The organism is Pseudomonas sp. LAIL14HWK12:I7, from assembly GCF_000483465.1.
GTDB lineage: Bacteria > Pseudomonadota > Gammaproteobacteria > Pseudomonadales > Pseudomonadaceae > Aquipseudomonas > Aquipseudomonas kermanshahensis.
Genome location: NZ_AXYZ01000015.1, coordinates 114,785 through 166,717, shown reverse-complemented (window position 1 = coordinate 166,717; position 51,933 = coordinate 114,785). Strand labels below are relative to the sequence as shown.

General features: G+C 62.5%; 53 protein-coding genes, 1 pseudogene and 1 riboswitch (1 of these 55 running past the window's edge). Of the genes and pseudogenes, 41 read left to right on the top strand and 13 right to left on the bottom strand.

The genetic code is table 11. The annotated features are described in order from the left end of the window. The first annotated feature begins 196 nt into the window (after window positions 1-196). The 12 genes from D886_RS0115910 (at window position 197) to D886_RS0115850 (ending at window position 13,463) form a co-directional block, all read left to right on the top strand. Window positions 197-502 carry a hypothetical protein gene (locus D886_RS0115910; RefSeq protein ID WP_027594870.1) on the top strand — a complete coding sequence of 102 codons (306 nt, stop codon included), beginning with the start codon at window positions 197-199 and terminating at the stop codon, window positions 500-502. Between the two features lie 48 nt (window positions 503-550). Then, window positions 551-1,102: a YbhB/YbcL family Raf kinase inhibitor-like protein gene (locus tag D886_RS0115905; protein ID WP_027594869.1), complete on the top strand. Its 552-nt coding sequence runs from the start codon at window positions 551-553 to the stop codon at window positions 1,100-1,102. A 564-nt stretch (window positions 1,103-1,666) separates the two neighbouring features. Then, on the top strand, window positions 1,667-2,728 hold the full coding sequence (locus D886_RS0115895; protein WP_027594868.1) for a 3-deoxy-7-phosphoheptulonate synthase: 1,062 nt from the start codon (window positions 1,667-1,669) through the stop codon (window positions 2,726-2,728). A gap of 79 nt (window positions 2,729-2,807) precedes the next feature. Continuing rightward, window positions 2,808-3,089 (top strand): peptidylprolyl isomerase, encoded by a 282-nt coding sequence (locus D886_RS0115890; RefSeq protein ID WP_027594867.1) that lies wholly within the window; start codon window positions 2,808-2,810, stop codon window positions 3,087-3,089. 127 nt (window positions 3,090-3,216) lie between these two features. Then, window positions 3,217-5,052 carry an extracellular solute-binding protein gene (locus D886_RS0115885; protein ID WP_256215125.1) on the top strand — a complete coding sequence of 612 codons (1,836 nt, stop codon included), beginning with the start codon at window positions 3,217-3,219 and terminating at the stop codon, window positions 5,050-5,052. Then, window positions 5,049-6,107 (top strand): microcin C ABC transporter permease YejB, encoded by a 1,059-nt coding sequence (locus D886_RS0115880; RefSeq protein WP_027594865.1) that lies wholly within the window; start codon window positions 5,049-5,051, stop codon window positions 6,105-6,107. Before D886_RS0115885 ends, D886_RS0115880 begins: the two co-directional genes overlap by 4 nt. Next, window positions 6,107-7,120: an ABC transporter permease gene (locus D886_RS0115875; protein WP_027594864.1), complete on the top strand. Its 1,014-nt coding sequence runs from the start codon at window positions 6,107-6,109 to the stop codon at window positions 7,118-7,120. Before D886_RS0115880 ends, D886_RS0115875 begins: the two co-directional genes overlap by 1 nt. Before the next feature lie 140 nt (window positions 7,121-7,260). Beyond that, a complete protein-coding gene (gene hbdH, locus D886_RS0115870; protein WP_027594863.1) occupies window positions 7,261-8,031 on the top strand; it encodes a 3-hydroxybutyrate dehydrogenase in 771 nt (256 codons plus the stop codon). A 57-nt stretch (window positions 8,032-8,088) separates the two neighbouring features. Beyond that, window positions 8,089-8,568, top strand: coding sequence for a serine protease inhibitor ecotin (gene eco / locus D886_RS0115865; protein ID WP_027594862.1), 480 nt, complete (start codon window positions 8,089-8,091; stop codon window positions 8,566-8,568). A 144-nt stretch (window positions 8,569-8,712) separates the two neighbouring features. Continuing rightward, window positions 8,713-10,671 (top strand): acetoacetate--CoA ligase, encoded by a 1,959-nt coding sequence (locus tag D886_RS0115860; protein WP_027594861.1) that lies wholly within the window; start codon window positions 8,713-8,715, stop codon window positions 10,669-10,671. 36 nt (window positions 10,672-10,707) lie between these two features. Beyond that, window positions 10,708-10,983, top strand: a complete 276-nt coding sequence (locus D886_RS0115855) for a peptidylprolyl isomerase (RefSeq protein ID WP_009686637.1) — start codon at window positions 10,708-10,710, stop codon at window positions 10,981-10,983. A gap of 146 nt (window positions 10,984-11,129) precedes the next feature. Next, window positions 11,130-13,463 carry an autotransporter outer membrane beta-barrel domain-containing protein gene (locus tag D886_RS0115850; RefSeq protein ID WP_027594860.1) on the top strand — a complete coding sequence of 778 codons (2,334 nt, stop codon included), beginning with the start codon at window positions 11,130-11,132 and terminating at the stop codon, window positions 13,461-13,463. On the opposite strand, the gene D886_RS0115845 is transcribed toward D886_RS0115850, so the two are convergent. Further along, on the bottom strand, window positions 13,460-14,083 hold the full coding sequence (locus D886_RS0115845) for a LysE family translocator (RefSeq protein WP_027594859.1): 624 nt from the start codon (window positions 14,081-14,083) through the stop codon (window positions 13,460-13,462). The two genes, D886_RS0115850 and D886_RS0115845, sit on opposite strands and share 4 nt — an antisense overlap. 131 nt (window positions 14,084-14,214) lie before the next feature. Between D886_RS0115845 and D886_RS0115840 the strand changes: the two genes are divergently transcribed. Both D886_RS0115840 and D886_RS0115835 read left to right on the top strand, forming a co-directional pair. Next, on the top strand, window positions 14,215-15,024 hold the full coding sequence (locus tag D886_RS0115840) for an AraC family transcriptional regulator (RefSeq protein ID WP_027594858.1): 810 nt from the start codon (window positions 14,215-14,217) through the stop codon (window positions 15,022-15,024). Window positions 15,025-15,103: 79 nt separating this feature from the next. Then, a complete protein-coding gene (locus D886_RS0115835; protein WP_027594857.1) occupies window positions 15,104-15,718 on the top strand; it encodes a LysE family translocator in 615 nt (204 codons plus the stop codon). On the opposite strand, the gene D886_RS0115830 is transcribed toward D886_RS0115835, so the two are convergent. Beyond that, window positions 15,666-16,391: a metallophosphoesterase gene (locus D886_RS0115830; protein ID WP_027594856.1), complete on the bottom strand. Its 726-nt coding sequence runs from the start codon at window positions 16,389-16,391 to the stop codon at window positions 15,666-15,668. The two genes, D886_RS0115835 and D886_RS0115830, sit on opposite strands and share 53 nt — an antisense overlap. A gap of 75 nt (window positions 16,392-16,466) precedes the next feature. On the opposite strand from D886_RS0115830, the gene D886_RS0115825 reads away from it, so the two are divergent. From D886_RS0115825 to D886_RS0115815, 3 genes are all read left to right on the top strand, one after another. Continuing rightward, window positions 16,467-16,982 carry a DUF3016 domain-containing protein gene (locus D886_RS0115825; protein WP_027594855.1) on the top strand — a complete coding sequence of 172 codons (516 nt, stop codon included), beginning with the start codon at window positions 16,467-16,469 and terminating at the stop codon, window positions 16,980-16,982. A 76-nt stretch (window positions 16,983-17,058) separates the two neighbouring features. Continuing rightward, window positions 17,059-17,802: a carbon-nitrogen hydrolase family protein gene (locus tag D886_RS0115820; protein WP_027594854.1), complete on the top strand. Its 744-nt coding sequence runs from the start codon at window positions 17,059-17,061 to the stop codon at window positions 17,800-17,802. Next, window positions 17,799-18,041, top strand: a complete 243-nt coding sequence (locus D886_RS0115815) for a hypothetical protein (RefSeq protein ID WP_027594853.1) — start codon at window positions 17,799-17,801, stop codon at window positions 18,039-18,041. The genes D886_RS0115820 and D886_RS0115815 overlap by 4 nt, the downstream gene beginning before the upstream one ends. Before the next feature lie 11 nt (window positions 18,042-18,052). Here the strand turns inward: D886_RS0115815 and D886_RS0115810 are convergent, their stop codons facing one another. After that, window positions 18,053-18,553, bottom strand: a complete 501-nt coding sequence (locus tag D886_RS0115810) for a methylated-DNA--[protein]-cysteine S-methyltransferase (RefSeq protein ID WP_027594852.1) — start codon at window positions 18,551-18,553, stop codon at window positions 18,053-18,055. 75 nt (window positions 18,554-18,628) lie between these two features. Next, the gene (locus D886_RS0115805) at window positions 18,629-19,429 is read right to left on the bottom strand and encodes an LPS biosynthesis protein (protein ID WP_027594851.1); all 801 of its coding nucleotides are present in this window, start codon (window positions 19,427-19,429) and stop codon (window positions 18,629-18,631) included. Between the two features lie 353 nt (window positions 19,430-19,782). Here D886_RS0115805 and D886_RS28470 point away from each other — a divergent pair, with 353 nt between their 5' ends. Further along, entirely contained in the window at window positions 19,783-19,989 is a 207-nt protein-coding gene (locus tag D886_RS28470; protein WP_027594850.1) for a hypothetical protein, read from the top strand. A gap of 247 nt (window positions 19,990-20,236) precedes the next feature. Here the strand turns inward: D886_RS28470 and D886_RS0115795 are convergent, their stop codons facing one another. Continuing rightward, window positions 20,237-20,596 (bottom strand): hypothetical protein, encoded by a 360-nt coding sequence (locus D886_RS0115795; RefSeq protein WP_027594849.1) that lies wholly within the window; start codon window positions 20,594-20,596, stop codon window positions 20,237-20,239. Between the two features lie 189 nt (window positions 20,597-20,785). On the opposite strand from D886_RS0115795, the gene D886_RS27895 reads away from it, so the two are divergent. From D886_RS27895 to D886_RS0115785, 3 genes are all read left to right on the top strand, one after another. Continuing rightward, window positions 20,786-21,001 carry a hypothetical protein gene (locus D886_RS27895; RefSeq protein ID WP_081717506.1) on the top strand — a complete coding sequence of 72 codons (216 nt, stop codon included), beginning with the start codon at window positions 20,786-20,788 and terminating at the stop codon, window positions 20,999-21,001. A gap of 84 nt (window positions 21,002-21,085) precedes the next feature. Continuing rightward, a complete protein-coding gene (locus D886_RS0115790) occupies window positions 21,086-21,547 on the top strand; it encodes a GNAT family N-acetyltransferase (RefSeq protein ID WP_027594848.1) in 462 nt (153 codons plus the stop codon). Window positions 21,548-21,597: 50 nt separating this feature from the next. Continuing rightward, on the top strand, window positions 21,598-21,807 hold the full coding sequence (locus tag D886_RS0115785) for a hypothetical protein (RefSeq protein ID WP_027594847.1): 210 nt from the start codon (window positions 21,598-21,600) through the stop codon (window positions 21,805-21,807). Window positions 21,808-21,841: 34 nt separating this feature from the next. Here D886_RS0115785 and D886_RS0115780 read toward each other — a convergent pair whose 3' ends face one another. Then, complete coding sequence (locus D886_RS0115780; RefSeq protein WP_027594846.1) at window positions 21,842-22,141, bottom strand: hypothetical protein; 300 nt, start codon at window positions 22,139-22,141, stop codon at window positions 21,842-21,844. A 157-nt stretch (window positions 22,142-22,298) separates the two neighbouring features. Here D886_RS0115780 and D886_RS0115775 point away from each other — a divergent pair, with 157 nt between their 5' ends. The 6 genes and pseudogenes from D886_RS0115775 to D886_RS0115750 all read left to right on the top strand — a co-directional run bounded on the left by D886_RS0115775 (window position 22,299) and on the right by D886_RS0115750 (window position 28,056). After that, window positions 22,299-23,129, top strand: a complete 831-nt coding sequence (locus D886_RS0115775) for a hypothetical protein (RefSeq protein WP_256215118.1) — start codon at window positions 22,299-22,301, stop codon at window positions 23,127-23,129. 145 nt (window positions 23,130-23,274) lie between these two features. Continuing rightward, window positions 23,275-23,529: a hypothetical protein gene (locus tag D886_RS0115770; protein WP_027594844.1), complete on the top strand. Its 255-nt coding sequence runs from the start codon at window positions 23,275-23,277 to the stop codon at window positions 23,527-23,529. Between the two features lie 428 nt (window positions 23,530-23,957). Further along, window positions 23,958-24,557: a hypothetical protein gene (locus tag D886_RS0115765; RefSeq protein WP_027594843.1), complete on the top strand. Its 600-nt coding sequence runs from the start codon at window positions 23,958-23,960 to the stop codon at window positions 24,555-24,557. A gap of 187 nt (window positions 24,558-24,744) precedes the next feature. After that, window positions 24,745-25,093 (top strand): annotated as a pseudogene (locus D886_RS28870) (integrase). Window positions 25,094-25,125: 32 nt separating this feature from the next. Further along, window positions 25,126-26,712, top strand: coding sequence for an ABC-F family ATPase (locus D886_RS0115755; protein ID WP_027594842.1), 1,587 nt, complete (start codon window positions 25,126-25,128; stop codon window positions 26,710-26,712). A gap of 150 nt (window positions 26,713-26,862) precedes the next feature. After that, the gene (locus D886_RS0115750) at window positions 26,863-28,056 is read left to right on the top strand and encodes an MFS transporter (protein ID WP_027594841.1); all 1,194 of its coding nucleotides are present in this window, start codon (window positions 26,863-26,865) and stop codon (window positions 28,054-28,056) included. Here the strand turns inward: D886_RS0115750 and D886_RS0115745 are convergent. Continuing rightward, window positions 28,018-29,064: a dienelactone hydrolase gene (locus D886_RS0115745; protein WP_027594840.1), complete on the bottom strand. Its 1,047-nt coding sequence runs from the start codon at window positions 29,062-29,064 to the stop codon at window positions 28,018-28,020. The genes D886_RS0115750 and D886_RS0115745 overlap by 39 nt on opposite strands. A 197-nt stretch (window positions 29,065-29,261) precedes the next feature. Here D886_RS0115745 and yghU point away from each other — a divergent pair, with 197 nt between their 5' ends. The 4 genes from yghU to D886_RS0115725 all read left to right on the top strand — a co-directional run bounded on the left by yghU (window position 29,262) and on the right by D886_RS0115725 (window position 33,644). Further along, window positions 29,262-30,101, top strand: coding sequence for a glutathione-dependent disulfide-bond oxidoreductase (gene yghU, locus D886_RS0115740; RefSeq protein WP_027594839.1), 840 nt, complete (start codon window positions 29,262-29,264; stop codon window positions 30,099-30,101). A gap of 137 nt (window positions 30,102-30,238) precedes the next feature. Then, window positions 30,239-31,945, top strand: coding sequence for an amidase (locus tag D886_RS0115735; RefSeq protein ID WP_027594838.1), 1,707 nt, complete (start codon window positions 30,239-30,241; stop codon window positions 31,943-31,945). Window positions 31,946-32,018: 73 nt separating this feature from the next. Beyond that, window positions 32,019-32,711: a transcriptional regulator gene (locus D886_RS0115730; protein WP_027594837.1), complete on the top strand. Its 693-nt coding sequence runs from the start codon at window positions 32,019-32,021 to the stop codon at window positions 32,709-32,711. Window positions 32,712-32,726: 15 nt separating this feature from the next. Next, entirely contained in the window at window positions 32,727-33,644 is a 918-nt protein-coding gene (locus D886_RS0115725; RefSeq protein WP_027594836.1) for a pyridoxal-phosphate dependent enzyme, read from the top strand. A 95-nt stretch (window positions 33,645-33,739) separates the two neighbouring features. Here D886_RS0115725 and D886_RS0115720 read toward each other — a convergent pair whose 3' ends face one another. Next, window positions 33,740-34,198, bottom strand: a complete 459-nt coding sequence (locus D886_RS0115720; RefSeq protein WP_027594835.1) for a metallophosphoesterase family protein — start codon at window positions 34,196-34,198, stop codon at window positions 33,740-33,742. A gap of 202 nt (window positions 34,199-34,400) precedes the next feature. Here D886_RS0115720 and D886_RS0115715 point away from each other — a divergent pair, with 202 nt between their 5' ends. The 4 genes from D886_RS0115715 to D886_RS0115700 all read left to right on the top strand — a co-directional run bounded on the left by D886_RS0115715 (window position 34,401) and on the right by D886_RS0115700 (window position 39,437). Beyond that, window positions 34,401-35,498, top strand: coding sequence for a carboxynorspermidine decarboxylase (locus D886_RS0115715; RefSeq protein WP_027594834.1), 1,098 nt, complete (start codon window positions 34,401-34,403; stop codon window positions 35,496-35,498). A gap of 31 nt (window positions 35,499-35,529) precedes the next feature. Then, window positions 35,530-36,774 (top strand): saccharopine dehydrogenase family protein, encoded by a 1,245-nt coding sequence (locus tag D886_RS0115710; RefSeq protein WP_027594833.1) that lies wholly within the window; start codon window positions 35,530-35,532, stop codon window positions 36,772-36,774. 144 nt (window positions 36,775-36,918) lie between these two features. Then, on the top strand, window positions 36,919-37,299 hold the full coding sequence (locus D886_RS0115705) for a RidA family protein (RefSeq protein WP_027594832.1): 381 nt from the start codon (window positions 36,919-36,921) through the stop codon (window positions 37,297-37,299). Between the two features lie 137 nt (window positions 37,300-37,436). Further along, on the top strand, window positions 37,437-39,437 hold the full coding sequence (locus D886_RS0115700; protein WP_027594831.1) for a U32 family peptidase: 2,001 nt from the start codon (window positions 37,437-37,439) through the stop codon (window positions 39,435-39,437). A gap of 115 nt (window positions 39,438-39,552) precedes the next feature. Here the strand turns inward: D886_RS0115700 and D886_RS0115695 are convergent, their stop codons facing one another. After that, entirely contained in the window at window positions 39,553-40,875 is a 1,323-nt protein-coding gene (locus D886_RS0115695; RefSeq protein WP_027594830.1) for a sigma-54 dependent transcriptional regulator, read from the bottom strand. 342 nt (window positions 40,876-41,217) lie between these two features. On the opposite strand from D886_RS0115695, the gene D886_RS0115690 reads away from it, so the two are divergent. Then, entirely contained in the window at window positions 41,218-41,484 is a 267-nt protein-coding gene (locus D886_RS0115690) for a hypothetical protein (RefSeq protein WP_013972506.1), read from the top strand. 129 nt (window positions 41,485-41,613) lie between these two features. Here the strand turns inward: D886_RS0115690 and D886_RS0115685 are convergent, their stop codons facing one another. From D886_RS0115685 to cobW, 4 genes are read right to left on the bottom strand one after another with little or no spacing between them, the layout of a single operon-like run. After that, a complete protein-coding gene (locus D886_RS0115685) occupies window positions 41,614-42,228 on the bottom strand; it encodes a VWA domain-containing protein (protein WP_050580763.1) in 615 nt (204 codons plus the stop codon). A 53-nt stretch (window positions 42,229-42,281) separates the two neighbouring features. After that, complete coding sequence (locus tag D886_RS0115680; RefSeq protein ID WP_027594828.1) at window positions 42,282-43,292, bottom strand: ATP-binding protein; 1,011 nt, start codon at window positions 43,290-43,292, stop codon at window positions 42,282-42,284. Window position 43,293: 1 nt separating this feature from the next. Continuing rightward, window positions 43,294-47,055: a cobaltochelatase subunit CobN gene (cobN, locus tag D886_RS0115675; RefSeq protein ID WP_027594827.1), complete on the bottom strand. Its 3,762-nt coding sequence runs from the start codon at window positions 47,053-47,055 to the stop codon at window positions 43,294-43,296. A gap of 3 nt (window positions 47,056-47,058) precedes the next feature. Beyond that, window positions 47,059-48,126, bottom strand: coding sequence for a cobalamin biosynthesis protein CobW (cobW, locus tag D886_RS0115670; protein ID WP_027594826.1), 1,068 nt, complete (start codon window positions 48,124-48,126; stop codon window positions 47,059-47,061). Between the two features lie 99 nt (window positions 48,127-48,225). Then, a riboswitch (cobalamin riboswitch) is annotated at window positions 48,226-48,440 on the bottom strand. 111 nt (window positions 48,441-48,551) lie between these two features. Between cobW and D886_RS0115665 the strand changes: the two genes are divergently transcribed. The 5 genes from D886_RS0115665 to D886_RS0115645 all read left to right on the top strand — a co-directional run. Next, a complete protein-coding gene (locus D886_RS0115665; RefSeq protein WP_027594825.1) occupies window positions 48,552-48,929 on the top strand; it encodes a glyoxalase superfamily protein in 378 nt (125 codons plus the stop codon). Further along, the gene (locus D886_RS0115660) at window positions 48,926-49,285 is read left to right on the top strand and encodes a hypothetical protein (RefSeq protein ID WP_027594824.1); all 360 of its coding nucleotides are present in this window, start codon (window positions 48,926-48,928) and stop codon (window positions 49,283-49,285) included. The genes D886_RS0115665 and D886_RS0115660 overlap by 4 nt, the downstream gene beginning before the upstream one ends. 375 nt (window positions 49,286-49,660) lie before the next feature. Beyond that, window positions 49,661-50,680 carry a branched-chain amino acid aminotransferase gene (locus tag D886_RS0115655; protein WP_027594823.1) on the top strand — a complete coding sequence of 340 codons (1,020 nt, stop codon included), beginning with the start codon at window positions 49,661-49,663 and terminating at the stop codon, window positions 50,678-50,680. A 158-nt stretch (window positions 50,681-50,838) separates the two neighbouring features. Next, a complete protein-coding gene (locus D886_RS0115650) occupies window positions 50,839-51,519 on the top strand; it encodes a response regulator transcription factor (RefSeq protein WP_027594822.1) in 681 nt (226 codons plus the stop codon). Beyond that, on the top strand, window positions 51,497-51,933 hold the 5' end (the start) of the coding sequence (locus D886_RS0115645; RefSeq protein ID WP_027594821.1) for a HAMP domain-containing sensor histidine kinase. Its footprint extends 955 nt past the window's final position; only the first 437 of its 1,392 coding nucleotides appear in the window; the start codon lies at window positions 51,497-51,499; the stop codon falls past the right edge of the window. Before D886_RS0115650 ends, D886_RS0115645 begins: the two co-directional genes overlap by 23 nt.

The window sequence follows — 51,933 nt, the reverse complement described above, 5'->3', positions numbered from 1 at the left end:
CAGCCTTGTGCTGCGAAGAGGCCAGTGATAGCAGCGAAGATCTGTTGTGTGGTCACCGGCCTCTTCGCAGCACAAGGCTGCTCCTACACAGAAAAGGCGTGCTCCTGGCCTCTGGTGACCACCCGTCGCCCAGAGGGCACCGCGCCGCCCTGCTCCAGCCAAACGAATGACAGATCATCCGCACAGGAGATTCATCATGATCCGCATTCGCCCCCTTTCGCTGTGCCTGGCCTTGGCCCTGGGCGCCATCACCGGCACCAGCTTCGCTGCCACCGAACCCACCAATACCGACAGCCGCCCACAAACCGACCAGTCTGGCGGCAAGACCGCAGGTGACGGAAGCAGCGTCAACAGCCCCGGCAGCGGCCAGGACAACGACAGCAGCAACACCGGCACCGATGCCGCTGACGGCGCCAGTGGCGGCTCCAACAGCACCGGCGAAGCCACAGGTTCCGGTGCCGGCTACGATGGCGGCACCGCTGAGGACCAGGACAGCCGTTGAGGCTCGGCTGGACTACACTGCGCTCCATTGCCCTGCCAAGGAGTTGCCATGAACGCCAAACCCTGGCTGCTCGCTGCCCTGCTGCCTTTCAGCGTACTGGCCGCCGGGCCGGGCTCTGGCGCACTGTCGATCAGTTCTTCCTCCTTCACCGACGGTGGCGTGATCGCTCTGCAACAGGTCGGGCCAGACCCGGCCTGCGGCGCAGGCGAAGAACGCACCCCACAACTGAGCTGGGACAACCTGCCCGCCGGTACGCGCTCGCTGGCGCTGGTGATGTTCGACCCCGATGGCGGCAAAGGCCTGGGAGTGGTGCACTGGGTCGCCTACAACATCGACCCGGGCCTGGATGGCTTGAAAGAAGGCGTGGCCGGGCTGACCAGCCCTGCCGTGACGGTGGGGCGCAACTCCCGCGGTACCGCTAGCTACCGAGGCCCCTGCCCGCCCGCCGGGGACAACCCGCACCACTACGCGCTGACGTTGATTGCAACCGACCTCGAACCCGGCATCCTGCCAGCAGACCTGGACCGCAACGGGCTGCTGCAGTTGCTGCAAGACCATGCCTTGGGCGCGCAAACCCTGGTGGGGCGCTACGGCCATTGAATGAACCATTGCCCGCCATTACCGACAATGATCAACGTCACAGCATTTACCCATTGAACGCCGCGCCTGATCTGGAGTAAGCTCGGGCTCATTCACTGGAGAGCAACATGCCGAAACGCACCTGCAATCACGCCAACCACACCGGTCGCACCCTGCGCCCTGTGCTGGCCGTTGCCGGTTGCAAGGTCCCTGCCAGCTTTTATTTTGGGTATTGGTTTAGCCACTAGGCGCCGCTGATACCCACACGGCGCCCACTTTCGAGGGGCCGCCGAACATGAGAATACTCAAACCCCCGGTCGGCTCCCCGACCGGGGGTTTTGCTTTTCAGGCCTTTGAACATTACCGATTTACCTTGAGGACAGATTCATGAACTACGCCACTTATTACTGCGCAAACACCTATGCCTGGCGATTTAGCCAATCCCGTTCGGGCCAGCCTGCCGCCTCCGTTCGGTCCTTCAAGGGTGGCAACGCTGCAGCCAACACACCTACAACGATCTGTCGAACACCTCGATAGGGCCGACGACGCGGGCCAGAACCCGCCGTCCGCCCAGGGAAAAACGCCATGCAAGCCTCGAACCTCGCCCTGCCCCTGAACCAACCGCAAGCTGCCAATACGACCGTCAGCCAGCGCCTGCCCAGCCCCCACCTGCTCAAGCAGCAAATGCCGCTGTCCGCTGAGCTCACCCAGCAAGTCCATGCCCACCGCCAGGCCATCCGCGCCATTCTCGAAGGCCGCGACGAACGCCTTTTGGTAGTGGTAGGCCCCTGCTCGATTCACGACCCTCGCTCGGCCCTGGAATACGCAGACCGCCTGGCCGCGCTGAGCCGCGAAGTGGATGACAAGCTGCTGCTGGTGATGCGCGCCTACGTCGAAAAACCCCGCACCACGGTGGGCTGGAAAGGCCTTGCCTACGACCCGCACCTCGATGGCAGCGATGACATGCACGCCGGTATCGCCCTGTCGCGCGGCCTGATGCTGAACATGATCGAGCGCGGCCTGCCCATTGCCACCGAGCTGCTGCAGCCGATGGCCGCGGGCTACTTCGACGACCTGCTGGGCTGGGCCGCGATCGGCGCACGCACCACCGAGTCGCAGGTGCACCGTGAAATGGTCAGTGGCCTGGAACTGCCTGTGGGCTTCAAGAATGGCACCGACGGCGGGATCGGCATCGCCTGCGACGCCATGCGCAGCGCCGCGCACCCACACCGCCATTTCGGCATGGATGCGCAGGGCTACCCGGCCATCATCGAGACCCTGGGCAACCCCGACACCCACCTGGTGTTGCGCGGCGGCCATAAAGGCCCGAACTACGATGCCACGAGCATCGCCCAGGCCCGGCAGGGGTTGGCCAAGGTGGGGTTGCAGGCGCGGATCATGGTCGATTGCAGCCATGCCAACAGCGGCAAGGACCCAGCGCAGCAGCCCGCGGTATTCGAGGACGTGCTGGCACAGCGCGTGGCCGGTGACCGTTCGATTGTCGGCGTGATGATCGAAGGGCACCTGTTCGATGGCTGCCAGTCCCTGGGCAAAGGCGCACTGAAGTACGGCGTGTCGATCACCGATGGCTGCCTGGGTTGGGCGTCAACTGAAACCCTGTTGCGCGAGGCGGCACATAAACTGTAGGAAGCCGCTAGCAAGCCTTGCGAGACATTTCCCGAACAAGTGCGCTAGGCTTGCGTTTTTACCCTAAGGAGCAGTACCCATGGCACGTGCCACCGCCCGCCACATCCTGGTCAGCAGCGAAGACAAATGCAACGAACTGAAAGCCCAGATCGAAGCTGGTGCCGATTTCGCCGAAGTCGCCAAAGCCAATTCCACCTGCCCATCCAGCCGCCAAGGCGGCGACCTGGGCTCGTTCGGCCCGGGCCAGATGGTGCGTGAGTTCGATACCGTGGTCTTCAGCGCGCCGCTGAACGTTGTCCAGGGCCCGGTGAAAACCCAGTTCGGTTATCACCTGCTGGAAGTGACCAGCCGTCAGGACTGATACCAGGTTGTTCCTCTGGAACGACTCAACCTCTGTAGGAACAGCCTTGCGCTGTGAAGTGGCCCGGCCGGGCAATTTCGTTGACCGTGCTGACGCCTTCGCAGCACAAGGCTGCTCCTACAAGGGCTTGTTTCGCCTGGGCTGGCTCGTTCTGTTTCTGTGCTTTTCCGCCAACACCCACGCTGCACCCACCCATGCGTTGACTGTCTACGGCGAAGCCCCCCGCTACAACCAAAGCTTCCACCATTTCGACTACACCAACCCCAACGCCCCCAAGGGCGGCATATTGCGCCGCTCGGCCATGGAGATTGGCCAGTTCGACCATATTCTGCCGTACATCGACAAAGGCACCGGCGTCAACGAAGTCGATGGTTGGCTGTACGCGCCATTGGCCGTGCGCTCATTCGATGAACCCTACACCGTCTACGGCCTGATTGCCCGGCGCATGGAACGTGGCCCGGACGATGCCTGGCTGCGCTTCGAGATCGACCCTCGCGCCACCTTCGCCGACGGCAAACCGGTGCGCGCCGAAGACGTGCGCTTTACCTTCGAGCTGCTGATGAGCAAAGGCAGCCTCAAATACCGCACCCAGTTCGCCGAGGTCGCTGGGGTAACCGTCGAAGGCCCGCATCGCGTGCGCTTCGACTTCAGGCAACCCCATGGCCGCACCCTGCCCTTGGACTTGGCCAGCCTGCCGGTGCTGCCCGAGCATGACTGGCAACAACGCGATTTCGCCAACGGCGCCGGCTTCGACAAACCGGTCGGCAGCGGCCCGTACCGCATCGGCCAGATCGACAATGGCCGCAGCATCAGCTTTGAACGTGACCCAACCTGGTGGGCCAAAGACCTCCCTGTCAGCCGTGGCCGCTACAATTTCGACACGCTGCGCATCGAATACTTCGGCGACACCGAAGTGGCGCGGCAGGTGCTAAAAGGGGGTGGCTACGATTACAACCGCGAGTTTTCCGCCACGGCCTACACCCTCGGCTACAACGGCGCGCAGCTGGACGACGGCCGCCTGCAGCGCGCGCACCTGGGCCCGGCCAAACCGCAGGTTGCCCAAGGTTATGTGTTCAACCTGGACAAGCCGCCGTTTCGCGACCGCCGCGTGCGCCAGGCGCTGGGCATGCTCTGGGACTACGAGTGGAGCAACCGGCAGATGATGCGCAACCTCTACATCCGCCAGCAGAGCGTGTTTTCCAACACCCCACTGGCCGCCCGCGCATTGCCCGACGCCAGCGAACTCGAACTGCTGGAGCCGTTGCGCGGCCAGGTGCCGGATGAGGTCTTCGACCGCGTGTTCACGGCCCCGGTCACCGATGGCACGGGCATCGTCCGCACGCAACAGCTGCAAGCGTTAGCCTTGTTGCAGCAAGCCGGCTGGCACCCCGAGGGTGACCGCCTGGTGAACGCCCAAGGCGAGCCACTGGAATTCACCTTCCTCAACGGCCAGGCCGGCCTGGAACGCCTGCTGCTGCCATGGAAGCGCAACCTGGCGCAGATCGGCGTCACCCTGAACATCCGCAATGTCGACTCGGCCCAATACGTCAACCGCCTGATGGCGCGTGACTACGACATGATCGTGACCGGCTACCCGGTCACGCTGTCGCCAGGGGCGGAGCTGTACAACTACTTCGGTTCGGCAGCGGCCCACGACCCCGGCTCGAACAACCTGATGGTGCTGCAGGACCCTGCAGTGGACAGCCTGATCGACGGCCTGGTACGCGCCAGCACGCAAGCCGACATGCTGCGCCATGCCCATGCCCTGGACCGCGTGCTGCAGTGGAACTACTACTGGATCCCCAACTACTACCCGCCCGGCAGCTCCACGGCCTGGTGGAACCGCTTTGGCTTGCCCAAGGTTCAGGCCACCTATGACGAAGGCCTCGACACCTGGTGGGAAGTCAGCCCTACCCCGCTGACCAACGCGCAGATGGCCGAACGCCTGAAGGCCTCACCATGACGGCCTATATTCTGCGGCGCCTGTTGCTGATCATTCCGACGCTGCTGGCGATCCTGCTGGTCAATTTCGCGATCGTCCAGGCGGCGCCTGGTGGCCCGGTGGAGCAAGCGGTGGCGCGGCTGCAGGGTATCGGCGGCGGCGCACCAGGCGCCCGGGCCGAGGTGGCGCATGGCGAGTCACGGGCCACCCGCGGCCTGGACCCCAAGCTGATCGAGGCGATCAAACACCAATACGGTTTCGATAAATCAGCCCCCGAACGGCTCTGGCTGATGCTCAGCCAGTACGCCCGCCTCGACTTCGGCCAGAGCTTCTTTCGTGGGGCCAAGGTCACAGACCTGATCCTCGACAAGCTCCCGGTCACCCTGTCGCTCGGCTTCTGGGCCACGCTCATCACCTATCTGGTTTCTATCCCCTTGGGCATCCGCAAGGCGGTGCGCCATGGCAGCCGCTTCGATGCCTGGAGCAGCGCACTGATCGTGATCGGCTACGCCCTGCCCTCGTTCCTGTTCGCCCTGTTGCTGATCGTGCTGTTCGCCGGCGGCACGTCGCTGAACTGGTTCCCGGTGCGCGGCCTGGTGTCGGAAAACTTCGACCAGCTCAGCCTGCTGGGCAAGGTCGCCGACTATTTCTGGCACCTGGTGCTGCCGGTCGGCGCACTGGTGATCGGCGGCTTCGCCACCCTGACCCTGCTGACCAAGAATGCATTCCTTGACGAGATCTCCCGCCAGTACGTGGTCACCGCCCGGGCCAAGGGGCTGAGCGAGCGGCGCGTGCTGTACGGCCACGTGTTGCGCAATGCCATGCTGCTGGTGGTGGCCGGGCTGCCCCAGGCACTGATCACGGTGTTTTTTGCAGGTTCGCTGCTCATCGAAGTAATCTTCTCCCTCGATGGCCTTGGCCGGATGAGTTACGAAGCCGCCGTGTCGCGTGACTACCCGGTGGTCTTCGGCACGCTGTTCATCTTTACCCTGGCGGGTTTGTTGATCCGTCTGATCGGCGATGTGTGCTACACCCTGCTCGACCCGCGCATCGACTTCGACACGAGGGCCAACTGATGCTCTCGCCCGTGTCGCGCCGCCTGCAACGCTTTCGCCGCAACCGCCTCGGCTGGGTATCGCTGTGGCTGTTCGCAGCGCTATTGCTGCTGAGCCTGGGCGCAGAGCTGGTGGCCAACGACAAGCCCTTGCTGCTGGGTTACAAGGGCGAGCTGTACACCCCGGCGCTCAAGCGTTACACCGAACAGCAGTTCGGCGGCCAATTGCCGTTCCAGCCAGATTACCGCAGTGCCTACGTGCGCCAATTGATCGAGGCCCAGGGCGGCTGGATGCTGTTCGCCCCCATCCCCTTCAGTGCCGACACCCCTAACTACGACCTGCAAGTGCCCACCCCCAGCCCACCCAGTACCAGCAATTGGCTGGGCACCGACGACCAGGGGCGCGATGTGCTGGCCCGGGTGCTGTACGGTACCCGAGTGTCGCTGCTGTTCGCCTTTGCCTTGACCCTGGTCAGCGTGCTGATCGGCGTGACGGCCGGAGCCTTGCAGGGCTACCACGGCGGCTGGGTCGACCTGCTGGGGCAGCGCTTGCTGGAGGTCTGGTCGGGGTTGCCGGTGCTGTACCTGTTGATCATCCTTAGCGGCTTCGTCGAGCCTGATTTCTGGTGGTTGCTGGGGATCATGGCGCTGTTTTCGTGGCTGACCCTGGTCGATGTGGTGCGCGCCGAGTTTTTGCGCGGGCGCAACCTGGAATACGTCAAAGCCGCGCGGGCGCTGGGCCTGCCAGACAGCCAGGTGATGTTGCGGCACATTCTGCCCAACGCCATGAATGCCACGCTGACCTATGTGCCGTTCATGTTGACCGGGGCCATTACCACCCTGACTGCGCTGGACTTCCTGGGCTTCGGCATGCCGGCCGGCAGCGCCTCGCTGGGCGAGCTGGTGACCCAGGGTAAGCAGCACCTGGAAGCGCCCTGGCTTGGCTTTACTGCGTTTTTCGCGTTGGCGGTGATTCTGTCGCTGCTGGTGTTCATCGGCGATGCGCTGCGCGAAGCGTTCGATCCACATGGTTAATGCACGACCCCTGTAGGAGCAGCCTTGCGCTGCGAAGAGGCCAGTGAAAACCCTGTAAATATTAGCTGCTTTCACCGGCCTCTTCGCAGCACAAGGCTGCTCCTACAAAAAGACCCACAACCTGCACTGGGAGCATTCGCATGACCCTCAAAGGCAAGACTGCACTCGTCACCGGTTCCACCAGCGGTATCGGCCTTGGCATCGCCCAGGTGCTGGCCCGCGCTGGGGCCAACATCCTGCTCAACGGTTTTGGCGACCCGGCGCCGGCCATCGCCAGCATTACCAGCCATGGCGTGAAGGCCGTCCACCACCCCGCCGACCTGTCGGATATAGCGCAAATAGAGGCCCTGTTCGCTGTGGCCGAGCATGAATTCGGCGGTGTCGACATTCTGATCAACAACGCCGGTATCCAGCACGTGGCGCCGGTCGAACAGTTTCCCGTGGAGAGCTGGGACAAGATCATCGCCCTCAACCTGTCGGCGGTGTTCCATGGCAGCCGCCTGGCCCTGCCCGGCATGCGCGCACGCAACTGGGGGCGGATCATCAACATCGCTTCGGTGCACGGGCTGGTCGGCTCGACCGGCAAGGCCGCCTACGTGGCAGCCAAGCATGGCGTGGTGGGCCTGACCAAGGTCGTGGGCCTGGAAACGGCCGCCAGCAATGTCACTTGCAACGCGATCTGCCCTGGCTGGGTGCTGACCCCGCTGGTGCAAAAGCAGATCGACGACCGCGCCGCCAAGGGTGTAGACCCGCAGCAGGCACAACACGACCTGTTGGCCGAGAAGCAGCCTTCGTTGGCCTTCGTCACCCCCGAGCACCTGGGCGAGCTGGTACTATTTCTGTGCAGCGAGGCCGCAAGCCAGGTCCGTGGTGCCGCCTGGAATGTCGACGGTGGCTGGCTGGCCCAGTGAGGGCCGGCCACGACCTGGCAATGGTCTTGCACCCTTTTCAACTGCAAGGAGGCCTACATGCGCCCACTCCCACTGTCTGCGATCCTGACCTTGACCCTGGCTGCCGCCGCCCCGGCGATGGCTGCCAGCTTGAAGGATGTCGCGCCCTATCCCGAGGCGGAAAAAGGCTTCACCCGGCAGGTCATCCACCTGCCGGCCCAGGCCGACGAGTCGGCCTATAAACTGGAAATTCTCGCGGGCAAGACGCTCAAGGTCGACTGCAACCGCCAACGCCTGGCGGGCAGCCTCGAAGAACGCACGCTCGAAGGCTGGGGCTACAGCTACTACCGCCTGGACAAGGTCGGCGGCCCTGCGAGCACCCTGATGGCCTGCCCGGATGGCAAGAAGACCGATGCGTTCGTGCCGGTGGTCGGCGAAGGCTTCATGCTGCGCTACAACAGCAAGTTGCCAGTGGTGGTGTATGTGCCCAAGGACGTCGAAGTGCGCTACCGCGTGTGGTCGGCCTCGCAAGACGTGCAGAAGGCTAAAGTGGAATAAGAAGCTCGCATCACGCTGACAGGTAGGAGCAGCCTTGCGCCGCGAAGAGGCCAGTAATAGCAGCGAAGATTTACTGTGTTTTCACTGGCCTCTTCGCAGCGCAAGGCTGCTCCTACCCCCTCCCGCAACCACTGGAGGTTCGCCATGAACGACGTACTCTGGAGCCCCTCCACAGCGCAGATCGAGGCCAGCCGGATGGTTGCGTTTCGCCGCTGGGTCAACCTGCGCTACAACCTCGAATTAAACGACTACCAGGCACTGCACCGCTGGAGCATCGAGCAGCGCTCAGCCTTCTGGCAAAGCCTTGCCGAGTACTTTCACGTTAACTGGCACCAACCACCGAGCCACGTGCTGCGCGAAGGCCCGCAAATGCCCGATGCCCAGTGGTTCAGCGGCGCCACCCTGAACTACGCCGAACACCTGCTGCGCCGGCGCGACGACCGCCCGGCATTGATCGCCGTACGCGAAGACGGCCAGCGCCGAGTGCTGAGCCATGCGCAGTTGGCCGCCGAGGTCGCGGGGCTGCAACGGGCGTTCGAGGCCTGCGGTGTGAAACCGGGCGACCGCATCGCTGCCATCATGCCCAACACCTGGGAAACCCTGGTAGCCATGCTGGCCTGCGCCAGCCTCGGCGCAATCTGGTCCAGCGCTTCACCCGAGTTCGGCGTGCACGGCATCATCGACCGATTCGGCCAGATCAGCCCCAAATTGCTGATCGTCTGCGCCGGTTACCACTATGCCGGCAAGGTCATCGAACAGGTCGACAAGGTCAACCAGGTCTGCGCCCAATTACCAGGCCTTGAGCAACTGATCGTGGTACCCCATACCCGCAGCGGGACCCGCGCCGACGAATTCCACGCGTCCCGTGTCGACCTGTGGGAGGGCTTTTTCCAGCCCGGGGGCATGCCTCGATTCACCCCGCTGCCGTTCGATCATCCGCTGTGCATCCTCTACTCCAGCGGCACCACCGGCGTACCCAAGTGCATCGTCCACCGCGCCGGTGGGGTGCTGCTGCAGCACCTCAAGGAACACGGCCTGCACAATGACCTCAAGGCCGATGATGTGCTGTTCTACTACACCACCTGCGGCTGGATGATGTGGAACTGGCTGGCCAGCGGCCTGGCTGTAGGTGCCACACTGGTGCTGTATGACGGCTCGCCCTTCCACCCCGGGCCAGCGCGGCTGCTGGACTTGATCGATGCCGAGGGCATCCATGCCTTCGGCACCAGCGCCAAGTACCTGGCTGCACTCGAACAGGAAGGCCTTGAGCCTGCCGCCACGCACCGCCTGACCAGCTTGCGCCTGCTGCTGTCGACCGGCTCGCCACTGTCGCCGCACAGTTACGATTACGTTTACCGCAAGATCAAGGCCGATGTATGCCTGGCCTCCATGTCCGGTGGCACCGACATCGTCGCCTGCTTCGTGCTGGGCAACCCGACGCTGCCGGTGCATCGCGGCGAAATCCAGTGCAAGGGGCTGGGCATGGCGGTGGAGGTCTGGAACGCGCAAGGCCAGAGCGTGTATGACGAAAAAGGTGAACTGGTGTGCCTGCAGCCGTTTCCGTCCATGCCGCTGGGCTTTTGGCACGACCCCGATGGCAGCCGCTACCACGCGGCCTACTTCAGCCAGTTTCCGGGGGTCTGGGCGCAGGGCGACTATGCCGAGCAGCGCGCCAGCGGTGGCCTGATCATCCACGGCCGCTCCGATGCCGTGCTCAACCCTGGCGGGGTTCGCATTGGCACGGCAGAGATCTACCGCCAGGTGGAGAAGGTCGAAGAGGTGCTGGAAAGCGTCGCCATCGGCCAGGACTGGCAAGGCGATGTACGGGTGGTGCTGTTCGTGCGCCTGCGCGACGGCCTGCAGCTGGATGACGCCTTGCGCCAACGCATTCGCCAGGTGATACGCCAGTACACCACGCCGCGCCATGTGCCTGCGGTGATTGCCCAGGTCAACGACATACCGCGCACCATCAGCGGCAAGTTGGTGGAGCTGGCGGTACGTGATGTGGTTCATGGCCTGCCGGTGAAAAACACCGACGCCCTGGCCAACCCGGAGGCGCTGGAGCAGTTTCGCGACCACAACGCGCTGCACAATGAGGCATAATGGCGCCCTTTTTTTACCCCGAAGCACAGGTGTCCCATGAAAGCTCAAGCCCGCCACATCCTGGTCAAGACCGCTGACGAAGCCGAAAAGCTCAAGCAGCGCATCGCCAATGGCGAGGCCTTCGACGTGCTGGCGAAAAAGTTTTCCACCTGCCCGTCGGGCAAGCGCGGCGGTGATCTGGGTGAGGTACGGCCCGGCCAGATGGTCGGCGCCATCGACCAGGTCATCTTCAAAAAGCCGCTACGTGTGGTGCATGGACCGATCAAGAGCAAGTTCGGCTACCACCTGGTGCAAACCTTCTACCGCGACTGACAGCGTCAGGGTGGCAACAGGCCACCTAGCATTATTGCCAGTTGTTCAACGTCAGGCCTTTCCCTACAACTCAGGCAGGACCGAGGTGGTGCGCCTAAGCGCCGCGTCAGGTAGTGGTCCCCCTCTGAGGCCCCGGAGACCTGCCGATGCGTTATCACCGCCTGCTTGCCCCTGCCGCGTTGCCACTGCTCGTACTGCCGACGCTTGGCTACCCTGATTCACTGACCGTCATACCGGGCGACAGCCTGGGGGCGATCTCGCAAACCCAACAGGTCGATACCTTCACCATGAGCGGGGGCACGGTCCAGTCGCTGAACCAGGGCCAAGGGTTCGATAATTTCACAATGTCGGGCGGGCGCATTATCGGTGCGTTCGAGGATGGCGATCATGCAATCTTTTCGGGCGGCCAGATAGGCCGAGTCGACTTGAAGCTCGCTGACAACTACTTCGAAATGTCCCAGGACACCGCCGTTGCAACCAAGATTGACGGCAACTTGGTAAGCGGCTTTGGCAACGACACGATCCTGCTGCGCGGGGGCTCGATTGGCGGCAATATCAGCACCAGTGGCGGCCAGGACCGCATCACCATCAGCGGCGGCGAGCTCAAGGGGAATGTGCTCGCCAGTGCCGGCAACGATACCTTCACGTGGTCCGGCGGCGGCATCGGCGGCCGAGTCGATATGGGTATTGGCGATGACTCCGCGACAATCGACAGCCTCGATGCCAAGGCCTTGGACATCAGCATCGACGGCGGCGCTGGCAATGACACCCTGGTGTTCAACCGCAGCCAGGTGACGCGCGGGGCGTTGTACGCCAACTGGGAATCCGTGGCGTTGACCAACGCCAGCCGATTCACCCTTGACGATACCCTCACCTTGGGCGACCTAGGCACCGACACCCTCCCCGCGACCGGTACAGGCAGCTTCACAATCGATGCGAGCAGCGCGCTGATCGCACGCCAAGGCAGCATCGTGAGTATCCAGAACGGGAACAAGGTGTCGGTCGAAAACGCCGGCACGATAGACCTGTCACGGGGCAACGATGCCCAGGGGCGCCTGAGCATTCAAGGCGATTACACCGGCAACAACGGCACCCTGCGCGTGAACAGCGTGCTGGCCGGGGATGGCGCGGCCTCCGACCGCCTGGTCGTCAGCCGCGGGGTTATCGCTGGCAGCACTGGCCTGCTGGTCAATAACCTGGGTGGCGCAGGCGCGCTGACCACACAAAACGGTATCCAAGTGGTCGAAGCCCGCGAAGGCGCTGTCAGCCGGAACGACGCTTTCGTACAGACCCAGACGCTTTCGGTCGGTGCCTACGACTATCGCCTGTTCAAGGGTGGTATCACGGCCGGCAGCGAAAACAGCTGGTACCTGCGCTCAACCTTAGTCGCCCCGCCCGCTCCGGCGCCGGCACCGCAGCCCGGCGAGCCACCCGTGATCGAACCGGCAGCGACCCCGCCTGTGGTTGCGGCGGCGCCCGGGCAAGCTGAACTGCCTGCGCCCGTGCAGGGCAAGCACTTGGCGCTGTACCGCCCCGAAGTCCCGGTGTACGCCGCAGCCCCCAGAGGCGCCGCAATCATCGCCCGCCAAGCGTTGGGTACCTTTCACCAGCGCCAGGGCGACCAGCAGTTGTTGGCCGGCCAAGGCGGGCTCCCCGCCAGCTGGGGCCAGGCCTACGGCGGCACGCTGCGCCAGCAATGGACCGGCACGGTCAGCCCCAGCCTGGACGGTGATCTGTATGGCTTCAAGGTCGGTCAAGACGTGTATGCCAAGGTCAATGACAGCGGCTATCGCCAACAGGTCGGCGTGTATGTCAGCCACAGTCGCCTGGAGGCCGACGTCAAAGGGTTTGCCCTGGCCGTACAAGACCGCAGCGTCGGTGATCTGAAGCTCGATGGCGACAGCGTCGGCGCTTACTGGACACTGGTCGGGCCGCAGCGCGGGTACCTCGATGCCGTGCTGCAATACACCGACCTGGATGGCCGGGCGCGCTCGCACCGTGGTGACAAGCTGAACATCAATGGCCATGCCTGGACAGCGTCACTGGAGTCCGGCTACCCCATCGCCCTGTCGCAACGCTGGGCCGTGGAGCCACAAGCCCAGTTGATCGCCCAGAAGGTCTCGCTGGGCACCGCCCGAGACAGCGTCTCGCGCGTCAGCCATGACGCCCAGGTTGAACTGACCGCGCGCTTGGGTGCGCGCCTTGAAGGCACCTTCACGGGCACCCGTGGACGCCTGCTGCAACCCTATGCGCAGGTCAACCTGTGGCACGGCGACGGTGGCCGCGACACGCTGACGTTCGATGACCTCGACACGATCAAGACCGACTACCGCTACACTTCGGTGCAACTTGAAAGCGGTGTGGTGGCGCAAGTGAGTGAAGCGCTTAGCCTGCACGGCGGCGTGCAGTACAGCGCCAACCTGGACAGCCGCCAGCAGGAAGCCAGCGGCGTCAACCTGGGTGTGCGCTGGCAGTTCTAGCGGCGCGCTGCCAGCAGACCGAGGCCAGCGCAGCCCAGCAAGGAGGCGCTGACCCGGTTGAACATCCGACGCGGCCCAGGTTGGCTGAACCAGCGCTGCATATAGGCGCCAAGGCCCGCATAGATGGCGATGGCGGCCCACTCCAGCAGCAGGAACAGCACGCCCAGCCACAGGAACTGCTCACTGACCGGGGTGGCACCGCCGACCGAGACAAATTGGGGCAGGAAGGCCGTGAAGATCAGGATCGCCTTCGGGTTGCCCGCCGCCACCCAGAACTCTTGCCGCGCCAGGCGCCAGGTGCCGCGTGGGTGATCACCCGCCACCACGGCTTCACCAACAGGGGCCCGCCACAACTGCCAGGCAATGTAGAACAGGTAGGCAGCACCAATCACCTTGATGGCGAGGAACAGGTATTCACTGGTATGCAGCACCACCGCCAGGCCCATCGCCGCCAGCGCAATCATGCCGCTGAAAGCGACAATGCGCCCGCCACCGGCCACGCAGGCCGTGCGCAGGCCGTAGCGGCTGGCATTGTGCAAAGACAGCAGGTTGTTGGGCCCGGGCGCCATGTTGAGGGCGAAGCACGCGGGGATGAACAGCAGCAAACTGGCAAGATCCATTTTTATTGTCCTCTGACATCAAGCGCTTATTTCGACCGCAGACGCGCACAGGGTCAAGTTACAGCCAGCCAAAAAAACTGTACGGGTCCCCTGCTACTGGTAAGCTTTTGCTCCTGTCGAGGACCCTTTTCATGCCCCGCTCACAAGCCCGCGTCTGGCGCGATACTGCCCTGCCCTTCGTCGAAAGCCGCCGCGCCTGCCATAGCCGCGCCTGCTACAAGGCGCATAGCCATCCGACCTTTTCCATGGGTGCAGTGGATGCCGGCTTCAGCCTGTTTACCGGCGCAAGCGGTGGTCAGCAACGCCTGACCCCCGGCACCTTGGTGATGGTCCCGGCAAAGCGTGTGCATGCGTGCAACCCGGCGCCTGGCCAGGCCTGGAGCTACCAGATGCTGCACGTGGATGCCGACTGGCTGTCGCAACTGCGCCTGGAGTCTGGGCTGCGCGGTGCGCAGGCGGGTGAGCCAGCACGTATCAGCCATGTGCCCGCCTTGTACGGCCAGTTCTGCGCGCTGAATGCCTTGTTGTTCTCCAGTGCGAGCTACGGCGAGAAAGAGGCGGCGCTGATTGCCTTCATGGGGGACCAGGACTTCTGCGCGCACCCGACGCTGGAGGCGGCACCGGCGCTGGGCGCCACCCTGCTCAGTGGCCTGGTCGAACGGATCGAGGCTGAGGACCCTGCGCAACTGAGCCTGACGTTGCTGGCCCAGGAAGCGGGATTGGGGCGTTATCAACTGATTCGGGCGTTTCGCGCAGCGACCGGCCTGACGCCCCATGCCTACCTGCTCAACGCCAGGGTCAATCGCAGTCGGCTTCTGTTGAACCAGGGCCTGGCGCTGGCAGAGGTCGCCTATCAGCTTGGGTTTGCCGACCAAAGCCACTTTCAGCGGGTGTTCAAGGCGCACGTGGGCGTAACGCCCGGGCAATACCGAGGCCATTGAGGCCCCGCGCAATAATCTTCAATACGTGCTCCAGGCTCGACGCCAGACTGCGGCTTTACCTGCCAGAGTCGTCTCGCCCATGGAGCAGTTCCTGATCGTCGCCCTCGCCCACTTCCTAGCCCTGCTGTCACCCGGCCCGGACTTTTTCCTGGTTGCCCGCACCTCCATCAGTGGCGGTTGGCGCACCGCCAGCGGCGCGTGCCTGGGTATCGCGTTGGCCAATGGCGCCTTCATCGCCATGGCCTTTACCGGCCTGTCGATTTTGCGCGAAGGCAGCACGTTGTTCATTGCTTTGCAACTGGCCGGTGCGGCTTACCTTTTGTACATCGGCGCACAATTCTTGCGCTACGCCGGGCATTCCAACCTGGCCGCAGTGGCCGGCAATGGCGCTGTACCAGGTGGTTGGCGCAGCCTGGCGATGGGCTTTTTGTCGGGCATTTTCAACCCCAAGAACGCGCTGTTCTACGCCAGCCTCGCCAGCATGGTCGCCAGCAGCAGTGTCGGCTGGAAGGTGGTGTATGCGGGCTGGATGTTCTGCATCGTGCTGCTCTGGGACCTGCTGGTCGCCGTGGCCATCGGCAACCAGCGCGTGTTGCAGCGCTTCTCCCGCGCCTTGCCCTGGCTGGAGCGGGCTTCGGGGGTCATGCTGATGGTGTTGGCCGGGGGGGTGCTTGTGCACCTTGCGCGGGGCTGACCAGCTCAAGGGTGGCCAGGTCGAGCAGGCTGAAATGGCCGCTGGCCCAGCCGCCGGTGTCCAGGTGCCAGACATTGCCCAGCTGTTTGACCTGCAGCACGGGTGTATGCCCGACCAACAAGGCACGGATGCCGTGCACAGGCCGGGTGTCGCCCTCCTTCAGCCGGCGCCGCGACCATTGGCAGACTTCGCGTACCTCGGGGTCGTCATCCAGTTCCAACCAGCTCCGTAACACGGGCCAATCGGCGAAGGGGCTGTCGGCATGCAACAGACCGATCAGGCCCGCTGCACTTTCAACTTCCATACCGATCGGCAATTGCTCGAAGCGTTCGACAAAGCGCCGCTGCTCGGCCTTGGGCAGCTCAAGAAACCAGCCACCACCGGCGGCGTGGTACATCTCCAGGTCGAGCCGGCCACCGCGCAGGTAGCTAACCGCCAGCGCCTCATGGTTACCCTGCACGGCATGAAACCAGGGCAGGTCTAGCCATGCCAGCGCCGCGTGGCTGAGCGGCCCACGGTCGACCAGGTCACCCACGCTGAACAGGCGGTCCACTGCGGGGTTGAACCCAACCGCTTGCAGGCACCGAACAAGGCGCCCGAAGTGCCCGTGGATATCACCCACCGCCAGGTCTCGACCCAGGGGGTTGGCGGCTACCCGCCGAAACCGACTCATTACAATCTTCCTCTGCGGGTGCTGTCATGGCAGGCGTAGAATAAAGGGACACGTCTTTCACCTTGGAGGTGCATCATGCGTACCGCCCTCGTGTGTGCCGTGCTCGTGGCGCTGTCATTGAACAGCATGGCACAAGGTGCTCCGGCTGCGCAGGTCGAGGTGCGATTCGACCATCCCGAAAAATTTCGCGATGCCAGCCTCGACAGTGCCGGCTACGAACGGGGTGCCGATGCCTATGTCATGAAGGCCCTGACCGAGTACCTGCAGAAGCTCGGCCAGCGTTACTTGCAAGCAGACCAGCAGCTGGTTATCGACATCCGTGACATCGACCTGGCCGGGCGCTTCGAGCCTTGGCACAGCAATGCCTACGATGTGCGCTTCATGCGCGAAATCACCTGGCCGACCATCGACCTCAGCTACACCCTCAGCCAACCCGGCAAACCTGCCCAGCAAGCGCAGGAACGGGTCAGCGACAAGATGTACCTCAGCCGCCCGGGGCGCGTGACCAGCAGCAGCGACCGCCTGTATGCCGAAAAGGCCATGCTGAACGACTGGTTTCGCCAGCGCTTCGCACCGCACTCGGCTTCCTGAAAAACCCTTCACTGGTACAGGTGTTGCGGCCAGGCGTATGCTCGGCCCTTGACTCGTACCAGGGAAGGAGCTGTTGATGAAGATCTGCGCCGTGCAACTGGCGTCGCTCAAAGGCGATATTCAGGGCAACCTTGCGCGTCACCTGTACTGCATCGAGCAGGCTGCGGCGCTGGGTGCTGAGCTGGTGGTGTTTCCTGAACTGTCACTGACCGGCTATGAGCCGACCTTGGCCCGCCAGCTCGCCCTGCCGTTATCCTCCCCACGGCTGGAGCCACTGCAGGCACTGTGCGACCAGCATGCTCTCACAGTCGCCGTGGGCCTGCCCTTGCCAACGCCTGACGGCATTCGCATCGGCATGCCGATCCTGAGCCCAGGCATGCCCCGCCAGGCGTATGCCAAACGGCGCCTGCACGGCGATGAACTGCCCTACTTCGCCGCCGGCGATCAACCCTTGGTACTCGAGGTGGCCAAGCACCGGGTAGCGCCTGCCATCTGCTACGAGTCGATGTTCATCGAACATGCTGCCGAGGCGCGGGCACAGGGCGCGCAAGTGTACCTGGCCAGTGTGGCGAAAACGGCCAAGGGCATTGGTGAGGGCTACGAGCATTACCCGGAGGTCGCTCGCACGCTGGGCCTTACCGTCTTGTTGGCCAACTGCGTGGGGCCTGCCGATACGTTCATCGGCGCAGGTGGGTCTGCGGCCTGGGATAGCCAGGGTCGGCTGCTGGCCAGCCTGGATGACACCTGCGAAGGGCTGATTCTGCTGGATACTACCCACTCCAGCGCGACCGCTGTGCCACTGAGGGTGCTGACTGCGTGAAGTATTTGTTGTTGACGCTGGCGAGCTACGCATCTACGCATTACCTGGTCGGGCTGTTGATCCAGGGTCAATTGGCCGAAATCGCCGAAGGCCTGCGCCATCGACCGGGTGCGCCCACCCCTGGCGAATACTTGCGAGAGGTCCGGCCCCATGCACGGCGGGCCCACCGGCAGTACACCTTGATGGCCGGATCAGCGCTGGCGCTGGTGGCCTGCCTGGTCGCCAGCTGGATCCTTTAGGTTTGCCTGACTCAGAGCGCCAATGCCAGGCTTTCTCTGCCTTCCAGCGCCAGCAGGTATTGCTTCGCCTGAAGCCCTCCGGCAAAGCCGGTGAGGTTGCCTGAAGCACCAATTACCCGGTGGCACGGCGCAATGATGGAGATCGGGTTACGGCCATTGGCCGCGCCTACTGCACGGACTGCGCTGGGGTTGCCGATCTGCCGGGCAATGTCGCCGTAACTGCGGGTTTCACCGAAAGGAATGGTCAGCAATGCAGCCCACACCTCGCGCTGAAACGGCGTGCCGGCAAAATCCAACGCCAGGTCAAAGCGTCGCCGCGTGCCGGCAAAGTACTCGCCCAGCTGGCGGGCGGTGTCCAGCAGGACTGGGCACCGGTCATCTCGGTGGAGCTCACCGAGCCGCACGCGGTTTTCCCGCTCCTCTTCCCAGAGCACGGCTGCCAGCCGATCGCCGCGGGCGACCAGCGTCAGCGTGCCAACGGGGGATTGCATGAAGGTGAAGGCGCTGGACATTGGGGGCTCCTGCAGGGTGCGAGATGGTCAGCGCACTCTACGCAGACGCAAGGCCACACGCACCCGCTTTCTTGCTCAACCAATCCCACAGCCGGCAATCCGCCTGGCTTCTGACAGGTTGACCTTGGGGATCAGTTCGGCCGGGATGCGCGACGCCGCCGACAGGTTGTAGACGTGAAAATGATCATTGACCACTTGCCGCGCCATCAATGTCAGTGACGGCAGGATGCGGCTGTCCCAATGCTGGTCCAGGCCGCACGGTGAATGTTGCCCTTCTTCGGTCTCGTAGAAGCGCCCCACCGTCTGGTCAAGGTCGACCCCCACCAGCAACACCTCTTCGAACCCCAGGTGATAAGCCAGTTGCAGCGCCACGTAGGCGACTGTGCGGGCATCGAAAAAACCCTGCGACAAGTCTTTGCTGAAGGCGATCGACCGAGCCCGTTTGCTCCACAGTGCGCGGCTGCAGACGCAACTGTCACCGTGCCCGCGCACACCGTCGAGCAGGCCGGGTGTGTGCGCCTTGTGCAAGGCATAGCATTCGCTGGCAGCTGGTATGTCGGCACCCTCGAATTGCTCTGGCCACAGCGCGAGCCGTTGGCTGTCACGCAGGGCGGTGGCAAACAGATCAGGTTGCTGCAGGCCGAAGCTTTTGTCGGTGCACACGTAGAAAAACGGTTTCACGCCATGCTCTGCTGTCATGGCGACTGAACCGTTCATGGCAATGATGGGCAGGTGGGCAAAATCAGCCAGCGGGAAATGCCTGGCTGAAGCACCCGAGGCCAGAATCACCACGGGGCCTTGCTGGGTATTGCGACACGCCTCGAAACTGGAGAACGCCCCGCGTTCAGCACTGGGCTGCGACGGAAGTGTGTTCATCGTTTGCTACTTTGGACAGGACAGTACAAAACACGATACCGGTCCTTGTATGCACAACGGACGCTTTTACAAAAACCTTACACAAAGCGACTGATGGGTCTAAATCTGTCCAAAAGTGGAAGAAATGACAGCGCCCTTCTCCACACAAGCGCAGTGTTTCTACAGACCCGTAGTCCCGGTCGTTGTTCACCCGCCTGCATGCCTGGCAGGCGCATTGCCCCCATTGCACCGACGAACGGGCGTGCTGGAAGCGGTGTCACGCACCGGGCTATTCGTCGCTTGCCCATGAGCCTGCTTGATGGTTACCAACTGCCCGACTAATACTTAGGTCTCTGCCTGGGGAGGCACGAAACATGCAACCAAGATTCGTTATCGTTCCGGCGGTACCCATCGAAAAGGAGTCTTTCCGCGTCGGTAGCCGTTATTACGCAGCGACCGTATGCGGGGGGTTCGATATTTATGACAACCTGGCGAAGGAGCGGCTCAAACCCAGTTACCCGAACAGGACCGATGCAGAAGTGCAATGCCAGCGGATGAACACGAAACTCGAAGCACGCTGAGGGGAAGTCGCCGAAGCAGGTGCGCGCCGCACACGGCGGCTGCCTTGGAGCAGCCCTATGCGATCAATGGTCGCGTCAAGCGCCCGCGGCCTCGCCTTCTGATCCTGCCACGATTAATGCCAGTCAGTTACAGCCAAGGGGGCCGCTGCGATGGGCTGCACAGCAGCCCCATTCACCGCCGATGACGCTTAACTGACTGGCAGCCAGCTACCAACATGGGCGGTATGGGCAGCTCAGGTTACTGAGCTCATTCCAGGCACTCTCTTGCAGCCTGGCGCAGTTTGTCGCCCGAAAGGAAGCTGCCTTTATAGAACGTGGCGCGGCTGCCGTCGCGCGACTCAACCACCTCGAGAACATCATCGGAGGCCACTGCGCTTGGCGCGGTCAATCGATAGCCGTGGGCAATCGATTTCTGGTTGGCGAGGGGCGCCAGTGCTTGCCACTTGGGCATTACACAGGCGGCATATTGTGCAGGGGTTTTGGAGGTCAGCTTACTGGCTGTGGGGTTACCCGGTGTTGCGCAACCGGCAAGGCTGGCAGTCAACAAGGTGCAAACAAAGATACGAAATGTAGGCATTTGCAATTGACCAATAGAGATACAGGGCATTCTACCCAGCGTCGCAACTTAGTTCCAATCAACCAAGGTCGTGGTGCGTTTTGCTTAGAGTGAAGATTTTATCGGAGCTTCATTAGAGCGGTCACCTGTTAATTCTGCTAGTAGCCATAGTCGTGAAGCGGGCACAGAGTAGCCCGTGCAGATACTCATAAGCGTGGTGCATTACAAGGAGCGCTCCCCATGCCATCCAACCGTACGCAATTTTTCTATCAGAATGGTCACCTGCACACGCTGAAAACAGGTGAAGAAAGCCGCGCTATCTTTCGGGGTGCAGCGAACATCGCGCATGCAGAGCTGAACGGCGCCAACGCACAAAGTGGCTTGTTGGCAACGGACGATAAAGGCTCAGTTTTACAGGTACAAGGTAATGAATCAGGTAAGTCGGACACTGACTAGCCTTAGCATGAAAAACTTCACTTGCGTCTCCACTTGAGGGTTGTGTCATGATGCGCTGAACAGGTACTACCGTGCAGGATGCCCATGCCTCAATTTGATTGGCTCGCGAACCACATGAACCATTGCAACGCCTTTGCTCAGTGGATTCATCAGCAATTCACGTATGAGTTCGACGGCATCGACCTTTCGCGATGGCAGCATGAGTTCGCAGAAGGCCAGGGCAATGGCCAGTGGCAATGCCTGATTGCCCAGGAGCAAGGCCAGTTGTTGGGCGGTGCCGCTCTGGCGGCCCAAGACCTGCCTTCCCGCCCGGACCTCGGCCCTTGGCTTGCCTGCGTGTTCGTTGACCCGGCAGCCAGAGGAGCCGGTATCGCCGAGCACCTGATTGAGGCCCTATGTACCCATGCGCGCACTGCCGGCCTCGAAAACTTGTACCTGCACACCCATGATAAACAGGCTTACTATGCCAAGCGTGGCTGGACGGTGATTGAGCAGTTCGAGGCGTGGGGCAACCTGCAGTGGCTGATGTCACGCACGCTTCGCTGAACAGCCGGACAGGGTTGTAGACGCACACTTCAAGGAACGCACTCACGCTCATGGAACCGCTTCATACCATCAAAGCCGATCTCGTCAAAACCGCCGACCACCTGAATGAACTCAGCAAAGCCATGACCGGGCACGCCAAGTTCATGGAAGCGCGGGCGACCTCAGACAGCGAGATCGATGTACGCGCTCATATCAAGTCCATCGATGGGGTTGCCAGTGAGTTGAGGTCCGTCGCAGCAAAGATCAAGGATGAGACCTGACCCACGCCCAACCCACAGCAACCTTCAGAGCTCGCTACTTAGCGCAGGCGAACTGTTCGGTCACGGGAATCGCATCGCTTGCTATCCGCCGCGCCCTGCCCACGCCCCACGCCAAGGCACGGGTCATCGACTCGCCTGGACGCGAATCGAATGCTTCTTCGTGAATGGCCATGCCACTGGGGGCATAAACCCCGATGAACATCTGCGTATTGCCTGTTCGCGACAGTCGCACCTGGACATCGATGTAGCTGCCGTCACTTAACGTTTCGTCGTGAGTCCGATGGTGAAGCGTTGGGTCAGCCCAGCCCCAGAAAACGTCGCCGCGAATCCGCATGTCGCCCCTCCTACGACTTTAGTTGTATACCTAAAGCCACCATAGCCAAAGGCAAACGGCGCGCAACTGTACTCAGTCGAAATGTGAGCTGAATCGGACAACTGGCAATCACCTGTAAACAAAGCGTTATTCGTTTGCTCACGCAGGCCATCACGTCATGCCAAATCAAGCACCGACAGTCGACGCCAGAGGTCGCTTGCACGGTGAATTTATGGCAATCTGCCGCGAAATCAAAAACGCAAAATCATGGAACCTAAATTTCAAGAGCACGCTAATGCCAGAAATTTCAGCAGATAACGCCAGCCTTATTCACAGCATTGCTACAACAACCGCCATCATTGCCGCCTTAGTCTCGGCCTGCGCGGTCATCCTGGCGCACCTGACGTCCGAGGTGCAAAGCAGCGAGTCAGACAGGTCCATGGCCGAGGCCAGCCAACTGATCGCCACAGCCAACCAGTCCGCCGCCCAATCCCAGTTGAAAATCGAAGAGCTCCTGCAACAGAACGCGGCGTTGACGGCACAACTGGACGCCGCGAAAAAAGAGCGCCAGGCCATTGAACATCGCCTGCGGCCCAGAAAGCTGACAGCGCAGGCACAGGCCGCGTTCCAGGCATTGGCGGCAGCGCTCGCCAAAGACAAAGTAGCCCCAACCGTACTGCTCAATATCGTCAGAAACGACGACGAAGCGTTGGCGTTCTCCAAGCAAATCGCCGTTGCCCTGACCAAAGCGGGCGTGCGGGTACAAATAAAGCAGTTGATGCTCACCAAAGAGGCCACAGGCGTTCAGGCAGTGCTGTATGACAGCCCGGGAAGCCAGCAAATCGAACGTGCGCTGAGGGCCGCTAATTTTGCAACGGACATCAGTCGATCGTCGCAAACACCGAAGATCAATATCGATGATGACGACAAGCCTGCTATTAGTGCGTTTATCAACGTGTTTCCAAAAGAGATGTCGTTAACGGACACTGCAGCGCCGCACGCAGACTAAAACTAACGATCATGACTGGCCACCCATCCAGCATGGACGCAAAGCCAGTAACTAACACGCCCGGCTCCGTAGTAGCGTTGCGCATTCTACGAACTTCCAGGTCCGTTAACCGCAAGGACCTGGGCGATTCAGACCAGGAGGTCCAATGCGTGTTGAGGTGATAGACCAAGCGGCGATAGATTCGGCGCTGATTGCGTTTGCCCGCTATAAAATCGGAGAAACAAAAATCTTCGACTTAGAGCGTGCAATGAGCTTTGAAGTGGGTGAGGCTTTGTCCAAGAGCGGACTGGTGAGGTTCACCATTACACAGTCAGTGTCAGGTCGCTACCGCATCAGCGATGAAGGCGAAAACGCCATCACGGACGCTGGGCGGGCGCGCCTTAAGGTGATCCGAGGGTAAGCCCGCTTTCATTATTCAGAACAGCCAGCCTAACCAAATAGATTAGGCGCCGCCCGCCAGCAGCTCAGCATTTATCGTGAAGCTCGGCGGGCCAAGCGCTGAAAAAACCATTCATTCCAGGCCCCCACGTAGCGCCAGAGGGTGCCCCAATACTCGATCAGCCCAAGGATCTTTACAACACTTGAAGGGCGTCAGTTCACTTCACGTGGATGTCTCTTAGCGCTGTGATCATTCTGTTTGGATAGATTACAACTGCGCAATCTAAACATCAGCATAAGAGCGATTACGAACGCACACCCATTACAACCTGAAGACAGTAGGAAGTAATTATATACAATTAAAACAATCAAGCGCTTGATGCAGATCAAAACCACACTACGCTAAGGAGGCTATGAAAAACATCGCTTCTAATTTTCAAGGAGAAGAAAATGCCAGCACAAAGTTTGGTTCTTGCTCGCAATGATTTCGAGAGCATAATCGATGACATGGCCGCTCACTTTAAAAGCGACAGCAGGGCTCAGAGTTACAGCACTGAGTCAAAAGTACTGAATGAATTGTATGGCGGCTTGGAGCCTGTATCACTGGCCGTTAGCTCGCTGAGCGACAGTGGTAACGATCAAGTAATCAGCAAGTTTACGGGTGATTGCAAGGCCGACCTGAATACTGACAGCGCTGGCTTCCACAGCAAGACGTCGGAGTATACGACTGCGCTGCAGTCCTCGCAGAACCAGGATGAATTTAGCCGAAGAATTGATGAAATGGCTGATAAAGCCAAAAGGGATAATGCCTCGGCCATTGACCGCTGGCGCGAGAAAGCCAAGCAGATCAACAAAGAAAACCCTGGGGCCGGCAATGCTATTCTTATCGCTTTCGAAAGCGTGTGCGCGTTGGCCAACAAGGTATACAGTGCAATTGTAGATTTCTTCACCTCCATCGTCCAAAGCGTTGTTAAGTGGTTAGCTAACGCTTGGTCTTCGATTAAAAACTTCTTCTCTGATGTTTCGCACTTGATTTCAGGTTGGTTCTAGTTATCTAGGGTCGGCCCTCGCGTATTTTTACGCGAGGGCAAACCTTTGCAGAATAGGCGGCCGTACCGCTTCTCACGTAAACACTTTAAAAAGGCACCGGTGCTCTCCATCATCACCGGGCACCCTACTCGACGAGCGGGCCCTTAACGCCATCAAGCAAGCCCTGCAGTTGGCAACGCTCCAACGCATGGCGTGCAAGTCCGTGCCCCTGCCAGCCCTTTCGTGGTCCAACCAAGCAAAGGTGGGCTGTGGAGCTGCGATCCAAGTGTTACAATCCGCCCATTCAAATCAGCGCTCAAGCGCTGGACATCCGTGATCGCCGTCAGTACGACACCCGCCACACCTACGCAACCCTGTGCCTGATGCCTGGGATGAACCCTGCGTTCATCGCGAATCAGCTCGGCCATAGCGTTGAGATGTTGCTCTCTACCTACGCGAAATGGATCAGCTCCTCCTCGGACTGGAGGGAGCTGGAGAAGCTGCCGCCCCGCGTCGAATTGGCCCAAAATTGGCCCAAAACTGACACGAGGGCCTAAATACACCTCTGGAACCCCCGCAGGACAAGCACTTGATTTCTACCGCCAACATCACCATGCAGTTCGGCTCCAAGCCGCTGTTTGAAAACGTTTCCGTCAAATTCAACAACGGCAACCGCTACGGCCTCATCGGCGCCAACGGTTGCGGTAAGTCGACCTTCATGAAGATCCTCGGCGGCGACCTGGAGCCGTCCGGTGGCCAGGTCATGCTCGAGCCGAACACCCGCCTCGGCAAGCTGCGCCAGGACCAGTTCGCCTACGAGGAATTCACCGTGATCGATACGGTGATCATGGGCCACGGCCAGCTGTGGAAGGTCAAAGCCGAGCGCGATCGTATCTACTCGCTGCCAGAAATGACCGAGGAAGACGGCATGGCCGTCGCCGAGCTGGAAACCGAATTCGCCGAGATGGACGGTTACACCGCCGAATCGCGCGCCGGTGAACTGCTGCTGGGCCTGGGGATTCCGCTGGACCAGCACTTCGGCCCGATGAGCGAAGTGGCACCGGGCTGGAAGCTGCGTGTGCTGCTGGCCCAGGCGTTGTTCTCGGACCCGGACGTGCTGCTGCTCGACGAACCGACCAACCACCTGGACATCAACACCATCCGCTGGCTGGAAACGATCCTCACGGCGCGCAACAGCACCATGATCATCATTTCCCACGACCGGCACTTCCTGAACAGCGTTTGCACTCACATGGCCGACCTGGACTACGGTGAGCTGCGCCTGTTCCCAGGCAACTACGACGAGTACATGACCGCCGCGACCCAGTCGCGCGAGCAGTTGCTGTCGGACAACGCCAAGAAGAAAGCCCAGATCGCCGAGCTGCAGACCTTCGTCAGCCGCTTCTCGGCCAACGCCTCCAAGGCCAAGCAGGCCACCTCGCGCGCCAAGCAGATCGACAAGATCCAGCTGGCCGAGGTCAAACCCTCGAGCCGGGTCAGCCCGTTCATCCGCTTCGAGCAGACCAAGAAGCTGCACCGTCAGGCCGTCGTGGTCGAAAAAATGGCCAAGGCCTTCGACGACAAGGTTCTGTTCAAGAACTTCGACATCACTGTCGAAGCTGGCGAGCGCGTTGCGATCATCGGCCCCAACGGTATCGGCAAGACCACCCTGCTGCGCACCCTGGTTGGCGAAATGACACCGGATGCGGGCTCGGTGAAGTGGACCGACAGCGCCGAAGTGGGCTACTACGCCCAGGACCACGCCCACGACTTCGAGGACGACCTGAGCCTGTTCGACTGGATGGGCCAGTGGACCTCCGGTGAGCAGGTGATTCGCGGCACCCTCGGGCGCATGCTGTTCTCCAACGACGAGATCCTCAAGTCGGTGAAGGTGATTTCCGGTGGTGAGCAAGGCCGCATGCTGTTCGGCAAGCTGATCCTGCAAAAACCGAACGTGCTGGTGATGGACGAACCGACCAACCACCTGGACATGGAATCGATCGAAGCACTGAACCTGGCGCTGGAAAACTACCCAGGCACGCTGCTGTTCGTCAGCCATGACCGCGAGTTCGTGTCCTCGCTGGCCACCCGCATCATCGAGCTGTCGCCGGACGGTGTCGTGGACTTCAGCGGCACCTATGACGACTACCTGCGTAGCCAGGGCGTCGTGGTCTGATGTAGTGCGCTCCGCCTGGTCGCGTTGAGTTGACCAGGCGGATCCCATGGATGGGGCATTCACCCGGAATAATTCGTTAGCCTGCTTTCATTTCCTTCGCGCAACGGCCATGATGAAACAACGCCCAACCGCCCGCCCGCGAAAGAGCCCATGACCGCGCAACAGCCCGCCCCCGCCAGCAGTACCTCCAACATCACCCTGCAGATCCTGTCGATCGTCTTCTACACGTTCATTGCCTTCCTCTGCATCGGCCTGCCGATTGCGGTGTTGCCCAGCTATGTGCACGACCAGTTGGGCTTCGGCGCGGTTGTCGCCGGGATAACGATTGGCCTGCAGTACCTGGCCACCCTGCTGAGCCGCCCCTTTGCCGGGCGGGTGGCGGACACGCTGGGCGGCAAGCAAGCGATTCGTTTCGGCTTGCTCGGCATTGCCAGTTGCGGGGTGCTGACGCTGTTGTCGGCCTGGACCCTGAGCGTGCCGTTACTGAGCCTGGCGCTATTGCTGGGCGGGCGCCTGCTGCTGGGCATCGCCCAAGGGCTGATCGGCGTGGCCACCTTGAGCTGGGGCATCAGCCAGGTTGGGCCGGAGCACACCGCCCGGGTGATCTCGTGGAACGGTATCGCGTCTTACGGCGCCATCGCCATTGGTGCCCCGGTCGGTGTGCTGGCGGTGGATGGCCTGGACTTCAGCGTGCTGGGGCCAACCTTGCTGGTGCTGGCGCTGCTGGCCATGCTGGTGCTGCGCAAACGCCCGGACGTGGTGGTGGTACGGGGCGAACGGCTGCCCTTCTGGTCTGCCTTCGGCCGCGTTGCGCCCTGTGGCCTGGGGCTGACATTGGCGTCGATCGGCTATGGCACGCTGACCACGTTCGTCACCCTCTATTACCTGGAACGTGGCTGGGCCGGTGCAGCCTGGTGCCTGAGCGCCTTCGGCGTGTGCTTTATCATTTCGCGGCTGTTGTTCGTCAATGCGGTCAACCGGTTTGGCGGCTACAACGTGGCAGTGGTGTGTATGGCCACCGAGGTGATTGGCCTGGGGCTGCTGTGGCTGGCACCCTCGCCGCCTTGGGCGTTGGCAGGTGCCGGGCTCACAGGGTTCGGCTTGTCGCTGGTGTACCCGGCACTGGGTGTAGAGGCCATCAAGCAGGTGCCTAGCAGCAGCCGCGGCGCTGGGTTGGGGGCTTACGCGGTGTTTTTCGACATGGCCTTGGCCATCGCCGGCCCGGTGATGGGCGCGGTGGCAGTGCACCTGGGCTATGCCTCTATCTTCTGCGTTGCCGCCCTGCTCGCCCTGGCAGGCGTCGGCTTAACGCTGCTTCTGGCGCGGCGCAGCCGACGCAGCTGAGCGCTCATCCAGTAGCGGTGCGCTGAGGGCCTGGCTGAAGAACGCTGCGGTGTCGCGTTGCAACGAGTGATGAATATGGCGGCGGTCAACGCCTTCGGCATCCTTGCACAGCGCCGGCATACGGGCGTGTTGTTCTTCGTCGCAGCGCGCCATGAACACGAAATGCCCTGCGCCGGCCAGCAGACGGTAATCCGGCGTGACGGGCAGTTTGCGCGCCAACGCTTCGGCATTGCGGTCCACGGCCACCAGTTGGTCGCTGTCGCCGCTGTAGATCAGCACCGGGATGTGCACACTGGCCAGCGCATGGCGGCCAAACAGCAGGCTCAGCGGCGCCATCAGCATCGCCGCGCCCACCCGTGAATCGGCCTTCGGTGCCAGCTCGCTGCGGTCGGCAATCAGCACGCCATGAGTCTTGCAGGCGTCGCCATCGCTGGGGCGCTCAAGGCAGTACTGGCGCAGGCGGTCCAGGTCGGGTTGCGCACCCGAGACGATCAGCGCCGTTTCGCCCCCGGCCGAATAGCCGATGACACCTACCTTGCCATCATTCAGGTAGGGCCCAAGCAGCGCGTCGTTACGGGCAGCCGTGATCGCGGCGCTGACTTGCAGCGGCCGGCCATACAGGTTGCTCAAGGTACCCAGGCGACTGTGATCGCGGGCGTTGTCCCCCGGGTGCACCACCGCCACGACCACAAAACCCTGCCGTGCCAGCGCGGAGGCCAGGTAATGCAAGGCCAGCGGGCTGCCGGTATTGCCGTGGGAGAGCACCAGTAAAGGGAACTGCCCCAGGGCCACCGGCGCCTCTTCGGCGACGTCGAGCGGATAGCCGTCGATGCGCATGTTATGGGGCACACCCGTCGCCGGGTAAAACGCCAACGCTTGCATCGGGCGATCATCGACAGGGTCGGCCAGGGTCATGTGGTGCAGGCCGGCGACCCAAGGCGCGGCCTGGGCGTGGGCCAACAGGCCGCCGAGCAGGACCAGCGCCAACACGCTGCGAGGGATGTTCATCGCCAGCCGTTCCGTGCAGGGTCAGAGATAGCGCCAGCATAGAGCCGCCGACGCCAAGGGCAGATGAAAACTGGATGAAACCCTGCATGCACGCAACGCCCGCGCCCAATGCAATTGCGCTTTTCCGAGAACCCATGGCATAGATGCAGGTCAATCGCTTTACCTGACCCTTTCGCGACCTTGAAGGAGCACCCTGCATGAGCAAGCACCCTTACGCCCCACCCAAGGTCTGGCGCAATGACGCAGCCTCCGGTGGCCAGTTCGCCAGCATCAACCGCCCGGTAGCCGGCCCGACCCATGACAAGGCGCTGCCAGTGGGCAAGCACCCCTTGCAGTTGTATTCGCTGGCCACGCCCAATGGCGTGAAGGTGAACATAGCCCTTGAAGAGCTGCTCGCCCTGGGCCACAGCGGCGCTGAATACGACGCCTGGTTGATCCGCATCGGCGAGGGTGACCAGTTTTCCAGCGGCTTCGTGCAGGTCAACCCCAACTCGAAGATCCCTGCCCTGCTCGACCGCAGTGTCGAGCCACCGGTACGGGTATTCGAGTCGGGCTCGATCCTGTTGTACCTGGCGGAAAAGTTCGGTGCGCTATTGCCCACGTCTGCCGCTGCACGTACCGAAAGCCTGAACTGGCTGTTCTGGCAGATGGGCGCGGCGCCTTACCTGGGCGGCGGCTTTGGCCACTTCTACGTGTACGCCCCGGAAAAGTTCGAATACGCCATCAACCGCTTCACCATGGAAGCCAAGCGCCAACTGGATGTGCTCGACCGCCGCCTGGCCGAAAGCCGTTACTTGGGCGGCGATGAATACAGCATCGCCGATATCGCCGTGTGGCCTTGGTATGGCGAGCTGGTGCGCGGCAATCTTTATGGCGCAGCAACGTTTCTGGCGGTGCACGACTACACCCACGTGCAGCGTTGGGCCGAAGAGATCGCCCAGCGGCCCGCCGTGCAACGTGGGTCACGGGTCAATCGCACCTGGGGCGATGAAGCCAGCCAAGTACCAGAACGGCACTCGGCGGCCGACTTGGATTGACCGTTCGGGGCCGCCTCGCGGCCCCGACAATGCTCGCCTGCATAAAACCATTTGCCCCTGCGCAAACCTGCGTCCGGCAATGCCTTCTTGTACACTCCTCGCACTAGCCCCCACCTGCAAAACTTTTTGGTGAACGCATGATCGAGGTAACCGAGGTTTCCATTGCCGAGCTGCGCGACGCACTCGAGTCGGGCCGCACGACGGCGGTCGAGCTGGTCAAGGCCTACCAGGCGCGCATCGACGCCTACGATGGAGCCGACACCGCTACCGCACTGAACGCCGTGGTGGTACGCAACCCAGACGCACTGAAGGAAGCTGAAGCTTCCGACGCCCGCCGCGCCAAGGGCCAGCCCCTGAGCCCGCTAGACGGCATCCCCTACACAGCCAAGGACAGCTACCTGGTCAAGGGCCTGACTGCGGCTTCCGGCAGCCCGGCCTTCAAAGACCTGGTCGCCCAGCGCGACGCCTTCACCATCGAGCGCCTGCGCGCCGCCGGTGCCGTGTGCCTGGGCAAGACCAACATGCCGCCCATGGCCAACGGTGGCATGCAGCGTGGCGTCTATGGCCGCGCCGAAAGCCCGTACAACGCCGCCTACCTGACTGCGCCCTTCGCCTCTGGCTCGTCCAACGGTGCCGGCACCGCGACAGCCGCCAGCTTCAGTGCCTTTGGCCTGGCCGAGGAAACCTGGTCCAGTGGCCGTGGCCCTGCATCGAACAACGGCCTGTGCGCCTACACCCCTTCGCGTGGGGTGATCTCGGTGCGTGGCAACTGGCCGCTGACCCCGACCATGGACGTGGTGGTGCCTTTTGCCCGCACCATGGCCGACCTGCTGGAAATCCTCGACGTGGTGGTTGCCGACGACGCCGACACACGCGGTGACCTGTGGCGCTTGCAGCCGTGGGTAACTATCCCGGCCGCCTCGTCGGTGCGCCCGGCGTCGTACCTGGACCTGGCGGTGGATGCCAGCGCGCTCAAGGGCAAACGCTTTGGCGTGCCGCGCATGTACATCAATGCCGACCCAGAAGCTGGCACCTCCGAGAAACCGGGTATCGGTGGCCCAACCGGCCAGCGCATCAACACCCGCGACAGCGTCATCGACCTGTGGCAACAAGCGCGCCAGGCGTTGGAAGCTGCAGGTGCCGAAGTGCTCGAAGTGGACTTCCCGCTGGTCTCCAACTGCGAAGGCGACCGCCCTGGCGCCCCGACCGTGTACAACCGCGGCATCGTCAGCAAGGCATTCCTCCATGACGAACTGTGGGAGCTGTCGGGCTGGGCCTTTGACGACTTCCTGCGGGCCAACGACGACCCCAAGCTCAACCGCCTGGCCGATGTCGATGGGCCGAAGATCTTCCCGCACGACCCCGGCACCCTGCCCAACCGTGAGGACGACCTGGCCGCAGGCATGGACGAATACGTCAACATGGCCAAACGCGGCCTGAAGACCTGGGACCAGATCGAAACCCTGCCCGACGGCCTGCGCGGTCTGGAGAAGACCCGCAAGCTGGACCTGGAAGACTGGATGGACACCCTGGGCCTGGACGCGGTGCTGTTCCCCACCGTGGCCGACGTAGGGCCAGCGGATGCTGACGTCAACCCGGCTTCGGCCGACATTGCTTGGAGCAACGGCATTTGGGTGGCCAACGGCAACCTTGCGATCCGCCACCTGGGCGTACCGACCGTCACCGTGCCCATGGGCGTAATGGCTGACATCGGCATGCCGGTGGGGCTGACCTTCGCCGGCCGCGCCTATACCGATAACCACCTGTTGAGCTTCGCAGCGGCCTTCGAGGCCACTGGCTCGCGCCGCATGATTCCACCGCGTACGCCAGCACTGGGCAAGTAAACGCGCCCGTCACATCGCCATTTTCAACGCATTGTGTAAAAATGCACAAACCGTTGAATTTGGCGATGCATTCATGCCGCTCTCTCCCCCTGAAGAACGTCAGCTCACCCTCACCGTTCTCAAGGCCGCTATCCAGGCTTTGGGCAGCGTTGCCGCGCGCAACATGGAAATCCTCCTGCACGACCTTGACCACCCGGAACACTCCGTGGTGGCGATCGTCAACGGCCACCTCTCCGGCCGTGTCGTCGGCAGCCCAATCCTCGCCGCGCCCGAACAGGACCTAGGCTTCAAGGCCCTGATGCGGGCCACCGTGGAACAGCGCGGCTGTGCGCCTGTGGTCTTGCCGGATTACCCGACCACGCTCAAGGGCCGCACCCTGCGCAGCGCCACGGCCATTTTCCGCGACAGCACCGGCCACCCGTTCGCCAGCCTGTGCATCAATACCGACGTTACGGGGCTGGACGCTGCGATGAATTTTCTGCAGCAGCTACAGCCCCTGAGCGACTCGCCAGCGGTCAGCGAACCCGCCGACATGGCGCTGTTGATGAGCGAAATCATCCAGGGCGCGCTGCAACGCAGCGGCCAAGGCCGGATGACCAAGCAGGCCAAGGTCGACGCGGTGCGGGTCATGCAGGAGCGTGGCTTGTTCATCGTCAAAGGCGGCGTGGAAAAGGCTGCCAGCGCCCTTGGGGTGACCCGCTACACCGTTTACAACTACCTGGAGCAGTTGCGTGGCGAACAGCCGGCAGCGGCCCGTGAAGACTGACGCTTGGAGCTAACGATGACTTTGCATATACAGACGCCGCTGATCGAATCCCGCCCGCTTTCGCTGGCGTCAGGCTGTACCGTTTGGCTCAAGCTTGAGGCAGTGCAGCCTTGTGGTTCGTTCAAGCTGCGTGGCGTGGGCCATGCCTGCGAAGTCCACCATGCCAGGGGCGCGCGCCATTTTGTGTCGTCGTCCGGGGGCAATGCCGGGCTGGCGGTGGCGTATGCCGGCCGCAAACTGGGGGTGCCGGTGACCGTGGTGGTACCCGAGACCACCACCGAGCGCGCCAAGCAACTGCTGCGCCTTGAAGGCGCCAAGGTGGTGGTGCATGGCAGCTCCTGGCAGGAGGCCAACGAGCTAGCCCAGACCCTGCTCGGCAGCGGCGATGCGTTCATTCACCCCTTCGACGACCCATTGCTCTGGGCCGGACATGCCAGCCTGATCGACGAAGTTGCCGCGACCGGGCTTAGGCCCGATGCGGTGGTGCTGTCGGTCGGCGGAGGCGGATTGCTCAGTGGCGTAGTCGAAGGGCTAACACGCAATGGCTGGGATGATGTACCTGTGCTGGCGGTGGAAACTACCGGTGCCGCCTCGCTGCACGCAGCGGTGCAGGCTGGCCACCCGGTTGAACTTGAGCGCCTCGCCTCGGTGGCCACCTCCCTGGGTGCGAAGCGCGTTGCTGATCAGGCATTGGAATGCGCGCGTAACCATCCGCTGCACAACCATCTGGTCAGCGACCGTGCCGCGCTGGAAGCCTGCGAGCGTTTCTTGCTCGATCATCGGATATTGGTGGAGCCCGCGTGTGGGGCTGCATTGGCAGTAGCTTACGAAGCCAAGAAATTGGCCGAGTACAACAATGTGCTGATAGTGGTTTGCGGAGGTGCCACGGCGACACTGGCGCAGATTCAGGATTGGTTGAAGCAGGTCGATTGAGGTTGCCTGTTCCGGCCCTTTCGCGGGCAAGCCCGCTCCCACAGGAATAACTCTGACCTGTAGGAGCGGGCTTGCCCGCGAAGGGGCCGGGGCAGTCAATCGAGCAACGGAATGATGTTGGCGACTAACGCTTCTCCCTTTATTTCAATCACCGCCACCGTCACGGGCAATTTGAACCGTCGCGGCCCGGCGCTTCCGGGATTCAGGTACAGCAGCCCGTCCCGCCAGTCGATCAGCGGCTTGTGCGAATGCCCGGTGATCACCACCCGCACAGCCTCATCGAGCTTGGCCGGCACATCGGCGATGTCATGCACCAGGAGTGCCTGCCAGCCCCCCATGTCGAAGCGCAGTTGATCGGGCAAGTCCGCCGCCCAAGGCCATTTCAGGTCATTGTTGCCGCGCACTACCCGCACCGGCGCCAGGGCCTCCAGCACCTCCAGTACGTCCGGTTTGCCGATATCGCCGGCATGCACGATCAGCGCACAACCGACCAGCGCATCCACCGCCTCTGGGCGCAATAAACCGTGGGTGTCGGCGATCACGCCAATTTTCATGCCTGCGTTCCTGGTCCAATGGGGTGGCGAGAAAAACGCCCGTGAGATCAGGATAGTCACACAGGCCTGTTCTAATTGGGCCCCAAGCACCTGGGAAAATTCCAGCGAGCCTGACGAAAAGCGCATCTCGCCCTTTCGATCTGTAGCGAGTGAAGGCACAATGCGTGTCCTTTTTTTGGCCGGCCTTGCCGGGGGCCTTTAAATGATCAAGACGCCGTACTACCTCATCGATAAAACCAAGCTGCTGGGCAACATGGAGAAGATCGCGTATGTGCGCGAGAAGTCCGGCGCCAAGGCGCTGCTCGCCCTCAAATGTTTCGCGACCTGGTCGGTGTTCGACCTGATGCAGCAATACATGGACGGCACCACCTCTTCGTCGCTGTTCGAGCTCAAGCTCGGCCGCCAGAAATTCGCAGGCGAAACCCACGCCTACAGCGTTGCGTGGGCCGACGACGAAGTCGAGGAAATGCTCGAGAACTGCGACAAGATCATCTTCAACTCGATCGGCCAGCTGCAACGCTTCGCCGAACAATCCGAAGGCAAGGTCCGCGGCCTGCGCGTCAACCCGCAAGTCAGCAGCTCCGACTACCTGCTCGCCGACCCGGCACGCCCGTTCAGCCGCCTCGGTGAGTGGGACCCAGAGAAGATCGAGAAGGTCATCGAGCAGATCTCCGGCTTCATGTTCCACAACAACTGTGAAAACGGTGACTTCAGCCTGTTCGACAAGATGCTCACGCACATCGAAGAGCGCTTCGGCCACCTGCTGCACAAGGTCGAGTGGGTCAGCCTCGGTGGTGGCATCCACTTCACCGGTGAAGACTATGCAGTCGATGCGTTTTGCGCGCGCCTTAAAGCCTTCTCGGAAACCTACGGCGTGCAGGTGTACCTGGAGCCGGGCGAAGCCGCCATCACCAACAGCGCCTCGCTGGAAGTGACCGTGCTCGACACCCTGTACAACGGCAAGCACCTGGCCGTGGTCGACAGCTCGATCGAAGCGCACCTGCTCGACCTGCTGATCTACCGCCTCAACGCCAAGATGGCCCCTAACGATGGCGAGCACACCTACATGGTCTGCGGCAAATCGTGCCTGGCCGGTGACATCTTCGGCGAATACCAATTCGATCGTCCGTTGGCCATTGGCGACCGCCTGTCGTTCATCGACACGGCCGGCTACACCATGGTCAAGAAAAACTGGTTCAACGGTCTGAAAATGCCATCCATCGTGGTCAAGCAGCTCGACGGCAGTGTCGAGGTGGTGCGCGAGTTCGGTTTCGAAGACTACGTTTCCAGCCTGTCGTAAGACCGGCTTTCAGTAAGGAGCAAGGGATAAATTGAAGAAGAACGTTCTTATCATTGGTGCAGGAGGTGTCGCCAAGGTGGTGGCCCACAAGTGCGCGCAGCATAACGACGAACTCGGTCGTATTGCCATTGCGTCGCGGAACATCTCCAAATGCCAGGCCATCATCGACAGCGTCAAGGCCAAGGGTAGCCTCAAGGTACCCGCCGACATCCAGGCCTTCTCGCTCAACGCCCTCGATGTCGAGGCGACCAAAGCACTGATCCGCGAGACCGAATCGCAGATCGTGATCAACGTGGGCTCTGCCTTCCTCAATATGTCGGTGCTGCGTGCCTGCATCGATACCGGTGTCGCCTACCTGGACACCGCGATTCACGAAGAACCGGGCAAAATCTGCGAGACGCCGCCCTGGTACGGCAACTACGAGTGGAAACACCTCGAAGAGTGCCAAGAAAAGAACATTACCGCCATTCTCGGCGTCGGTTTCGACCCGGGTGTGGTGAACAGCTACGCAAAACTTGCGCAGCAGCAATACTTCGACAGCATTGATTCGATCGACATCCTCGACGTCAATGCCGGTTCGCATGGCAAGTACTTCGCCACCAACTTCGACCCGGAAATCAACTTCCGCGAGTTCACCGGGCAAGTATGGAGCTGGCAGAACAGCCAGTGGACCAGCAACACCATGTTCGAGGTCAAGCGTACCGACGACCTGCCCGTAGTAGGTTCGCAAAACCTGTACCTGACCGGCCACGATGAAGTTCACTCGATTTCGAAGAACCTCAACGTGCCGAACGTGCGCTTCTGGATGAGCTTCGGCGAGCACTACATCAATGTGTTCACCGTGCTGAAAAACCTCGGCCTGCTCTCCGAGCAACCGGTCAAGACCGCCGAAGGCCTGGAAGTGGTGCCGTTGAAAGTGGTCAAGGCCGTGCTGCCAGACCCAGCCTCCCTGGCCCCGGGCTACACCGGCAAGACCTGCATCGGTGACCTGGTCAAGGGCACCAAGGATGGCCAGCCGCGCGAAGTGTTCATCTACAACGTGGCGGATCACGAAGAAGCCTTCGCCGAGACTGACAGCCAAGGTATTTCCTACACCGCCGGTGTACCGCCAGTGGCTGCCGCCCTGCTGGTGGCCCGTGGCGAGTGGGATGCCAAGCGCATGGTCAACGTCGAAGAACTGCCAGCCGAGCCGTTCCTCAAGGCGCTGGACGTGATGGGCCTGCCGACCCGCGTCAAAGATGAGAAAGGCGATCGTCCTTGGGACGCTGAAGCCTAAGCAACACAAAACAGGGCGCCTATCAGGCGCCCTGTTTTTTTGGGATGTGCCAGTGGTAACTGCGACAGCGCCCTAACGACTCGACCCCTGCCGCCTGCTCGCGTACGCTTGCCGCTTTCCTTCCGTAGCAAGGCAAACGCGCCCATGGCAAACACAGACATCATCTACACCCCCGATCCGGACGCCGATTCCATTTCGTCCGACGTCGCCGAATACAACGGTGTGCTGGTCTCCACCCAGATCCCCACCCGCGCCGATGGCAGCCTCGAGCTGGGCGACATCGTTGCGCAGAGCGAATGCACCCTGCAGGCGCTGAAAGTAGCCCTGGAAAAAGCCGGCAGCGGCATGGACCGCGTGCTGCACCTGACCATCTACCTCACCGACATGGCTGAACGTGCAGCGTTCAACGAGGTATACCAGCGCTTCTTCAACAAGCCATGGCCCGTGCGCGCCGCCGTTGGCGTGGCCTCGCTGGCGGTCGAAGGCATGCGCGTGGAAGTCACCGCGATGGCTGCCAAACGCTGATTCCCCGCTCGATCACTGGAGCGGCCTTGCCGCTCCTACTCCAGGTCGCGCCGCCTCTGGACAGCGTAGGGATGCCACCAGCCCGTTTCACCGCTACAATGCCCGCCTAAACCGTGACCGCCCGAAACTATAACGACATGTCCCTTCCAAAGAATCACCTGGAACTGCTCAGCCCTGCCCGTGACGTGGCCATCGCTCGCGAAGCGATCCTGCACGGCGCTGATGCCATCTATATCGGCGGCCCGAGCTTCGGCGCGCGCCATAACGCCTGCAACGAAGTCAGCGAAATCGCCGAACTGGTCGAGTTCGCCCGTCGCTACCATGCACGCGTGTTCACCACCATCAACACCATCCTCCACGACAACGAGCTGGAGCCGGCGCGCAAGCTGATCCATCAGCTCTACGACGCGGGCGTCGACGCCTTGATCGTGCAGGACCTGGGGGTGATGGAACTGGACATCCCACCGATCGAGCTGCACGCCAGCACCCAGACCGACATCCGTACCCTGGAGCGCGCCAAGTTCCTCGATCAGGCGGGCTTCTCGCAGCTGGTACTGGCCCGTGAGCTGAACCTGCAGCAGATCCGCGCCATTGCCGCCGAAACCGACGCCGCCATCGAGTTCTTCATCCACGGCGCGCTGTGCGTGGCCTTCTCCGGCCAGTGCAACATCTCCCACGCCCAGACCGGGCGCAGCGCCAACCGTGGCGACTGCTCGCAAGCCTGCCGCCTGCCCTACACCCTGAAGGATGACCAGGGCCGCGTGGTGGCCTTCGAGAAGCACCTGTTGTCGATGAAGGACAACAACCAGACCGCCAACCTGCGCGACCTGGTCGACGCTGGCGTGCGCTCGTTCAAGATCGAGGGCCGCTACAAGGACATGGGCTATGTGAAGAACATCACTGCCCACTACCGCAAAGAGCTCGACGCCATCCTCGAAGACCGCCCGGACCTGGCCCGCGCGTCAAGCGGCCGCACCGAGCACTTCTTCGTCCCCGACCCGGACAAGACCTTCCACCGCGGCAGCACCGACTACTTCGTCAGCGACCGCAAGATCGACATCGGCGCGTTCGACTCACCAACGTTCACCGGCTTGCCGGTGGGCGTAGTGGAAAAGGTCAACAAACGCGACATGCTGGTCACCACTGACGTGCCGCTGACCAACGGCGACGGCCTGAACGTGCTGGTCAAGCGCGAGGTGGTGGGGTTCCGCGCCAACATTGCCGAACCCCGTGGTGAGTTCGAGGAAGACGGCCAGAAGCGCTATCGCTACCGCGTCGAACCCAACGAAATGCCTGACGGCCTGTACAAACTGCGGCCAAATCACCCGCTGTCACGCAACCTCGACCACAACTGGCAACAGGCCTTGCAGCGCACGTCGGCCGAACGCCGAGTGGGTGTGGAATGGCACGCGGTGCTGCGCGAGCAGCGGCTGATGCTCACCGTCAGCAGCGAGGAAGGCGTCAGCGTGCAAGTGGCCCTGGACGGCCCGTTCGGCGCGGCCAACAAGCCGCAACAGGCGCTGGACCAACTGCACGACCTGTTGGGCCAACTGGGTACCACCCAATACCACGCCAACGCCATCGAACTGGATGCCCCGCAGGCGTATTTCATCCCTAACTCGCAGCTCAAAGCCCTGCGCCGTGAAGCCATCGAGGCGCTGACCGCTGCTCGGGTCAAGGCGCATCCGCGCGGCGGCCGTAAAGCTGAAACCACGCCGCCTCCGGTGTACCCGGAGTCGCACCTGTCGTTCCTGGCCAACGTTTACAACCAGAAGGCGCGCGATTTCTACCACCGTCACGGCGTGCAGCTGATCGACGCGGCCTACGAGGCACATGAAGAGCACGGCGAAGTGCCGGTGATGATCACCAAGCACTGCCTGCGCTTCTCGTTCAACCTGTGCCCCAAGCAGGCCAAGGGCGTGACCGGCGTGCGCACCAAGGTGGCACCGATGCAGCTGATTCAGGGCGACGAAGTGTTGACCCTGAAATTCGACTGCAAACCGTGTGAAATGCATGTGGTCGGCAAGATGAAAAGCCACATCATCGACCTGCCGACCCCCGGCAGCGCGGTGGCCCAGGTGGTTGGCCATATCAGCCCGGAAGACCTGCTCAAGACCATCCCGCGCGCACCGCATTGATCGCCCCCTTGTAGGAGCAGCCTTGTGCTGCGAAGAGGCCGGCGGCAGCATCCGAGATCTTAAGTGCTGCCACCGGCCTCTTCGCAGCACAAGGCTGCTCCTACACAGGCAGGCGTCAACGAATCTGGTGCTTGTGCAGCAGCCGATAGAATGTCGGCCGCGAGATCCCGAGTACTTTCGCAGCGATGCTCAAGTTGTCGCTGTGCCGGTTAAGCACATCACACAAAGCCTGGCGCTCTGCCCGGTGCTTGTACTCCTCCAGCGTACCCAGCGGCTGCTGCTCTTGCTCGATCTGCAAGCCCAGGTCCTGCGCCTCGATCTGCCGCCCCTCGGCCAACACCAGCCCGCGCCGCACTCGGTTGGCCAGCTCACGCACATTGCCCGGCCAGTCATGCCGGCCCATGGCCGCCAACGCATGGTCACTGAACGAGCGCGGCCTGCGCCCGGTCTCCAGGCTGTAGAAATGGGCAAAATGGCTGGCCAGCATCGACAGGTCACCATGCCTGTCTCGCAGTGGCGCCGTCACCACCTGCAACACATTCAGCCGGTAATACAGGTCCTCGCGAAAGCGGCCCTGTTCGATGGCTTTTTCAAGGTCCACGTGGGTCGCCGCCAACACCCGCACATCCACCGGGATAGGCTGGCTGCCACCGACCCGTTCAATGTGTTTTTCCTGCAGAAAGCGCAGCAGGTTGGCTTGCAGTTCCAACGGCAAGTCACCCACCTCGTCCAGGAACAAGGTACCGCCATGCGCCGCCTCTATTCGCCCGGCCTTGCGCTGATGCGCACCGGTAAAGGCACCCTTCTCGTGCCCAAACAGCTCGGACTGGATTAGGTGCTCGGGTATCGCCCCACAGTTGATCGCGATGAACGGCTGATCGTGCCGCTGCGACTGCCGATGCAGGGTGCGCGCCACCAGCTCCTTGCCTGTGCCACTCTCGCCACGGATCAAAACCGGCGACTCGGTGGGCGCCAGTTTCCCCAAAAGCTTGCGCAACTCGCGGATCGGCCGGCTCTCACCCAGCAACTCGTGAACCGAGTCGTCCACCCGCACCGCACCCTTGCCACGCAGCCGCGCCATGCCGAAGGCACGCCCGAGGGTAACCTGAACGCGGGAAACGTCGAATGGCAAGGTATGGAAGTCAAAAAACCACTCGCAGACGAAATCACCGACGTTCTGCATGCGCAATTGCTCGGCGCTGAGCACGGCGATCCACTCGGTATTGCTGCGCTTTATCATGTCCTTGACCGCGTCGGGATGGCGCAGGTGCGACGCCTGCAGCCGCAGCAGGCCAACATCGCAGGCGTGGTCCAGGGCAGCGCCGAGCATACAACTGTCCACATCCCAGCCGGCACTGCGCAGGCCTGGCAATAAACGGTGGCAGTCGTCGCAGGGGTCGACGATGAGCAAACGGCGTTGGGAAGCGGGTTGCTGCATGACCGTTCCTTGGCGCCAGAGTTTGGTTTTGTGAAGTAAAACAGCAAGTTGTGGCGCCCAATTAACAGTAGCAACGAACTTGACGGTGCCCAGTACCGTCTGTCCGCCGAATCATTTTTTTACAAACCCTGACGGGAATTTTCGCACTTTATCGACATCCCATGGCGGCGCAGGCAAGAACGGATTCAACCCTGAAACAAATTTTTACACCCAATGTGTGACTTGCCCCCGGACAACGAGCATCAGTACACATAACCCCGCGCTGCATATCGCGATGATTGAGGCGAATTTAAAGCAACGCGGACTTCACTTCGATGTTTGGGACCATAGAGAGACCGAACCATGAATGCCCCGCTCCGTGTCAACGAAGCACTGCTGATTGCCGACCACGCCTTCGAACCTTTCCAGTGCGTAGCCTGGGATGCGCCCAATGGTACTGGTGAATTGAGCCTGGCAGTGATCGACCGGACCAGCACCCGCATCGGCAGCAAGCAAGTGTCCTCGCGCATTTATTCCGACCCTGCGCAATGGGCCAGCCTGATCGAGGAAGTGCGCGCCGAGCTGTGTGAAAAAGGTTATGACCTGCAACCGTGGTCGATGCCGAAGTAATTGCGATTGCCCCTCCAAGTGCGTGCCCTGCCACGCACTTGTGCAACTTCTCAGTTGCTGCCGCTGCAACTTTTCTTATTGCGACACCTTATTGCGACATTGTGTCGCAGTATCACGCCGCACTGTTATTCAATCCACGACCTTGAAGTGTTCCAGGTGCTGATAATCGGCCTGCAGTTGCGCAGCCAATTGTTGCGCACGGCCCAGACGAACGGGCGCCAGCTCCATGTCGACCAGTAGCGTGGCACAGCCCATCGGTTGCACGTTATCCGCGTGCTGCAGCCGACCGTCGGTAAATACCAGGCAGCGCACAGCTTCATGCGGGTGAGCCTGCTGCCGCGCCTGCAGCCACTGCCGCGCTTGCTCCAACGCAGCGATCAACGGTGTACCACCCCCTGCCCCCAGTGCTTGCAACCAAGGCTGCAAGGCCGCCGAGGCCTTGAGGCCGTGTCGCTGCCACTGCGGCGTCTGCCCGCTCGCTGTCAGCAGGGCCAACCGCGCCCGCTGACGGTATGCCTGGTCGAACAACACCGCCAGCAAACCTTTGGTCTGCGCCAGCGCCTGGTGGCGGCGGGTTGAGGCCGAGGCGTCGACGATCACCAGCCACAGTTCGCCAGGCTGAGCCTTGCGCTGTTGCCAGCAGAGGTCTTCACGCAGCCGTGGCCGCCCCTTGAGCAAAGTCGGCAGCCAGGCTACTCGGCCCGAAGTGGTGCTGTGTACACGGCCACGGCTGGCACCTTTCAACTGCCCTGCACGTGGCCTGGCATCCGTCCCTTGGGCCTTTGGCTGGCGGATGCTCAGGGCTTTTTTGCCCAGTTCGGCACCTCACGGCGCGCACCACTGGTCACTGGCTGTGGTGGCAGCGCGCCCCAGTCACTCTGCCCGCCTTGGCTGCCCTGGCTGCTTGCGCTCTGCTGGCCTGTCTCAGGCGGTGTCGAAGGCGGCTGCTGCTGGGGCGATACACGGCGACGATGGCGCAAAGCGAACTCGGCCACCGCCTCGACATCGGCTTCATCAATGGCCTCGCCGCCGCGCCAGGCACAGTGCGCGCGTGCTGCGCGCAGCCAGACCAGGTCCGCCCGCAGGCCATCGACCCCGGCGGCGTAGCAGCGCTCGGTGATCCAGGCCAGGGCCTGGTCGTCCAGAGCAATCTGGGCGAGGTCGTGGCGCGCCTGCTGGCAGCGCTCGCGCAGTTGCGCCTGGGCAGTTGCCCATTGCGCGCAGAAGGCCTGGGGGTCGCTGTCGAACGCCAGGCGGCGGCGGATGATCTGCTGGCGCGCCTGGGGCTCCGGCAAGCCTTCGAGGGCCACATTCAAGCCAAAACGGTCAAGCAGCTGCGGTCGCAACTCGCCCTCTTCCGGGTTCATGGTGCCAATCAGCACAAAACGCGCGCTGTGCCGGTGCGAGATGCCATCACGTTCGATGCGGTTGGTGCCGCTGGCGGCTACGTCGAGCAACAGGTCGACGAGGGTATCGGGCAACAGGTTGACCTCGTCCACGTACAGCACGCCGCCATCGGCCTGGGCCAGCACACCGGGTGAAAACTGGGCCTTGCCCTGCCCCAACGCAGCGTCCAGGTCGAGGGTGCCGACCAGGCGCTCTTCACTGGCGCCCAATGGCAGCGTGACGAACGGCCCTTCGCCGAGCAGGTCGGCGAGGCCACGGGCCAAAGTACTCTTGGCCATACCGCGCGGGCCTTCAATCAGCACGCCACCGATCTTCGGGTCGATGGCGGTCAGGCACAGGGCCAGTTTCAGCGCGTCAGCACCGACCACGGCGGCCAGCGGAAATTGTACGGGTTCACTCATTTCAAGCCTGTTCCTCGCCGTCGAGCAGTTGCGCCTCAAGGGCTTCGCGGTAATCGCCGGGCGCCTCCCATAGGCCGCGTTGCTGGGCCTCCAGCAGGCGTTCGGTGAGGTCGCGCAGCGCCTCGGGGTTGTGCTCGCGCATGAAATCGCGGGTCGCCGGGTCGAGCACGTAGGCATCGGCCAGCGACTGATAATGATGGTCGTCGATCAGGTGCGTGGTGGCATCGAAGGCGAACAGGTTGTCTACCGTTGCCGCCATCTCGAAGGCACCCTTGTAGCCATGGCGCTTTACCCCGTCGATCCACTTGGGGTTGAGCGCACGGGCACGAATGACCCGGTTGAGCTCCTCCTTGAGGGTGCGGATGCGCGGCCGATCGACCTGGCTGTGGTCGCCGTGGTAGCTGGCCACCGACGCGCCAGACAAGGTTTCCGAGGCGGCCAGCATGCCACCCTGGAACTGGTAGTAGTCGTTGGAATCGAGCAGGTCATGCTCGTGGTTATCCTGGTTCTGCAGGACCGCCTGGACCTGCCCCAGGCGGCGGGCGAACTGCTCACGGGCCGGGGTGCCTTCATCACTGCCACCATAGGCGTAGCCGCCATGGTTGAGGTAGACCTCAGCCAAGTCGTCACGGCTGTGCCACAAGCGGCCATCGATCGCATTCTGCACCCCGGCACCGTAGGCACCGGGCTTGGCCCCGAATACCCGCCAGCCGGCCTGGCGCGCCGCTTGCTCGGCTTCCACGCCCTGCGCCTGCAGAGCCTCACGCTCGCTGCGCACGCGCGCTGCCAGCGGGTTGAGGTCATCAGGCTCATCCAGCGCCGCCACCGCCTGAACTGCAGCATCGAACAGGCGGATCAGGTTGCCGAACGCGTCGCGGAAGAACCCAGACACCCGCAAGGTTACGTCCACCCGCGGGCGGTCGAGCAGGCTCAGCGGCAAGATTTCGAAATCGTCGACCCGCTGGCTACCGGTGGCCCACACCGGGCGTACCCCCATCAGGGCCATGGCCTGGGCGATATCGTCGCCGCCGGTGCGCATGGTCGCGGTGCCCCATACCGACAGGCCCAACTGGCGCAGGTGGTCGCCATGGTCTTGTAAATGGCGCTCGAGAATCAGGCTCGCCGAGGCAAAACCCAGGCGCCAGGCCGTGGTGGTGGGCAGGTTGCGTACATCCACGGTATAGAAGTTGCGCCCGGTCGGCAGTACATCCAGGCGACCGCGGCTTGGCGCGCCACTCGGGCCGGCCGGCACGAAACGGCCGGCCAGGGCCGCCAGCAGGCCGTTGACCTCGGCCGCACCACAAGCATCCAGGCTCGGCGCCACCGCGTCACACAATGCCTGCACTACATCACGTACCGGTTGCCACTCGCTCAGGGCCGGCAGTACCAGCGTGCCGCCAAGCGCCTGCTCTATCACCTGCAAGGCCAGCAGTTCTAGGCGCTCGCGGGTATCGCCACAGGTGCGCCATGGCGCGTCGCTGATCGCCTGCAAAGGCCCAGGCCGCAGCCCCTGCCACGGCTGCCCAAGGTCGCAATCGAGCGGGTCGAAGCCCGGCACCAGCGCCTTGGCCAGTGCACGCAACAGGCTGGCATTGCCACCCCGGCCGTCACCACGCTCCACACGCAGCAAGGCCAACAGGGTGTCCAAACGCAGCCGGCCCTCGGGCGACTGGCCAAATACGTGCAAGCCATCGCGAATCTGCGATTCCTTGAGGTCACACAGGTAGGTGTCCAGACGCGGCAGCCACACAGCGGCATCGTCCAGCTGCCCTTCCAGTTGCAGTTCCCGGTCGATGTGGTTGGCCTTGACCAGCTCAAGAATGTCGCGTTGCAGCTCGCGGGCACGCCGCGGGTCGAGCAGCTGCGCCTCGTAGAATTCGTCGGCCAGTTGTTCCAGGTGACGCAGCGGGCCATAGGTTTCGGCGCGGGTCAGCGGCGGCATCAGGTGGTCGATGATCACCGCCTGGGTTCGGCGCTTGGCCTGGGCGCCTTCACCCGGGTCGTTGACGATGAACGGGTAGATGTTCGGCAGCGGGCCCAGCAGCGCGTCAGGCCAGCATTGCGCAGACAACCCTACCCCCTTGCCAGGCAGCCACTCCAGGTTGCCGTGCTTGCCGACGTGGATTACCGCGTCGGCGGCAAAGGCATGGCGCAGCCAGAAGTGAAACGCCAGGTACGCGTGTGGCGGCACCAGGTCAGGGTCGTGATACACCGCGCTTTGATCGACCTGATAGCCCCGCGCCGGCTGGATGCCGACGAAGGTCAGGCCGTAGCGCAAGCCCGCAACCATCAAGCGGCCACTGCGGTACATCGGGTCTTGCTCCGGGGGCCCCCAGCGCTCCAGCACTGCCTGGCGATTGGCTTCAGGCAGGCGGGAAAACGCAGCCTGGTAGTCATCCAGGCTCAGGCTCTGCGCGCACGGGCGTTGGTCCAGGTGATCGAGGTCATTGGTCACACCGCCCAGCAACTGCTGGATCAACTGCGTGCCAGTGCCTGGCAGGCCCGCCAACGGATACCCTTCGGCCTGCAGTGCCTTGAGAATATTCAAGGCCGCTGCCGGCGTATCCAGCCCCACCCCGTTGCCAATCCGGCCGTCACGGGTCGGGTAGTTGGCCAACACCAAGGCTACGCGCTTCTGGCCATTGGCTAACCGGGCCAGCTCTACCCAGCGCCGAGCGAGCTCGGCGACAAAATCCATGCGCTCGGGGTGGGCGCGGTAACAGACTACGTCGGACTGGCTGCGCTCACTGCGCCAGGCCATGTCCTTGAAACTGACCGGGCGGGTGATGATCCGCCCGTCCAGCTCCGGCAAAACGATGTGCATGGCCAGGTCACGCGCGCCCAGGCCCTGCTCGCTGGCTTCCCACGCCGGTTGGTTGTCCTGCGCGCAAATGGCCTGCAACACCGGGATGTCGCGGCGGAACGGGCGCAGGTTGGGGCGTTCGGGGCTGGACAAGGCAAACCCCGTGGTATTGATCAAGACCTCGGCGCCGACTTCGTCCAGCCAGGCTTCGACCTGTTCGAAGCAGGCGCTTTCCTTGAGGCTGGCCACGGCAATCGGCAAGGGGTTGAGCCCCGCCGCCAGCAAACGCTCGCAGAAGACGTCGATGAACGCGGTGTTGGCCGCTTGCAGGTGTGACCGGTAGAACAGCAACGGTGCCACCGGATGCTCCGGGTGCCATTGCGCGTACCAGTCCTCAAGCAGCGCATTGCCTTTGGCCGGGTGATACACCGAGGTGCGTGGCAGTGGCTGCGGCTCGTCCCAGCCATAGTCACGGCCCAGCCATTGGTTGGCCAGGCAGTTGAACAGGTTGAGGGCGTTGGCCTTGCCGCCCTGGCGCAGGTAGTGCCAGAGGCGTTCGGCCTGATCGCCGGTCACGGTGCCCAGGCCGGTCAGCTCAGGGTCCGGGCGGTCATCGCCCGGCACCAGGATCAACTGCACGCCGCGGGCCGCCAGGGCGACCAGTTGCTCGACGCCATAGCGCCAGTAGCCAACGCCCCCGTGCAACGACACCAAAATGACCTTGGCATGGCGCAACACCTCGTCGACATACAGGTCGACCGAGGCGTGGTTCTGCACCTGCATCGGGTTGGCCAGGCGCAGGCTAGGATAGTCCTCGGGCAATTGCTCGGCGGTATCGGCGAGCAATGCCAGGTGTGAATCGCCGCTGCAGAGGATCACCAGTTCGGCGGGTGTCTGGCCGAGGTCGGCAATGCTGTCATCCGGCACGAAGCCGCCGGGCTGGGTCCGCAGCAGGTGCATGGGTCAGGCGCCCAAGGTCTGGCGCAAACGCGCTTCGAGCTGCACGGCATCCAGGTCCTGACCGATCAGCACCAGGCGCGTGATACGCGGCTCGTCGGCGCGCCAGGCGCGGTCGAAGTGCTTGTCGAAGCGGGTACCCACGCCTTGCACCAGCAGGCGCATCGGCTTGCCCGGGATGGCGGCGAAACCTTTGGCGCGCAGGATGCCGAACTCGACCACCAACTGGGTCAGGGCATCGAGCAACAGGCTTTCGTCGGCTTCTGGCAGGTCGATGGAGATCGAATCGAAGGCGTCGTGGTCATGATCGTCGTGATCATCGCCATCGTGGTGCGAATCGTGGTGGGTACGGCGGCCATCGATGTGCACCTCGGACTCGGCGCCCACGCCCAGCAGTACGTCCAGTGGCAGACGGCCGCTGCTGGCCTCGATCACCTTGACGGCGGGCGGCAGCTCCTCGGCCACCTCGGCGCGGACCTTGGCCAGGCCTTCGGCGTCGATCAGGTCGGCCTTGTTCAGCACCACCAGGTCGGCACTGGCCAACTGGTCAGCGAACAGTTCGTGCAGCGGCGACTCGTGGTCCAGGTTCGGGTCCAGCTTGCGCTGTGCGTCCACCTGGTCTGGGTAGGCGGCAAAGGTGCCGGCCGCCACAGCCGGGCTGTCGACCACGGTAATGACCGCATCGACGGTGCAGGCGTTACGGATTTCTGGCCACTGGAAGGCCTGTACCAACGGCTTTGGCAGCGCCAGGCCACTGGTTTCGATGAGGATGTGGTCAAGGTCGCCACGGCGTGCGACCAACTCGCGCATGACTGGGAAGAACTCTTCCTGCACGGTGCAGCACAGGCAGCCATTGGCCAGCTCGTACACGCGGCCGCTGGCCTCTTCTTCGGTGCAACCGATGCTGCACTGTTTGAGGATCTCGCCATCGATGCCCAGTTCGCCAAATTCATTGACGATCACCGCGATACGGCGGCCTTGGGCGTTGTCGAGCATGTGGCGAAGCAAGGTGGTCTTGCCCGAACCGAGGAAGCCGGTAACGATGGTGACGGGGAGTTTGGCCAGTGTTTTCATGTCGCGATGCCCTTGGCAAGATGGCGCGGGCATGCAGGACGAAAGCCACGGGCCAGGTCGGCCGGGCTTGTTCGCCACCGGATCACCCCGCCCGGTTGAAAGTCGAAATCGCCTCGAGGCAGGTCTCCTGGCTCGCACCGTACCTGCCGTGCTTTGAATAACAGGGCTGGAGGGCGCGACGCCTTCCCGCGCGCTTGCGCAGTGGCTGTGTCGACCCGTTGTCGGTGCTTACAGTTGCGGGGGCAGCCGCGGCTTGTACCGCGTTCCCGTCTTAGCTTCGGCCTGGCCGAAGAACCTCGAAGTGGCAAGGCTACGCAGTGGCTGGCAGGTGGTCAACCATTGCCGTCGGCCATTGCGCGACAGACGCACAGGCATTGGCGCATCTGCGCTACAGTTGCACCTTCATCAACGGCCAAGGACGCCCTATGCCGCTCGCCCCCGCCATCCCGGTACTGCGTATTTTCTCGGTCGAAAAAGCCAAAGAGTTCTACCTCGACTTCCTCGGCTTCAGCCTGGACTGGGAACACCGCTTCAGCCCGGACCTGCCCCTGTACGCGCAAATCCACCGCGACGGGTTGATCCTGCACCTAAGCGAACACCACGGCGATGCCACCCCGGGTTCGACCGTGTTCGCCCGCCTCGACGACCTTCGCGCCCTCGAGCGCGAACTGCAGGCCAAACGCTACGGCTACGCCCGGCCCGAAGCCGAACGCCTGGACTGGGGCCTGCAGATGCAGGTCCATGACCCGTTTGGCAACCGCCTGCGCTTCTGCCAGCAAATCGATGATGAGGCCGCGCAATGAAGGCCATGGGCAAGCGCGAAATGGCACGCGTGGAGCGTGAGCTGGTGGTTTGCCTGACGGACGCCTGCGAAACGGCCAAGGCAGAGATTGTCGGGTTCACCTGGCTTACCCATCACCTTGACCCCGACAGTTTTCCTGCCAGCCTGCGCATTACCTGGGTATTCGAGCGCGAGGCAGACAAGGCTGCAGCGCTGGCTGGGGTGGCTAAAGCGCGGATGCTGGCGTTGACCTGTCAGGCGCTTGATGAAGTGGGGATACGGCTGGATCACCCGGCCTGGCATGTGCGGTTTGACAGTGAAGAGGCTTGTAGTCGGAGCCACGGCGGGGATTGGGGTAAGCGGTTGCGGGGGCGCTGAGATAGAAGTAGTGGCCCGGGTGTATGGCGGAGGGTCTTCGGCGCACTCGAGATCGAGCCCCGCCTGCGCGGCGCTTCGCAGCACAAGGCTGCTCCTACAGTCTGTTTCGGGCCAGTATCGAGGCGGGCGTCAATGCCTCAGGAATAATTGGCCCGAAACTGACTGTAGGAGCAGCCTTGTGCTGCGAAGCGCCGCGCGGGCGGCGCTCGATCTCAAGGGCGGCGCAAAACCCCGGACATACGCCCTCCCCCCACCCAATCGCACGCTGTTTCGTGACTGGCCGTTCCCGATCCGCGACGGATGTATTATCGTGGCGTGGTGCGCATATAACAGCAGCCCGAGCGATCGGGCATCTGCAAGACAATCGAGGGTGTCATGAGTAACGAGAGCATTAACTGGGACAAGCTGGGTTTCGACTACATCAAGACCGATAAACGCTACCTGTCCGTATGGCGCAATGGCGAGTGGGACAAGGGCACCCTGACCGAAGACAACGTACTGCACATCAGTGAAGGCTCCACTGCCCTGCACTACGGCCAACAGTGCTTCGAGGGCCTGAAGGCCTACCGTTGCAAGGACGGCTCGATCAACCTGTTCCGCCCGGACCAGAACGCCGCACGCATGCAGCGCAGCTGCGCCCGCCTGCTGATGCCACACGTGCCGACCGATGTGTTCATCGAGGCGTGCAAGCAAGTGGTCAAGGCCAACGAGCGTTTCGTGCCGCCCCATGGCAAAGGCGCCCTGTACCTGCGCCCGTTCGTGATCGGCACCGGTGACAACATCGGCGTGCGCACCGCCCCCGAGTTCATCTTCTCGGTCTTCGCCATCCCGGTTGGCTCGTACTTCAAAGGCGGCATGAAGCCGCACAACTTCCAGATCTCCAGCTTCGACCGTGCCGCCCCGCAAGGCACCGGCGCGGCCAAGGTCGGTGGCAACTACGCCGCCAGCCTGCAGCCGGGCGCTGAAGCCAAGAAAGCCAACTTCGCCGACGCCATCTACCTCGATCCGCTGACTCACACCAAGATCGAGGAAGTCGGTTCGGCCAACTTCTTCGGCATCACCGCCAACAACGAGTTCGTCACTCCGAAATCGGCCTCCGTGCTGCCAGGCATCACCCGCCTGTCGCTGATGGAACTGGCGTCCTCGCGCCTGGGCCTGAAAGTGATCGAAGGCGATGTAGAGATCAACAACCTCGACCGTTTCATCGAAGCAGGCGCTTGCGGTACCGCTGCGGTAATCACCCCGATCGGTGGCATCGAGTACAACGGCAAGCTGCACGTCTTCCATGACCTGGAAAAAGTCGGCCCGGTAACCCAGAAGCTCTACAACGAGCTGACCGGCATCCAGAGCGGTGACGTCGAAGCACCAGCAGGCTGGATCGTCAAGGTCGCCTGAGGCGCTTTGCAAGCCTGACAAAGGGGCATGCCAGATGATGGCATGCCCTTTTTTTTGGCTGCTGGGTCGGGCCCGAACCGCCAGATGAATTTTTCTTAAATCGCCGTTTGTCTATTCTTTGGCACAATCAAGCCTCTATTCGCCGCCCAGGAACCAGCATGCCACGCGTACTGACCATCGAAGACGACGCCGTCACCGGCCAGGAAATCGTCGCCGAACTCTCCAGCCACGGCCTGGACGTGGATTGGGCCGACAATGGCCGGGAAGGCCTGGCCAAGGCGATTGCCGGTGGCTACGACCTGATTACCCTGGACCGTATGCTGCCCGAAGTCGATGGCCTGACCATCGTCACGACCTTGCGCAACCTGAAAATCGCCACGCCGATCCTGATGATCAGCGCCCTGTCCGACGTTGACGAACGCGTGCGTGGCCTGCGTGCCGGGGGGGATGACTACTTGACCAAGCCGTTCGCCTCGGACGAAATGGCCGCCCGTGTCGAGGTGCTGCTGCGCCGCAACAGCGTGCCGATGACCCAGACCCGCCTGCAAGTCGCCGACCTGCAACTGGACCTGATCAGCCACGAAGCACGCCGCGGCGAGCACACCCTCAACCTGCTGCCGACCGAGTACAAACTGCTCGAATACCTGATGCGCCACAGCGGCCAGGTGATCACGCGGATGATGATCTTCGAAGAAGTCTGGGGCTATCACTTCGACCCGGGCACCAACCTCATCGACGTCCACATCGGCCGCTTGCGCAAGAAGATCGACTCGCCCGGCCAATCGCCGCTGATCCGTACGGTACGGGGCTCCGGCTATGCCATTGCTGAACCCGTCTAAGGGCTGGAGCTCGTCAACCAGCCGCTTGCTGGCGCTGTACAGCTTTCTGTTCGTGGCCTGGAGCAGCATCCTGATGGGGGTGCTGTACTTCGAGGTCTCCAGCTACCTGAACAAACTGACCCGCCATTCCATGCTGCAGCGCCAGCACCTGTTCGCACACATGAGCGGCAAGCAACTGGACGACGCCTTGATTGCCAGCCAGGCCTTCGAGGAGCGCAGCTTCGATGCCTACGGCCTGTTCGATGCCCAGCTCAACCCGCTTGGCGGCCGCCTGCGCACGCTGCCTTCGGAGCTAGGCTTGGACGGCAAGGTGCATGAGCTCAAACGCTGCCTGGACGCCGATGACCCGCACATGCCACGCGACAGCTGCGACGCCGTGGCCATCAAAGTGCAGGATGGCCGTTGGCTGGTGCT

Bases quoted from the DNA above. Each gene is read 5' to 3' on its own strand.
- D886_RS0115910 (WP_027594870.1), top strand. From the start codon at position 197: ATGATCCGCATTCGCCCCCTTTCGCTGTGCCTGGCCTTGGCCCTGGGC.
- D886_RS0115905 (WP_027594869.1), top strand. From the start codon at position 551: ATGAACGCCAAACCCTGGCTGCTCGCTGCCCTGCTGCCTTTCAGCGTA.
- D886_RS0115895 (WP_027594868.1), top strand. From the start codon at position 1,667: ATGCAAGCCTCGAACCTCGCCCTGCCCCTGAACCAACCGCAAGCTGCC.
- D886_RS0115890 (WP_027594867.1), top strand. From the start codon at position 2,808: ATGGCACGTGCCACCGCCCGCCACATCCTGGTCAGCAGCGAAGACAAA.
- D886_RS0115880 (WP_027594865.1), top strand. From the start codon at position 5,049: ATGACGGCCTATATTCTGCGGCGCCTGTTGCTGATCATTCCGACGCTG.
- D886_RS0115875 (WP_027594864.1), top strand. From the start codon at position 6,107: ATGCTCTCGCCCGTGTCGCGCCGCCTGCAACGCTTTCGCCGCAACCGC.
- hbdH (WP_027594863.1), top strand. From the start codon at position 7,261: ATGACCCTCAAAGGCAAGACTGCACTCGTCACCGGTTCCACCAGCGGT.
- eco (WP_027594862.1), top strand. From the start codon at position 8,089: ATGCGCCCACTCCCACTGTCTGCGATCCTGACCTTGACCCTGGCTGCC.
- D886_RS0115860 (WP_027594861.1), top strand. From the start codon at position 8,713: ATGAACGACGTACTCTGGAGCCCCTCCACAGCGCAGATCGAGGCCAGC.
- D886_RS0115855 (WP_009686637.1), top strand. From the start codon at position 10,708: ATGAAAGCTCAAGCCCGCCACATCCTGGTCAAGACCGCTGACGAAGCC.
- D886_RS0115850 (WP_027594860.1), top strand. From the start codon at position 11,130: ATGCGTTATCACCGCCTGCTTGCCCCTGCCGCGTTGCCACTGCTCGTA.
- D886_RS0115845 (WP_027594859.1), bottom strand. From the start codon at position 14,083: ATGGATCTTGCCAGTTTGCTGCTGTTCATCCCCGCGTGCTTCGCCCTC.
- D886_RS0115840 (WP_027594858.1), top strand. From the start codon at position 14,215: ATGCCCCGCTCACAAGCCCGCGTCTGGCGCGATACTGCCCTGCCCTTC.
- D886_RS0115835 (WP_027594857.1), top strand. From the start codon at position 15,104: ATGGAGCAGTTCCTGATCGTCGCCCTCGCCCACTTCCTAGCCCTGCTG.
- D886_RS0115830 (WP_027594856.1), bottom strand. From the start codon at position 16,391: ATGAGTCGGTTTCGGCGGGTAGCCGCCAACCCCCTGGGTCGAGACCTG.
- D886_RS0115825 (WP_027594855.1), top strand. From the start codon at position 16,467: ATGCGTACCGCCCTCGTGTGTGCCGTGCTCGTGGCGCTGTCATTGAAC.
- D886_RS0115820 (WP_027594854.1), top strand. From the start codon at position 17,059: ATGAAGATCTGCGCCGTGCAACTGGCGTCGCTCAAAGGCGATATTCAG.
- D886_RS0115810 (WP_027594852.1), bottom strand. From the start codon at position 18,553: ATGTCCAGCGCCTTCACCTTCATGCAATCCCCCGTTGGCACGCTGACG.
- D886_RS0115805 (WP_027594851.1), bottom strand. From the start codon at position 19,429: ATGAACACACTTCCGTCGCAGCCCAGTGCTGAACGCGGGGCGTTCTCC.
- D886_RS28470 (WP_027594850.1), top strand. From the start codon at position 19,783: ATGCAACCAAGATTCGTTATCGTTCCGGCGGTACCCATCGAAAAGGAG.
- D886_RS0115795 (WP_027594849.1), bottom strand. From the start codon at position 20,596: ATGCCCTGTATCTCTATTGGTCAATTGCAAATGCCTACATTTCGTATC.
- D886_RS27895 (WP_081717506.1), top strand. From the start codon at position 20,786: ATGCCATCCAACCGTACGCAATTTTTCTATCAGAATGGTCACCTGCAC.
- D886_RS0115790 (WP_027594848.1), top strand. From the start codon at position 21,086: ATGCCTCAATTTGATTGGCTCGCGAACCACATGAACCATTGCAACGCC.
- D886_RS0115785 (WP_027594847.1), top strand. From the start codon at position 21,598: ATGGAACCGCTTCATACCATCAAAGCCGATCTCGTCAAAACCGCCGAC.
- D886_RS0115780 (WP_027594846.1), bottom strand. From the start codon at position 22,141: ATGCGGATTCGCGGCGACGTTTTCTGGGGCTGGGCTGACCCAACGCTT.
- D886_RS0115775 (WP_256215118.1), top strand. From the start codon at position 22,299: ATGCCAAATCAAGCACCGACAGTCGACGCCAGAGGTCGCTTGCACGGT.
- D886_RS0115770 (WP_027594844.1), top strand. From the start codon at position 23,275: ATGCGTGTTGAGGTGATAGACCAAGCGGCGATAGATTCGGCGCTGATT.
- D886_RS0115765 (WP_027594843.1), top strand. From the start codon at position 23,958: ATGCCAGCACAAAGTTTGGTTCTTGCTCGCAATGATTTCGAGAGCATA.
- D886_RS0115750 (WP_027594841.1), top strand. From the start codon at position 26,863: ATGACCGCGCAACAGCCCGCCCCCGCCAGCAGTACCTCCAACATCACC.
- D886_RS0115745 (WP_027594840.1), bottom strand. From the start codon at position 29,064: ATGAACATCCCTCGCAGCGTGTTGGCGCTGGTCCTGCTCGGCGGCCTG.
- yghU (WP_027594839.1), top strand. From the start codon at position 29,262: ATGAGCAAGCACCCTTACGCCCCACCCAAGGTCTGGCGCAATGACGCA.
- D886_RS0115735 (WP_027594838.1), top strand. From the start codon at position 30,239: ATGATCGAGGTAACCGAGGTTTCCATTGCCGAGCTGCGCGACGCACTC.
- D886_RS0115730 (WP_027594837.1), top strand. From the start codon at position 32,019: ATGCCGCTCTCTCCCCCTGAAGAACGTCAGCTCACCCTCACCGTTCTC.
- D886_RS0115725 (WP_027594836.1), top strand. From the start codon at position 32,727: ATGACTTTGCATATACAGACGCCGCTGATCGAATCCCGCCCGCTTTCG.
- D886_RS0115720 (WP_027594835.1), bottom strand. From the start codon at position 34,198: ATGAAAATTGGCGTGATCGCCGACACCCACGGTTTATTGCGCCCAGAG.
- D886_RS0115715 (WP_027594834.1), top strand. From the start codon at position 34,401: ATGATCAAGACGCCGTACTACCTCATCGATAAAACCAAGCTGCTGGGC.
- D886_RS0115705 (WP_027594832.1), top strand. From the start codon at position 36,919: ATGGCAAACACAGACATCATCTACACCCCCGATCCGGACGCCGATTCC.
- D886_RS0115700 (WP_027594831.1), top strand. From the start codon at position 37,437: ATGTCCCTTCCAAAGAATCACCTGGAACTGCTCAGCCCTGCCCGTGAC.
- D886_RS0115695 (WP_027594830.1), bottom strand. From the start codon at position 40,875: ATGCAGCAACCCGCTTCCCAACGCCGTTTGCTCATCGTCGACCCCTGC.
- D886_RS0115690 (WP_013972506.1), top strand. From the start codon at position 41,218: ATGAATGCCCCGCTCCGTGTCAACGAAGCACTGCTGATTGCCGACCAC.
- D886_RS0115680 (WP_027594828.1), bottom strand. From the start codon at position 43,292: ATGAGTGAACCCGTACAATTTCCGCTGGCCGCCGTGGTCGGTGCTGAC.
- cobN (WP_027594827.1), bottom strand. From the start codon at position 47,055: ATGCACCTGCTGCGGACCCAGCCCGGCGGCTTCGTGCCGGATGACAGC.
- cobW (WP_027594826.1), bottom strand. From the start codon at position 48,126: ATGAAAACACTGGCCAAACTCCCCGTCACCATCGTTACCGGCTTCCTC.
- D886_RS0115665 (WP_027594825.1), top strand. From the start codon at position 48,552: ATGCCGCTCGCCCCCGCCATCCCGGTACTGCGTATTTTCTCGGTCGAA.
- D886_RS0115660 (WP_027594824.1), top strand. From the start codon at position 48,926: ATGAAGGCCATGGGCAAGCGCGAAATGGCACGCGTGGAGCGTGAGCTG.
- D886_RS0115655 (WP_027594823.1), top strand. From the start codon at position 49,661: ATGAGTAACGAGAGCATTAACTGGGACAAGCTGGGTTTCGACTACATC.
- D886_RS0115650 (WP_027594822.1), top strand. From the start codon at position 50,839: ATGCCACGCGTACTGACCATCGAAGACGACGCCGTCACCGGCCAGGAA.